A 54,882-nucleotide genomic window follows, 5' to 3' on the forward strand; every position below is an offset into this window, starting at 1 on the left:
GTTGCTCCTCCAGACGATGACGCCGGGCACGCCTTACGAGGCTGCGCGGGTGGATGCCCTCCTTTCCCAGAAGGGCGCGACCGCCCGGCCGGATGGTGTGCGCAGGTGGTCCTTCAAACACGGCGACGTCGAAATCGGCGAGCTGCGTGAAGGGGGCCAGGTCGTGGCCACCGAGCTGCGCGTTCCCCTCTCCGACCGCACGGACCTGGTCCGCGAGGTGCTCGCGGAGGCGGTGAAGCTGGCCACCGAGGCGGGCGCCCGGCTGGTGGACCCCCAGTTGGGCCGCCCGCTGACCACCCAGGACGATTCCAGCGTGCTGGAGCAGTACGTCCGGACCGCGCGCTATGCGGGCGAGGTGGCCGGCATGCCCGACGCGCTCGGCGCCGGCAGCTACGCCATGGAGTCGTCCACGACGTCCACGGGCTTCCAGCTCTCCGGGCGCTTCCTGCTCATCGCCATTGGCATCCTGGTGGCCCTGTACCTGGTGGTCGACTCGATGGTGGGCCAGTTGGGCGGACGCTGACACGGAGGCGGGGGACCGGGACTTGCGCCGTCCGGTTCTCCAGCACGCACACTCCCGAAGGGTTACCTTGGGAGCGTGTTCAGACTTCTGCTCATCACCTGCATCGTCTTGCCCATCCTCGAGCTGTATCTGCTCCTGGCCATTGGCCGGCAGATAGGGCCCTTGCCCACGCTTGCCTGGGTGCTGGTGTCGGGCATGGTGGGCGCCGCGCTGTCACGGCGGGAGAGTCGGCGGGTGCTGCGCCAGGCGCGTGAGGCCATGGCGCGAGGCCAGGTGCCCGAGGAAGGCCTCCTCAGCGGCGTGCTGGTGCTGGCGGGCGGCGTGCTGCTCATCATCCCCGGCGTCATCACTGACGTGACGGGCCTGCTGTTGCTGCTGCCCCCCGTGCGCCGCCTCATCTCCGCGCGTGTGCGCCGGACCCTGGAGCGCAAGATGCGGGACGGCTCGATGCACGTCACCTCCTTCGGGGGTGGTGCCTTCGGGGGCGGCTTCCACACCTCGGTCGGCGGGCCCTTTCCAGGCGGCCCCGTGCCTCGCACGCCCTACACCCGCGCCATCGAGGAGGACGCGGGCGCCCCGGCCCGGCGCCCCCAGGAGCCGCAGGCGGAGGTGGACGCGGAGTTCACGGAAGAGGGCCCCGGCCGGAGGAGCTGAGCCGTCCGCGCGTGCGTCAACCGCCGCGCGAACCCAGGCTGCCGACGCTGGCTTGCAGCGTGGTGGAGCCGGTGCGCCACGGACGCGCCTGGTCCCGTATCCAACTGCCGATGCGGGCCACCAGCGCGCATCCCAGGAGCAAGCCCACGCCAATGCTCAGGGCGGGCAGCAGTCCCAGCGTGGGACCCACGCGGCTGGACAGGCCCGAGTAGCTGGCCCAGCCGTACACGATGGGCAGGTGCAGGACGTAGATCCACAGCGACAGGCGGCCCAGGGGGGCCAGCGTCCCACTGACGCGCTGGGGCAGCAGGTTCACGATGCCGAGCACCAGCAGACCCTGTCCCACGCGGTAGGCGACGAGCCAGGCGCTGGAGGGGCCCCAATCGGCCTCCTGACCGCGCATGACCCAGATGAGGCCGCCGCCGAGCACCACCAGCGCCAGCCCCTGCGTCCAGCCCGGGCGCAGCACATTCAGCAGGTGCGCGGCGAGGGCGCCCGCGAAGAAGTAGCTGGCCCAGGGGAAGAAGGGGAAGCGGCTGGTGCCGCCGCTGCCGATGAACTGGCGCAGCGGGCCGGGGAGTCCTTCACCCAGGGACCACATCGTCGACGACACCAGCGGCAGGGCCACCGCCAACGCCACCAGCACCACGGTGCGGCCCCATCGGACCGGGGCCAGGGCGAGCAGCGTGGCGCCGAAGAGCAACGCGAAGCCGATGCACTGGAGCGCGTCGAAGGTGAGCACCGTCGTCAGCATCTTCTCGGTCCACCCCATGTGCCGCACGGCGGACCAGCCGGGCCAGTGCACGAGGTATCCCAGGAAGATGAGCAGGAGCGCGCGGCGCAGCCGCTTCCCGTAGGTGTCCCGCGCCGCGGTGGGCCGGGAGCCCAACGCCGCCACCACCGCCCAGCCGCTGACCAGCAGGAACAGCGGCGCGGTGATGCCGCGGAAGGTCCAGTACGTCTGGACCCAAGGGTGTGCGCGAACCGCCGGCGCCAGCAGCGCGTCCAGCGTGTGGCCCACGACCATCGCCAGCACGGCGAGCCCGCGGGCGCCGTCGAGGCCCGGATGCCGGGTCTCTCGTTTCTGGAACGTGAAGGAAGGGCCGAGCTGACTCACGAGGTCTCCAGCATAGGCCGTGACTCGGGCCACGTCTCGAAAACGCATGAACGCGTCAGGCCCTCCTTCACGGAGAGACAGGACACCGGGACGGGTCGTGTGGTGCTACAGGGAGGGACATGCGCCTGCCTGGATACCTGTCATTCGGCCTGTGGCTTGCCGTGCTGTCTGCTCCCGCCGCGCGCGCGGCCTCCGGAGATGAGTGGTTCGGGCCCGACAAGCCCAAGCACTTCGCCGCGTGTTTCGTCCTCGCGGGCGCGGGTTACGGCGGGGGCGCGCTGCTCTTCGATGAGCCCTATGCGCGCTGGCTCACGGGCGCCGGGCTCGCGATGGGCGTGGGCGTGGGCAAGGAGCTGTACGACCTGGGCCGCGGCACGACGTTCTCCACGAAGGACCTGGCGTGGGACGCGATTGGGACGGCGTCCGGGCTCGCGGTGTCATACGCGGTGGACCGGCTCTTCTTCCGTGGTTCCTCATCGCCGGAGGTGGCGCGGCGCGGCTCAGGGTTCCGTCGTCTCCCGGTGCGCGTCGTCCACGGGCTCGGAGGGGGGGAGGTCCGGGGCGCTCTCGCCTCGCGCCTGGCGTTCGACGAGCTGTACCAGCTCCTCGCGTTGCAGCCGCGGGTCCACCGTCACCAGGGCGCCACCCCGGCCGGTGGCGCTGGTGACGAGCACGGTGACCTTGCCGCGCGGGCACTGGTTCATGCAGCCGGAGGGCATCACGCGGACGTGTTCGCCCAGGCCGCGGTCGGTGAGGGTGCCCTGGAGCCATCTCGGCAGGTCCATCCCACCGGAGCGGGCGCCGCCCTTCACGAGGCACTTCCGGCAGACGAGCACCTCCACGTCCTCCACCGGTCCACCGACGCTGTCGTCCTGCATCCATCCTCCTGGGAGTTGTCGTCACCGCGCGCCGCCGGGGCGGTCCTCCTGCCCGATGATGCCCCGGTGGCCGCTGTCCGCGCGCCCGCCGTCCTGTTGGCTGGCGCACGGCAATCGCCTGAGACGTGGAGGTAGCGCGCTGTCGGGAATCCCGCAGGCGCCGTCGGCTGTCCGGGTGCTCTCCGAGGGGGGATGCACCCCGGTGGCTGATAGGTTCGGAAAGCGGGCGTGCGGGGATGTCACGTCGCGGCATTTCTCCCGGCCCTCTTGCTGCTAGCTTGCGCCGCGCTATGGGAGCGGCCATGGAGGGCCTCATGTTCCGGAATCGGTGGGTCTCGCTGCTGTCGCTGTCCGCCCTGGGCGCGGGTTCGCTCGTGGGGTGTGAGCGGACGCCGCCGCCCGCCGCGCCCGTGGCCGCCCCGGAGCCGGAGAAGCTGCCCGCGCCCAAGCCGATGTCACCGGAGCAGCTCGCGCACTTCTTCAAGCCGCTGCCCCCGCGCAAGGACGCGCCGCCTCCGCCGGAGGACACCGACGCCCAGGTGGCGCTGGGCCGCATGCTCTACTTCGAGCCGCGCCTGTCGAAGAACCACGACGTGTCCTGCAACTCCTGCCACGGCCTGACGACCTTCGGTGTGGACAACAAGGCGCTGTCGGACGGGCACAAGGGGCTGAAGGGCACTCGCAACTCGCCCACCGTCTACAACGCGGCGGGGCACATCGCGCAGTTCTGGGACGGGCGCGCGGACACCCTGGAGGCGCAGGCCACGGGGCCCATCCTCAATCCGGTGGAGATGGCCATGCCGGACGAGAAGCGCGTGCTGGCCACGCTGACCTCCATCCCGGAGTACTCGAAGCGCTTCCGCGAGGCCTTCCCGGGCGACAAGAAGGCGGTGACGATGGTCAACGCCGCGCGCGCCATCGCCGCCTTCGAGCGCAAGCTCGTCACGAAGTCGCGCTTCGACGCCTTCGTGGGCGGCAAGCACGACGCGCTCACCGAGCAGGAGCAGCGCGGCCTCCAGCTCTTCGCCACCACCGGCTGCACCACCTGCCACAACGGTCCGGCCGTGGGCGGGACGTCCTTCCAGAAGCTGGGCCTCATCGAGGACTACCCGGGGCTGAAGGACGCGGGCCGCTTCGACGCCACGCAGAGCGAGGATGACCGGGGCAAGTTCCGCGTGCCCACGCTGCTCAACGTGGAGAAGACGGGCCCCTACCTGCATGACGGCAGCGTGGTGGAGCTGCCGCAGATGGTGCGACTGATGGCGAAGCACCAGCTCGCGCGCACGCTGACGGACCCCGAGGTGGACGACCTGGTCGCCTTCCTCAAGAGCCTCACGGGCGAGCTGCCCCCGGCCGAGTTCATCTCCGCGCCGGAGCTTCCGCCCAGCACGGCGAAGACGCCGAAGGCCGACCCGTCTTGATACGTGCGCGACGCCCCGAGCGTTGCTAAGCAGCGGAGCCCATGGACCGAATGCTCTTCCACGCCCACTCCGGGCTCCGCTATCTGGTGCTGCTGGCCGGCATCCTGGCCCTCGCGTACTTCGCTTTCGGGCTCGCCACCAAGAAGCCCTTCGACAAGCTGGGGCGCATCCTGGGCTCCGCGTACTCGGGCCTGCTCCAGCTCCAGGTGCTCCTGGGCGTGGGCGTGCTGGTGACGCGCTTCTACTACCCGGCGCTCATCGGTCACATCGTGATGATGGTGCTCGCCGCGGGCGTCGCGCAGGCCACGCTGTCCATCAACCGCCGCAAGCCGCAGCCGGCCTTCGTGCTGCCGCTGGTGGGCGTGCTGGTGTCCATTGTCTTCATCATCGGCGGCATCATGGCCATTGGCCGGGGCGTCTTCACCTCGACGGCGATGTGAGTTTCGCCGGGTAAATGCTGCGCTGATTCACCCCGCGCGGCGCAAATGCTGCGCTCTTACGGCCAACGCCCACGCATGTCTGCCTGGGTGTTGGCCGTTCGTCATTCTGGCCTTCGCATTGCAATTCGTGTCGAGCGTGCCGGGCAGTGAGCCCGGCCTCCCTTCGAGGAGGGGCACGCGGCGATGCGGACACACGCCCAGGAGGGACGACCGCGAGGTGCTCGGCGGTTCGTCCCCATCATCCCGCTGCTGGCGGCGCTGACGGCGCCCGAGGCGGCGGCGCAGGGCGCGGCTCGAGGCGCCACGCTCTTCACGCAGCGCTGCGCCACCTGCCACACGGTGGGCGAGGGCGACCGCGTGGGCCCGGACCTGCACGGGGTGATGGAGCGGCGCGACGAAGCGTGGGTGACGCGCTTCATCACCAGCCCGGGCGAGGTCATCGACTCAGGTGACGCGGTGGCCACCGAGCTGCTGGCGCGGTTCAACGGCATCCGCATGCCGGACCAGCAGCTCTCGCCGGAGGAGCGCGCCGCCCTCTACGCCTTCTTCCGCGACTGCACGCAGAAGGGGCTGGGCGGTTGCAAGCCGTCGCCCGCGGCGAAGATGGGGACGGACGCGACGCCCGAGGAGATTGCCCGGGGCCGTCGTCTGTTCGAGGGCACGGAGGCCCTGGCCAAGGGCGGCCCCGCCTGCTTCGGCTGTCATGACGTACGAGGGGTGGGGGTGGCCGGCGGTGGCACGCTGGGGCCCAACCTCACCTTCACCTTCGCCCGCCTGGGCGAGCGGGGCGTGCGGCCCGCGCTGGCGAAGCTGGACACGCCGATGATGGGCGCGCTGTACGCGAAGGCGCCGCTGGAGGAGGAGGAGCAGTACGCCCTCAAGGCCTTCCTCGCGGACGCGTCGCGTGACGGCAGCAAGCCTCGCGCGGACCGGGACTTCTTCTACCTGGGGCTCGTCGGTGCGCTGGCGGTGCTCGGGTTCATGGGCGTTGCCTTCGGCGCGGCGTCGAAGCGAGGTCTGTCGTGAGCGATACCTTCTTCACCGTCGTCCCCTACGTGGCGGCCGGCGTGGCCGTGGCGGGTGTGGCGCGGCGGTGGCTGTCGCGCGCGCCCGCGTCCAGTCCCGCCCCGGTCGCGCCCTGGACGTCCTCGGGACGGGCCGTCGTCGGTGGGGCCGCCATCGTGGCCCTGAACCACGCGTTGGGGCTGTTGGCGCCCCGGGTGATGCAGGCCTTCAACGCGTCGCCAGGACGGCTCTTCACCCTGGAGGCGGTGAGCCTCATCGGTGGACTGTTGCTCACGTGGGGGCTCGCGGGCCTGACGCTGCGCCGGGCGCGGGAAGGGCAGTGGGGGGCCGCCGGGCTGTTGGGGCTGCTCCTCCTGCAAGCCCTCTCCGGTGTCTTCCTGGCCGTGTCGCTGCGCTGGGGCTCGGCCTGGTACGTCCACGTGGTGGTGCCGTACCTGCGGTCGGTGTTCGCCTTCCAGCCGGACGCGACGCTGCTGGCGCAGGCGCCCTTCATCGTCCAACTGCACACCTTGTTCGGAATGGTGCTGCTGGCGCTGGCTCCCTTCATCCGCGCGCAGCCCATCGCCGCGCCCTTGCTCGTCACGCCCCGGGAGGAGACCGCCGGCTGAAGCGGCGGCGCACCCGTCATGAAAGACGCCTCGACTCGCATCCCGTGCCGTGCCCTCGCCGCTGGTTGGATGGGCTCCCTGGCCGCGCTCTCCCTCGCGGGGTGCAGCGGTCCCGTGAACAGCCAGCAGGGCTACATGCCCGAGCAGCCCGTGGCTTTCTCGCACGCCGTCCACGCCGGTCAGTACGGCCTGGATTGCCAGTACTGCCACGTCGGCGCGGAGAAGAGCCGCCACGCCGGCGTGCCCTCCACCACCGTGTGCATGAACTGCCACACGCAAGTGAAGACAGACTCACCTGAAATCAAGAAGGTGGCCGCCGCGGTGGCGGAGAACACGCCGCTCGCGTGGGTGCGCATCCACCGCCTGCCGGACCATGCGTACTTCAACCACGCCAGCCACGTGGGCGCGGGCCTGGAGTGCCAGAGCTGCCACGGGCCCGTGCAGGAGATGGTGCGCGTGGAGCAGAAGGAGCCCATGACGATGGGTTGGTGCCTGGACTGCCACCGCGAGACGGCGGCGAAGCAGGTGTCGGCCCCGTCGCCCTCCGCGCCCCGGTCGGGCGAGCTGCTGGCCGTGTCATCCGGCGTGCCCGCCCCGGAGCCGTTGAAGGCCCCCCGAGTCCTGCAGCCCCCCACGGACTGCTCGAGCTGCCACCGCTGAGGAGTCCCACCCATGTCCGACCCACTTCCCAAGTACTGGCAGAGCCTGGCCGAGCGCGCGAGCGACCCGGGCTTCCTCACCCAGGCGCAGGACGAATTCGCGGAGCCGCTGCCCGTGGGCGTCGCCGCCACGCCGCCGGATGCGAACAGCCGCCGCGACTTCTTCAAGCTGATGGGCCTGAGCGCCGCGGCGGCCATGGTTGCCTGCCAGCGCGCCCCGGTTCAGAAAATCATCCCCTACGTGGCGAGGCCCGACGAAGTCACCCCCGGGCTGGCGCTCTGGTACGCGTCCACGTGCAACGGGTGCAGCGCGCGCTGTGGCCTGTTGCTCAAGACGCGCGACGGCCGCCCCATCAAGGTGGAGGGCAACGACGAACACCCCGTGTCGAGAGGCGGCGTGTGCTCGGTGGGGCAGGCCTCCGTGCTGTCGCTCTACGACGCGAGCCGCGCCCGCTTCCCCACGCGGGACGCGAAGCGCGTGTCCTGGACGGAGCTGGACGCGGACGTCACGCAGGCACTGAGCAAAGCGAGCGAGGCGGGGCAGGGCATCCGCGTGGTGCTCCCGTGGCATCTGGGGCCTACCGCGGAATCGGCCGTGAAGCGCTTCCTCGCCGCGTATCCCACCGCGCGCACCGTGCGCGATGAACCGCTGGGTGAGCTGTCCTCCATCGCGGAGGCCCACCGAATCACGCACGGCATTCACGCCGTCCCGGACTACCGCTTCGACAAGGCCACTGTCATCGCCAGCTTCGGCGCGGACTTCCTGGGCACGTGGGTGTCGCCCGTGGCCTTCACCCGCCAGTACACGGAGGCCCGCGACGCGGCCGGCCAGCGGAAGATGGCGCGGCACTACCAGGTCGAGCCGATGATGACGCTCACGGGCGCCGCAGCGGACCGCCGCTTCGTGGTGGCGCCGTCCGAGCTGCCGCTCGTGTTGGCGGACCTGGTGCGCCGATTGGCGGTGAAGGCGGGGCGCGAGCTACCCGGCCTGCCTTCGGTTCCGCCGCTCACGCTGGACGAGGCCGCGAAGGAGGAACTGGCGGAGGCGCTCTGGGCGCAGCGGCAGGGCGCCCTGGTGGTGGCGGGCGGGGATGACGTGGCCACGCAGGTGCTGGTGAACACCGCCAACGCGCTGCTGGGCAACGAGGGGCGCACGGTGTCGCTGTCGGACGGCACGGTGCTGGACGCGGACGCGCTGTCGTTGGATGCGCTGTTGACGGAGTTGCGCGCGGGCTCGGTGGGGGTGGTGCTCTTTCTTGGCGCCAATCCCGTCTACACGGACCCTCGGGGGGAGGAGCTCGCCGCGCTGCTGACGAAGGTGCCGCTCACCCTGTCCACCAGCGACCGGCGCGACGAGACGGCCGTCCACGTGGGCCTCCACGCGCCGGAGCCCACGGCGCTCGAGTCCTGGGGTGACGCCGAAGTGCGCCGAGGTGTCGTATCCCTGCGCCAGCCCGCGGTGGCACCGCTGCACGAGACGCGCGGCGCGGTGGAATCCCTGCTCCAGTGGGCGGGGGCGCCCCAGCCGCACTACGACTTCCTGCGCGCGCGCTGGGAGGCGGAGGTCTTCACCCTCGCGGGCGTGGTGGCCTTCAGCGCCTTCTGGGACGACGCCCTCCGCCGGGGCGTTGTGTCGCTGCCTGTCGCAAGGACAGAGGCGCCTGCCTTCCAGGAGGAGGGGCTCGCGAAGGCGTGGAAGGGCGTGGCCCGGCCTCCCGGGGAGTGGGAGCTGGTGTTGTACCCCACGGTGGCGGTGCGCGACGGCGCTCCGGCCAACAACGGCTGGCTCCAGGAGGTGGCGGACCCCATCACCAAGGCGACGTGGGGCAACCCCGCGTGCATCGCTCCGGCCCGCGCGAAGGCGCTGGGGCTGAAGGACGGCGACGTGGTGAAGGTGGTGGCGGGCGGCAAGACGGTGTCGGTGCCCGTGCTGGTTCAAGCGGGGACGCATCCCTCCGTCATCGCGGTGCCGGTGGGCTATGGCCGCACGCACGCGGGCCGCGTGGCGAACAGCATTGGCGTCAACGTGTACCCGCTGACGGCGGTGAGAGAAGGGCGCGCGCGCCACGCGGTGCCAGGCGTCACGGTGGCGGCCACGGGTGAGCAGCAGCCGCTGGCGCTCACGCAGACGCATCACCGGCTGGAGGGACGCCCGCACGTGCGAGAGGCGGAGCTGGCCGCGTTCCTGGCCAACCCGCGCGCGGGCAACGAGGTGCAGGCGGGCCACGGTGGGGGAGGGCACTCGCTCTCCATGTGGTCCGGCCATGAGTACAACGGTCACCGCTGGGCGATGGCGGTGGACCTGAGCGCGTGCACGGGGTGCTCGGCCTGCGTCGTGTCGTGCCAGGCGGAGAACAACATCCCCAGCGTGGGCCGCGACGAGGTGCTGCGTCGGCGCGAGATGCACTGGATGCGCATCGACCGGTACTACCAGGGCGACGAGGCCAATCCCCAGGTCGTCCACCAGCCGATGATGTGCCAGCACTGCGAGAACGCGCCGTGCGAGACGGTGTGCCCGGTGCTGGCCACGGTGCACTCCAGCGAGGGGCTCAACCAGCAGGTCTACAACCGCTGCGTGGGGACGCGGTACTGCGCGAACAACTGCCCCACCAAGGTCCGCCGCTTCAACTGGTTCGACTACCCGCACGACGAGCCGCTGGAGCGGATGGTCCTCAACCCGGACGTGGTGGTGCGCAGCCGGGGCGTCATGGAGAAGTGCTCGCTGTGCGTGCAGCGCATCCAGGAGACCAAGGCCGTGGCGAACCGCGAGGGCCGCCCGCTGCGCGACGGTGAAATCCAGACGGCGTGTCAGCAGAGCTGCCCCGCGAAGGCCATCCACTTCGGTGACGTGAATGACCCTGACAGTCAGGTGGCGCGGCTCGCGAAGGACGGACGGGCGTTCCGGTTGCTCGAGGAGCTGAACATCGGGTCGTCCATCACCTACCTCACGAAGATTCGGAACACCGGATCGGGAAGCGGCACATGAGCCATCAACATCTGTCCTCGCTGCGCGTGCCGCTCGTCACCGAGCCGCGCACCCTGGGCCAGCTCACCGAGGAAATCTGCGCCCCCATGGAGCGGCCTCCCACGTGGAAGTGGTGGGTGGCCTTCGGCATCGCGGTGGCCGTGCTTGGCACGGGCGCCGGCATCGTCGGCTACCAGGTGGCGACGGGCATCGGCGTGTGGGGCCTCAACAAGACGATTGGCTGGGCCTTCGACATCACCAACTTCGTGTTCTGGGTGGGCATTGGCCACGCCGGCACGCTCATCTCCGCCATCCTCTTCCTCTTCCGTCAGAAGTGGCGCACCAGCATCAACCGCGCGGCGGAGGCGATGACGCTGTTCGCCGTGATGTGCGCGGCGCTCTTCCCCGTCATCCACATGGGGCGGCCCTGGCTGGCCTTCTGGGTGCTGCCGTATCCGAACGACCGCGGCAGCCTGTGGGTGAACTTCCGCTCGCCGCTCTTGTGGGACGTGTTCGCCATCTCCACGTATTTCACCGTGTCGGCGGTGTTCTGGTACGTGGGCCTGATTCCGGACCTGGCCACCGTGCGCGACAGGGCGAAGGCGGGGATTCGCAAGGCCGTCTTCAAGGTGATGTCGCTGGGGTGGACGGGCTCGCACCGGACGTGGAGCCGCTACGAGACGGTGTACCTGCTGCTCGCGGGGCTGGCCACGCCGCTGGTGCTCAGCGTGCACACCATCGTCTCCATGGACTTCGCCACGTCGGTCATCCCCGGCTGGCACACCACCATCTTCCCGCCGTACTTCGTCGCGGGCGCGGTGTTCAGCGGCTTCGCCATGGTGCTGACGCTGATGATCATCACCCGCGTGGTGCTGGGCTACGAGCACCTCATCACCCTGCGCCACCTGGAGAACATGACGAAAATCATCATCGTCACGGGTGGGCTGGTGTCGCTGGCGTACGCGACGGAGTTCTTCATCGCCTGGTACTCGGGCAACCCCTACGAGCGCTTCGCCTTCATGAACCGCGCCTTCGGGCCCTACGCCTGGGCGTATTGGATCATGGTGACGTGCAACGTGGTGTCGCCGCACCTCTTCTGGTTCAAGAAGATTCGCACCTCGCCCGCGGCCATCTTCGTCCTGTCGTTGGTCATCAACGTGGGCATGTGGTTCGAGCGCTTTGTCATCATCGTCACGAGCCTCCACCGCGACTTCCTGCCGTCGAGCTGGGCCATGTACACGCCGACGATGGTGGAGGTGGGCACCTTCATCGGGACGTTCGGCCTCTTCTTCACGCTGTTCCTGCTCTTCGTCCGCGTGCTGCCCATCATCTCCATCGGCGAGGTGAAGAGCGTGCTGGGCTTCGCTCGCGACGGTCATGCCGCGCCACCGCACTCGCCCGCGAAGCCGGTCGCCGAGGAGCCGCACCCCGTGGCCCACCGGCCCGTCGCGGCGGTGCCGCTGGCCATCGTCACCCGAAAGGACGCACCTGTATGAGTGCCCCGGTTCTCATCGGCTACTTCGACAGTGAGGCGCAGGTGCTGGACGCCACCCGGGCGGTGCGCGAGGCGGGCTTCGTGCTCCACGACGTGTACACGCCGTACGCGGTGCACGGCCTGGATGACGCCATGGGCCTCGAGCCCAGCCGCCTCACGTGGGTGTGCTTCGGCGGTGGGCTGCTGGGGTGCACGCTGGCGCTGTCGCTCCAGCTCTACACCAGCGTGGTGAGCTGGCCCCTCAACGTGGGCGGCAAGCCCTTCAATTCGCTCCCCGCGTTCATCCCGGTGTCCTTCGAGCTGACGGTGTTGTTCGCAGCGCTATCCACGGTCGCGGCCTTCCTGCTGCGCGCGAAGCTCTTCCCGGGGAGCCGGCGCTCGGTGCTGCCGCGTGTCACGGATGACCGGTTCGCCATCGCGGTGGCCCCGCGCGAAGCCCCGTCCGAGCTGGACGCGGCCGAGGACCTGATGCGCCGCCACGGCGCGGTGGCGACGGACCTGCTGGAGGAGGTGGCGTCGTGAGAGGGCTGCACCTGGGCGTGGTGGTTCTGAGTCTGACCGTCGTGGGCTGCGAGCAGGACGAGACGCGGCCCAACTTCGAGTACGCACCGGACATGGTGTCCTCCGTGCCGTACGACACCTTCGCGGCGAACCCCGTCACCGTGGACGGCAAGACGCTGCTGGCGCCGGTGAAGGGCACGGTTCCGCGAGGGCACCAGCCGCTGCACCTTGCAGCGGGGCCGGAGGAGGCTGCGAGGGCAGGGCGGGAGCTCCAGAATCCCTATCCCGCGTCGCCGGAGGTCCTGGCCCGGGGGAAGGTGACCTTCTCGCGGTACTGCGGTCCGTGTCACGGCCCGGAAGGGTTGGGCGACGGGCTCGTCACGGCGCGCTTCCCGATGCCGCCCTCGTTGTTGGCGGAGCGCGCGAAGCAGCTCCCGGACGGGCAGGTGTTCCACATCATCACCCACGGGCAGGGGCTGATGCCGCCCCATGGCTCGCAGGTGGCGCCGGAGGACCGGTGGAAGATTGTCCACTACGTCCGGACCTTGCAGGACCCCGCGCGGACGGCGCGGAAGGACGTGCCATGAGCGCTGAGACGCATGACGAACCCGCCGCGTTGACGAGCGGCTTCGAGGTCCCTCCCGCCGTGCACCGCGCGGCGCAGGTGCTGGCCGGCGTGGGCCTGGGCATCCTGGTGGCGGGGCTGGCCATCGCCCGCGAGCGCGCCCTGGCGAGCCTGCTCACCAGCGGCTTCTACTTCCTCTGCCTGGGCCTGGGCGGCGCGGTGTTCTTGGCGCTGATGTACGTGGCGAACGCGGGCTGGTTCACCGTGTTCAAGCGCGTCCCCGAGGCCTTCGCGGCCTATGTGCCCTGGGGCGCGGTGTCCATCCTGGCGCTGTTGCCCTTCGTGGCCTCGCTGTATCCGTGGGCGAAGCCCGGCGTCATGGAGACGGACCACCTGCTGCACGAGAAGGCCGCGTTCCTCAACGTGCCGTTCTTCGCGGTGCGCATGGTGGTGATGCTGGCGCTGTGGACGGGCTTCACGTGGATGTTGCGGCGCATCTCGTTGCGGCAGGACGCGGAGCGCTCGCCGGAGCTGGCGGGGCGCAACGTGAGGGTGTCGGCGCTGTTCCTGGTGGTCTTCGCGCTGACCTTCTGCCTGGCCGCGTTCGATTGGCTGATGACCCTGGAGCCGCACTGGTTCAGCACCATCTACGCGCTCTACAACTTCGCGGGCCTGCTCAGCTCCACGGTGTGTGCGATGACGGTCGCGGCGATTCTGCTCCACCGCGCGGGGGCGCTGCCTCAACTCAACACCAGCCATCTACACGATTTGGGCAAGCTGATGTTTGCCTTCGCCACGTTGTGGGCCTACCTGTGGTTCTCGCAATACCTGCTCATCTGGTACGCGAACATTCCGGAGGAGACCGTCTACTTCATCACCCGGACGCACGGGACGTGGGCGGTGGCCTTCTATGCGAACGTCGTCCTCAACTGGGCGCTGCCCTTCGTGTTGCTGTTGCCTCGGCCCGCGAAGCGCAATCCGTCGCACCTGCTGCGCGTGGCGGCCATCCTCCTGGTGGGTCGCTGGTTGGACCTGTACCTGATGGTGGTGCCGGGTGGTCAGCCCGACGGTGTGGCCCTGGGTGTGTTCGAGCTGGCCGGCTTCGTGGGAATGGCGGCGCTCTTCACGCTGGCGGTGACGCGGACTGTGCGCTCCACGCCAATGGTACCGGTGGGGGACCCGTACCTCGTGGAGAGCCTGCACCACCACACCTGAGCTGGGTTTGAAGAAAAGGGAGCGGTGGATGCCTCGATGGCGGGGCCTCCCCGGAAGCCCGCTCCCCAACGCGACGCCGCCCGTCCTCCTCGACGGGCGGCGTTGCCCTTTGGGATGAGCGTTCACGCGGAGGGGGTTCTGCTGTTCCTCCGGACCAAGGCTCAAAAGGGGCGACGCTGGCTGAAGGTCTCGTCGCTGTTCGCGGCGGCGGTGCCCGATAGGCGCTACGGCGTTTGGGGGGGCTGGGCGCGAATGGTGGGCCTGGCCTGTCTGCTGACGGCTCGATCGACGAAGCCGTCCTGGTCACTACCTCGGGCGGGGGCGACTGGCGGAGGAGTGAACGTCACCCCGTGGTTGCGGAAGTGGTACGACCTGTTGCGGTGTCTGCCCTCCCTTGGGGCCATCATCAGTCCATTGGTACCCTCGCGCCGCAGCGTAATCGGGACGCCTCCGTTCGGGTCGTTTGCTCTGTACGTACCGTCCTCGTTCTTTCCGGTGAGGGTGATCCAATGGTCCGGAGTGCCACTTAGAGATCTCCCTTGGGTGCCACCGTAGCGCACGCCAATCGCTACAGGCCGCTTCTCATCTAGCTCTCGGTCGATCTGAGCAATGGTGAGGTTGTCGAGCCTGTTAGCGGTAATTTCTGGAGAGCCTCCCAAGATGCCAGTCGTCTTGGGAAAGAACACACTGTTGCCACTGTATCCCTTGTTGTTATCGAGGTACTCATCCATCTGCTGAGGAGTGATGGTCCGGCCACTCAACTGGCTGAGGGCCATGGCCACTGAAGTGATAGCGCAGCCATGGGTTCCGATGCTTGGGATATCGGAGCCTCGTTCGGCGGGCCCTGTCCCTCCCAGCCGACGCGTACCCCACGCCGGATCGCCCTGATTGAAGAGCGGCACTCCGTCTTGGCTATTGTAGGTCCTGCTCGGAGAGACCGGGTCCCTCCAAATTCGTGGGGTGCTACCAGTACTTGGTGATTCAGCGGGAGTGAACGTGTCCCTCGTGAACAGGGGCGCCGCACGCTGAGGTGGAGTCTGTGTCTGGCTGGCCTGAGTGCCCTGAGTTTGAGAGGGGCGTCCCGTAACGGCCTGATTCGAGCCACGGTTGATAGTGGGCTGAGCCTGTGGGGCGGTTCTTGCGCTGTACGTGCGGGCAAGCCCTGTCAGCATGTCGTTCGCTCTTGTTAGGTAGCTCCGCATGTGTACCCCATGTCCGGCGGGAGTCGTTGATGTGTGGCTTGTGCTGGTAGGTTTCCTCTCTACTTCAATGGATTTGTGCTTTGAGTTGCAAGCTTCCGCGGTGTGGTAAGGTTCAGGATTGGAAGGAACGAGGCGGGCGGCTCTCGTTCTGATGCTTGAATTGTTGGGGTGTTTGCTTGTGATTTTCGCTCGGGATGACAGGCCTGTTGATGCCACTCCATTCGTGCGTGTGGGGTTCGATATGGAGTGAAGCTCGCTCCTGATGACGCGTTCTCAGATGGGGTGGTGCAGAGCGTCATGAGGCAGCTTCCCCTCTTCGTTGCTGCCCTCGCGTCATGCCGTCTTGGGAGGTGTGCCGGGCGGCGTTGCCCTTTCCTGGGCAGAGGGTAGGGTGCCTCATGGCCTATTCCTCCCCTGGACGCGCACCCCTCCGAGTGGCCTTGCTGGGCTACGGCATCGCAGGCAGGCACATCCACTCGCCGCTGATTCAAGGTGTGGAGGGACTGGTGCTCCAGGTCGTGGCCTCACGGCAGGAAGAGGCCGTGCGCTCGACGCTGCCGCACGTCACCCGCTGTGACTCGCATGAGGCCGGGGCGACGCACCCCGACGTGGACCTGGTCGTCATCGCCACGGCGAATGACCTGCACGCGCCGCTGGCGGAGGCCGCCCTCAAGGCGGGAAAGCACGTCGTCGTCGACAAGCCCTTCACCATCACCCTGGCAGAAGCCCGCGCGTTGCGCGCCCTGGCGGAGTCGCGGGGCCTGCTCCTCTCCGTGTTCCACAACCGGCGTTGGGACACCGACTTCCAGGCGCTGAAGGCGTTGCTGGCGGAAGGGACGCTGGGCCACGTCGCGCATGTCGAGTCGCGCTTCGACCGGTTTCGCCCCGAGGTCCGCGCGCAGTGGCGGGAGCAGGTGGTTCCAGGCGCGGGCGTGTGGTTCGACCTGGGGCCGCATCTGGTCGACCAGGCGCTGCACCTGTTCGGGTTGCCGGAGGCGGTGTCCGGCACCCGCGCGGCGCTGCGAGAAGGCGCCTTCGTGGATGACTGGTTCCAGTACACGCTCGCTTATCCCCGGCGGCGGGTGGTGCTCCAGGCCTCCATGCTCATCGCGGCGATGACGCCTCGCTTCGCCGTGCATGGCTCACGAGGCTCGTGGCTCACCGTGGGGCGCGATCAGCAGGTTCCTCGCCTGGTGATGGGCGGTCCACCGGAAGGCCTGGCCTGGCACGGGGCCTCGTCACCTGCACAGGACGGCGCGCCCACCGTCGCATCGGCGGGTGACTATCGGCAGTACTACGCCGGCATCCGGGATGCCCTGCTGGGAGGCGCACGCAATCCCGTGACGCCCATCCAGGCCGTGGCCGTCCAGGCTGTTTTGGAGGCGGGCATCGAGGCACAGGCGAGTGGCCATGCCCAACCGCTGGCGCTCACGGATTCGGAGCGCGCCGCTTTCGAAGCCGGCGTGGATTGATTCGCACGGCTTCGTCAATGCAGTTCCACGGGTGCGGAGCCGTATGTCCGCCATGGGGAAGCGATGGGTTGACATTGCAATCCGCGCAATCGCTTATCTGCGAATAGAAGCGGCTTGGCCCATCCCTCTCCAAAGTGAGTCTGGAAATGATTTCAAGCGCAGCGAAGGTCCATTGGTCTCTCGCCAGTACGTTGTTCCTGTCTATCGGATGTGGACCTGACGTCGTGGAGACGGAGCGCTCGGAAGGGCCTGTCGCGGCCAGCGAGCAGTCCATCGTAGGCGGGACGCTGACGTCCTCCATGGCGGACAATCCGTGGCAAGTCTCTCTTCGACTCAACGGAGCCACATTTTGTGGTGGCGTGATCCTCAACGAGAACTGGATCCTGACGGCCGGGTATTGTTTTTACGGGTATGCCAATGACCCCGTCTCCGTGGTCGCAGGCTCTCCCTGGCGCCTGGGCACCGAAGGCCAGCACCGGGGAGTCGCCCACGTTTTCGACCATCCCGCTTTCGTCCATGACCCCCGGGCGAACGACCTCACGCTGCTCCGCCTGGATGCTCCGCTGGATTTGGGGGGTCCACACGCAAAGGCCATCAGCCGCCTCTCGGCCGCAGATGGGCTCGCGGGACTCCCGAACATCGGCGATACCGCGCGGATCTCGGGCTATGGGTACCTCGCCTACCCGAGTCAGGGCTCCCCCTCCACGGGGCTGCGAACCTTGGACGTCAGTGTCGTCAACAACAGCGCGGGGCAGGCTTACTATCCTCCCGGCATGGGCCCCACGGCTGCGCAAATCGTTGCGGCGGTTCCGGGTGGGGGCCCGTGCCAGAATGACGCTGGGGGACCGCTCACGGTCCTCAAGGACGGGACGCGTGTCCTGGCGGGGATTATCAGCTTGGACCATGGCTGTGGCGATCCGCTCTATCCAGGCGTCTACACCCGTGTCTCCTCCTACGAGGAGTGGATCGATTCGGTGGCGGGCAAGACCCTGTTCTTCCAGGCGGGCATCAACAATGCCGTGGGACCTGGCCCCGTTTTCAGTTTCAACGTTCCGCCAGGGGCTCCCGCCCTCGAGGTCTTCCTCAGTCAGGGATTCACGACGGGGTTTATCTCGGCTCGCGCGGGCCAGATGCCGACGGATACCGTGAATGACTGCCGCGTCTCCGGAACCCTCGGCAGCCGGGTCTGTCGGGTCAACCGTCCCGTCCCTGGCACGTGGTACGTGCGCCTCACGGGAAGGGTCTCGCAGGCGTCATTGAACGTGGTCATTCCCGGGGTGCCCTGACGGGACGCGCAGGAGTAGGGCTGGGGCTGCACGGGCGCCTCGTGGCGCTCGTCGGCCGGGGGCGGTGCGGCTTGTTCCGCCTTCCGTGCAGGCGCTGCTTGATTCGCGCCCAAGGGGATGCCTACTCCTAGCGCCGTCGCGGACGCTCCCTGTCCGGCGCGCCCCCCGAGGTAGCCCTTGAGCTCGAAGAAGCCCGGCCGTAACGACCCGTGTCCCTGTGGCAGTGGCAAGAAGTACAAGGTCTGCCATGCCACCGAAGACCGGGCTCGCGCCGCGCCTCCCGCCGCCCCGGCCGCGCCCCTGCGGGCCGACCTCGAGGCGGCCATGGAAGTGCTGGGTGACCCCGATGTGTCCAAGCTGTCCGGCGCCCTGGAGCGGCTGGCGGACCTGCTGACGGACTGGGGCCCCGTGCCCGGCCTGCGCTTCGACGTGAAGGCCTTCTCCGAGCACGTGGGCAAGGAGCTGGCCCGGCTGTCGGAGAACGCGGACCAGGACGCGTCCACGGCCCGGCGGGAGCTGCTGGTGGGGACGGTGCGCGAGTTGGGGACGCCGGCCTTCCTGGCGTCGCTGGGCGCCGCGCTGATGGCGAAGATGTCCACGCCAGGACTGTCCGCCGAGGACCGGAGGGCCATTGGCGTGGGCGCGCTGCTGGCCTCCGCCTCGAAGCGGATGGGCAAGGCCCGGCCGGAGGACATCCCCGTGCTGGACGTGGTCTTCGACGTGCAATTCCGTGAATGGAGTGCCCGGCACAAGGAGCTGTCCCAGAAGTACGAGACGCTCGTGAAGGGGCTGGAGGAAGAGTCCCTCTCCGACGAGGCGAAGGAGGCCCTCCAGCAGGCCCGGGGCGGCGACGTGGCCGCGCTGCTCAAGTACGTTCAGGAAGACCCCGCGCTGGCCGAGCGCATCGCCCGTGAAGCCAAGGAGCGGGCCGCCCGCGTGGAGGCGTGGCTGCGGGCCTCGACGTCCCCGGCCGTCTTCTCGCCCGAGGAGGAGCTGTGGCTCACCTGCGCGCTCTGGGAGCATATGCAGGCGCTGAAGAACCTGCCCGCGGGCACGGAGCCCTCGGTGCGCCGCGACGCGGTGACGGCGCTGATGCGGGCGGTGAAGGGCGCGCTCGACGACGACTTCCTCGCGGGGCTGTTGGACCGGCTGCGGGAGAAGGCGAAGGACGCGGCGGCGGATGAAGCCGCCCAGACGGCGTACATGGACGCCGCCATCGCCTTCGAGGCGGAGCCCGCGCGGATGACGCTCGCCGCGCTGCTCACGGCGCGGAAGGAGGCAGAAGGTCGCTCGGCCGAGGAGATGGTGGCGCTGGCCGACCTCAAGGCGCTCACGGAGTGGACGCCGGAGGCCTTCGAGCCCTACCGCGCGCTGCTGCTCAGCATGGGCCTGCCGGCCGCCGCCGCGCGCATCGAGCGCTGCCAGGCGTGGCTCAAGGACCATCCCGTGAAGCTGCGCGCCGAGCAGGTCTGAGCCGGGGCCGCGTCAGGACGCCTCGGGCCGGCGACGGCGTGGGGCGTCCACGGGACGCACGTCGTTCACGTCGAGCATGTGCGTGGTGGGCTCTCGGGCGTCGTAGAGCACCGTGACGTCCTGGCCCACCTCCGCGTGAAGGAGGGCATCACCGAACGCGGAGACCTTGTGGAGGCCTTTGTGCGTGGTGCCGTGCTCGTCCGCGAACTGGTAGGTGATGAAGATGCCGCCGTCCCGGCGCTGCTTCTTGTGCTGGATGCGAACGACGCGTCCTACGACAGCGACTCCCTCCGACAACAGACTTCGGTTCGTCCGGAGATTCCGGAAGCCGTGCCACACCATCCCCACGCCGGTGCCGAGGAGTCCGAGCGCGAGGATGGCCAGGGGGATGTGTGGAATGTTCCAGGGACGGGGGCTGCCCTTGCCCGCTTCGGTGGCATGCGGGGCGTCTGCCTCTTGATTCGGCCGTGGCTTCATCATCCCGAGCGTCATGCTCAAGCCGAGCGCGGCCGCGAGTGCGCCGACAATCAGAAGGGCCGCGGGGCTTTCGCGTGGCTTCATCCGGCCGAGTCTAAATGCGCGCGCTCCCTTGCGAAAACGCCTCGGCTCCAGAACCTCGCTCGGAGAACCACGCCAGGGCCCGGTCCCAGAGTGGGAGCGCCTTGGGCCGGAAGTACCCCACGTGCCCGATGGGGCCCATTTCACGCGGGTCGACATCCACGCGCTCGATGGTGGCCCGCGGATAGGCGTTCAGCAGGAACGCGTCGCGGGAGCTCGGCGGGGCCCACGCATCGTCCAGCGCGTTGACGGCGACGATGGGGACGCGGACCTGCGCGCACTGCCGCGCCAGCTCCGGCGCGGCCGGGTCGTCGAGGAAGTACCGGGGGAACTGGCACCAGCGGCGCCACTGCCGGTACACGTCGAGCGGCAGGTCTTCGCCCATGCCGAGCAGACTCCACGGCAGGTATCCCTTCCAACGCACGATGGGCGGGAGCACGACATTCCAGAGCATCCAGACGCGGGCACGCTCGAAGGGAGACATCCAGCCGTGCCATCCCGCGCCCGCCGCGAACACCTGGCAGCCCGCGATGCGGTGGTGGTTGGGAATGAGCCCCAGCGCATGGCCTCCGAACGAATGCGCGATGACGAAGAGCGGGAGGCCGTCGTCCGGCATGGCTTCCACCGCGGCCGCCAGGTCAAGCCTCGCCCAGTCGAGAAACGACGCCTGGAAGCCCACGAGTGACGCGGACTTCGAGCGGCCAATGCCTCGGTAGTCGAAAGTCAGCGTTTCGAAGCCGTGCTGGGCCGCGTGCGCCGCGAAGCGCGCATAGAAGGTCTGCGGCACGCCGGTCGCGCCCGCGACAAGGATGCGCCCGCGAAGGGGCGCGGTGGCCATGAAGCGGGTGGCGCCGAGGGAGAACCCATCCGACGCGGACAAGGCGGTGGCGTCTCCGCGAAGGAGCTCGGGTTGCACTGGCATGTTTCGAGTCCCTGTCCCGGTCAGCGGCCCCGGAAGGTCGCGGGCCGCTTCTCGAAGTAGGCGGAGATCGCCTCCTGGGCATCCTCCGTCGTCGCGAGCTGCTGAATCGCGGGCAGGAGCTTTGCCGTCGCGGCGCGCTCACCCTCGAGAACGGCGGTCCTCGCGCTTTCGAGCGTCGCCTTGACGGCGAGGGGCGCCTTCGACGCGATGCGGTTCGCGAGGCCCATCGCGGTGTCCATCAACGCGTCCCTCGCGACGACGCGCTGCACGAGCCCCAGCCGGTGGGCCTCGCGCGCGTCGAGCGCATCACCCGTCAGCAGGTACTGCATCGCGTTGCCCCAGCCCATGGTTCTCACCCAGCGGGCCGTGCCGCCACCGAAGGGGAAGATGCCGCGGTCGATTTCAATCTGCTCGAAGGTCGCGTCCTCGGAGGCCACCGTGATGTCGGCCGCGAGCATCAGCTCGATGCCCAGGGTGAGGCACTTGCCATGCACCGCGATGATGAGCGGCTTCGTCCTCGCGGGCCCGTGCGTTGCCCAGGGGTCGATGCCCGCCGAGCTGAACAGCGTCTGCGCGTCCCCGAGCCTGGGGAACACGTCCATCAGGTCGAGCCCCGCGGTGAACATGGAGCCGTGGGCGAAGATGACGCAGACGCGCACGCTCTCATCGGCTTCCGCTCGCGCCAACGCGGCCGAGAGCTGCTCGATGAACGCGATGTTCATCGCGTTCCGCTTCTCGGGGCGGTTCAGACCAAGCTTCCGCACGAACCCTTCGGTCTCTTCCGTGACGAGTGTGTTCATGGGCCCTTCCTCCTGGCGTGTGACAGCGTTTGAGTGGCGGGAGGCGCGTCCGGACGGAGGCACCTCCATGCGGCATCGGCGAAGACCTTCTCGATGCCGGGTTTGAGCTCGACGTGGCCACCCGCCCATCCGCGGAGCAGCTCCTGCGCGGGCCCGAGCATCAGCGGCATGTAGGCGGAAGGCGGCAGGGCCAGCAGCTCGCCCGCCTGGGCGAAGGCCTTCATCCGACTGAAGCCCTCGCGGACGAAGTCCCCGGTCGCGGATTGGATTTCCGGCCCGGCTGCGGCCACGGCTTCTTCCCGGCGCATGCGCAGCAGGTAGCGGGCGGCCTCGGGGTGCTCGCGGGACCACGCGATGTGGTGCGTGACGACCGCCCGCACGAAGTCTTCCGCGTCGTGCTTCTTCTCCAGGCGTGTTCGCAGCGACTCCTGATGGAGGCGCAGGCAGTCGATGTACAGCGCCACCGCGATGCCTTCCTTCGCACCGAAGTGGTGGTAGACGCTGCCCACGCTGGCGCCGCTGACCTTGCGGATGTCCTCGATGGTCGTCGCGGCCCAGCCCAGCCGGGAGAAGCACTCCAGCGCGGCATCCAGGATGGCACGACGGCTCTGCTCGCCCGTCGCACTGCGGCGTTTGCGCTCCATGGCTAGAATTTGATTCTAGAACCAGATTCTAGTCAAGGGACCCGCTGGGGCTGTGTGCTCGTCCGCCTACACGGTCGCTGCGCGGACGAGCCGCAGGACGACGGTGAAGTGGAGCGCGGCGCCCACCAGTGTCAGCGCGTGGAACATCTCGTGGTAGCCGAAGACGCCAGGCCGGAGGTTCGGCCGCTTCAGGGCATACGCGATGGCGCCCGCCGTGTAGGCGACGCCTCCCGCGAGGATGAGCGTCATCTGGTTCCCGGTGAGGGCCTGCCGCGCTTCATCGAAGTACGGAACCAGTGTCCAGCCGACGGCGACGGCCAGCGCCGCCGTCACGACCTTGGGGGCCTGAATCCAGAACAGCGACTGGAGGACTCCGGCGAACGCGCCCGCCCAGATGAGGAGCAGCAGGCGGTCGCCCGTGGCACCGGCGATTCCGAGCAGCGCGACGGGCGTATAGGTGCCTGCGATGAGGATGAAGATGGAGGCGTGGTCCATGCGCCGCATCCACGTCCGCCCGCGCAAGGACCAGTTCACGCGGTGGTACGTCGCGCTGACCGTGAACAACACCACCAGACTGACGGCGAACACGGCGGCGGCGGCCGCGGCCCGGTGGGTGGGGGCCATCGAGACCAGCACCAGGCCCGCGCCCAGCGCCCCCGTGGCGGCGAACTGATGCAGGACACCTCGCAGCTTCGGCTTCTCCGGGACCTGGACGCTCAAGGCAGGTCCCACGTTTCGAAGGTGACGAGGAGGGTGTGCGCGGCTGCGTCGTGCAAGACGGCTCGGCGAGATGCGGGGTACATGTAGGGCTCCAACTCCACCGGTGGGTTACCAGTTGGTAGGTTCCGGTTGAGTAAGTTACTGTTGGGTAGGTTAGAGGTCAACGTGGCGACGAAGAAGCGACTGTCGGGTGCCGACCGGCGAATCCAGTTGATGGAGGTAGGGCGAGGCGTGTTCGCCTCGAAGGGTTACGAGGCGACGTCCATCGAGGAGGTGGCCCAGCAGGCGGGCGTGTCGAAGCCCATCGTCTATGAGCACTTCGGCGCGAAGGAGGGGCTCTACGCGGCCATCGTGGACCAGGCGATGGACGACCTGGTGACGCGTGTGTCGGAGAGCATCGCCACGGGCACGCCTCGCGAGCGGTTCGAGCGGGCGGTGCTGGCCTTCATGACGTACGCCAAGGAGGAGCCCGCGGGCTTCGCGGTGATGACGCGCGATTCACCGCTGGCGGCCGGCAGGCGGGGCCTGACGCGCGTCATCGACGACCTGGCGCTGCGGGTCGCGGACATCTTCAAGGTCGAGTTCGTGCATGCCGGCTACAACCCCAAGGTCGCGCCCATCTACGCGAACGCGCTGGTGGGCATGGTGACGCAGGTGGGGCAGTGGTGGGCGGAGGAGGGGCGTTCCTTCTCCATCGATCATGTCGCGAGCCACGTCGCGGCGCTCGGGTGGATGGGATTGCGGCACCTGCCGAAGGAGCCGGCGCCCTCGGGGGGGCGCCGCGCCTCGAAGCGGCGCGGCGGGTAGGTCGGGCCGCGCTGCCCGCCCGGGTTCTCGCGTGGGAAACTGGTGGAAACTCCCGACCTGGAGCATGGTCCGCATTGCCCCGTGGACTCATTTCTTCGTGCCCCCTTCCATTGGCTCTGGCTGCGCTGGTTCTCCATCTCCCCGGCGATGCTGCTGGCGCTCTCCTTCGCGGTCCTCATCGCGGTGGGGACGGTGGGGTTGCTCTGGCTCCCCGCGCTGTATACAGGCCCGCGACTGGGCTTCCTCGACGCGCTCTTCACCATGACGAGCGCGGTGTGCGTGACCGGCCTCTCCGTCGTGGACACGGCGACGGCCTTCACCCGTTGGGGGCAACTGTGGTTGCTCGTCTTCATCCAGTTGGGCGGGCTGGGGCTCATCACCCTCACCACGCTGGTCATCGGCGCGCTGGGCCGGAGGTTGTCGCTGCGCAGCGAAGTCATCGTCGGCGCGCCCATTGACTACACGCACCGGGAGAATGTGGTGTCCCTGACGCTGCGGGTCGCGCGCTTCACCCTGGGCGTGGAAGCGCTGGGGGCGCTGCTGCTGTGGCTGCTGTGGCTGCCGCGGTTCGGCTGGAAGGAGGCTGCCTGGCACGCCGTCTTCCACTCGGTCAGCGCCTTCTGCAACGCGGGGTTCTCCACGTTCAGTGATTCGATGGTGGGCTTCAACCGGTCGCCGCTCACGCTCCTGGTCATTTCCGTCCTCATCATCCTGGGGAGTCTGGGCTACCTGTCCAGCGAGGAGGCGCTTCGCTGGTGGCGCAGCCGAGACCAGCGCTCGCGGCGGATGAGCGTGCACACCTTCGCGGCGTTGCTCGTCACCGGGGTCTTGCTGGTGGGGGGCACCGCGCTCTTCGCGCTCTTCGAGTGGCGAGGGACGCTGGCGCCCCTGGGGTATGTGGACCGGATTGCCAACGCCTGGTTCATGTCCGCCACGGCGCGCACGGCGGGTTTCAACAGCGTGAGCTACTCCGAGGTGAGTAACGCGAGCGGCTTCTTCACCATCCTGCTGATGGTGGTGGGAGGCAGCCCTGGCTCCACCGCGGGAGGCTTGAAGACGACGACGCTGGCGGTGCTGGCCGCGCTCGCCTTCACGCGCATTCGAGGGCGCCGCCATGCCGAGCTGCATGGCCGCGCCATCCCGGAGGGCACCATCGAGCGCACCGTGTCGTTGGCCCTCATCGCCTTCGGGGTCATGACCGCTGCCGTCTTCGTGCTCAGCTTCACGGAGGGGCATGGCGCGGAGTCGGTGCAGGCCGCCCGCGCCAGCTTCCTGCCCGTGTTCTTCGAGGTGGTCAGCGCCTTTTGTACGGTGGGATTGACCATGGACGTGTCGCCCTCCCTGAGTGTGGTGGGCAAGCTGCAGGTCATCGGGCTGATGTTCGTGGGGCGGCTCGGGCCCCTGTCCTTCTTCGCGGCCCTCAGCCTGCGTGCCCGGACGCACCTGCGGCATGTGCGCCCCGCGCAAGAGGACCTCATCGTTGGTTGAGGAGTACGGATGAAGCGCATCATCGTGGTAGGGCTGGGCAACTTCGGTGCTGTCATCGCCGCGCGTCTGCACGAGCAGGGGCATGACGTCATCGCCATCGACCCACGACCGGCGGTGGTCGACGCCCTGGGCTCTCGCGTCTCGAAGGCCATGGTGGGTGACGCCACACAGCGCCAGGTGCTGGAAGAGGTGGGTGCTCGTGGCGCGGACGCGGCCATCGTCTCCACCGGAGAGGACCTCTCGGCCAGCATCCTCGCGCTGCTCGCTCTGCGGGATACGGGCATCCAGGACATCTATGTGAAGGTCCGCTCGGACGATCACGCTCGCATCGCGAACGCGCTGGGCGCCACCGAGAGCATCTTCCCGGAGCGGGAGAGCGCACTGGGCCTGGCCAGTCGCATCACCAGTGGACGGCTCCTGCAGTACGTTCAGTTGGGAACGGAGTTCGGCCTTCAGGAGATGCCGGTGCCGGAGGCCTGGTACGGCAAGAGCCTGCGCGTGCTCGCCTTGCCGCAGCGTTACCGCGTGCACGTCGTCGCCGTGCATGACGTGCTCCAGGACCGGATGCTCCCGGTGCCGGATCCAGACCGGCTGCTCACCCCTTCCGATGCGCTGCTGGTCGCGGGCGAGCCCTCGGCGCTCGAGGCGGTGGCGGCGCTGCGATGACCCGCGCGGCCGGGCTCAGTGCGGCCCGTGGCCCTGGGGGCCCTCGTGCCGGGCCTCCGCCGCGACCCTTGCATCCGCGAAGCCTCGGGTGACGTTGGCGTCCAGCAATGCGCGCTGTCGCTTCAACTCCCCATGGCGAAAGTCTGGCGCCACCCGCAGGAGGTCTTCCAGCAGGAAGCGCAGGCGCCGAGCCACCTGGATGGAGCCTTCGCCGTATTCGCGAATCTCATCCAGGGAGAGCCTCACGTAGTCGTCGAAGTCGGGACGCGGGCAGACCAGCCGCAGGGTGCCCTGCACGTCCAATCGCTGGGGGCTCGGGAAGTGTCGGAGGGCCAGCCTCCGCAGCAGGTCGTGAAGTTGGTCGAGGGCCTGGACGGCGGTGGAGGGGTCGTTGATGCCGGGGGAGAGTGCGCGCTCGGCCACGTCTACGAGCTGGCGAAAGCCAAAGGCCGTGTCCTGCTGGAGTGTGCGTTCTTGGCCAAACTGGACTGAGTCCAGGAGGGACTGGGGATCCAGTGCGCTGGCGTCCCCCCAGACCTCGAAGAGCGCGCCACCGTGGGGGACGAAGTCGCCCATCATGGGAACGAGGGCGAGCGCGACGCCCGCGCGCCGGGCATGCGTCATCAACTGATCTTCATCCACGGTGATGAGCACGCCGGAGCCTCCCGCGTGGGGGACGACGAGCGAAGGCGCCCCGCGGGGACCCTCCTCACCCGAATCCGCGGCATCGAGGCCGACGCCCTCTGGGTACATGCGCTCCATCGTCTCGCACGTCTCGTCGTGGATGCGGGAGAGGATGACCACGGCCCGAATGGATTGAGCCACATGGTGGATGTAGAAGACGAAGGCGCCCACGCACAGCAGCGCGAGAACGACGGCGAGCCAGACGGAGAGCGACGGAACGTGGCTCGTGATGTCCAGATTCTCTGAGGTGCCCCGGACGGTGCGCAGCCCCAGAAGGGCATATACGAAGGTTCCCGTGAAGATGCCCAGGGCGACCTGGCTCTTCCGGTCCCGGAGGAACGTGCGGAGGATGCGCGGCGAGAACTGGTTGCTGGCCTGTTGGAGCACCAGGATGGTGACGGAGAAGACAAGGCCCGCGAACGTCAGCATCGAGGAGGCCACCGCGGAGAGCACGGAGCGTGCGCCCTCGGGACCTCCTTGGAAGAGGTACCAGTCGTGCTCATGCTGCGACAGATGTGCGTCCAGCGCATGGGCGAACCGCGACAGGCCGACGGCGGCGACCACGCAGAGCGCGGGGACGACCCAGTAGCTCGTGCCGAGCCGCTCTGCGAAGCGTGTGAGCCGGAGCTTCATGCGGGTCGCCTGTGTCTCCCCCTGGAGGGCCCGTGGCATCGGGTCATGCCCCCGGGATGAATCTGAGCATGGCCTCTGCGGGAGGAAAGGAGATGACAGGTGTTTGAGCCGAGCCCGTCCTCTCTGGGCTCCTGCTGGGCGCCTGCGTGCTCAGTGGCAGCTCGGCGTGCCTCCGGTGTCGCCCACGGCGCGGTAGATGAGCACCGCCGCGGCCGTCAGGGGCACCGCCCGTTGGAGCAGCAGGGACATCCACGTCGGGCGGTGCTTCCACAGCGCCGCATGGAGCTGCGCCCCCAGCAGGGCGGGCAGGCCGCCGAGCGCGAAGGCGGCGAGCACCAGCGCTCCGCCTCCGAATGAGCCGCTCGCCAGCGCCACCGCGAAGACGCCGTAGAGGAGGCCGCAAGGGAGGAGCGGGGTGACCGCACCCATTGCGCTCGCGCGGCCCGCCCACGAAAACTTTGCGCCCCAGCGCGTCAGGTGCCGCGCGAGGTTCGCCAGGCCCGGCAGCGGTCGCAGGCGCTTTCCCAGCTCCAGCGCGGAGGCGACGAGGGCCACCGCCATCAGCCAGGGAAGGTAGGGGCGCGTGGAGACCGCCAGCGCCTGGGTGACGCCTCCGCCCAGCAGGCCCAGTGCGCCGCCCACGAGGGCATAGGCGCCCAGGCGCGCTCCCTGGTAGGCGACGACGGCTCGGCGCCGCTCGGGTCCTGGCACGCCGGGCAGGCCCGCGCAGGCGAGCGGTCCGCACATGAGGAGGCAATGCACGCTCCCCGTGAGCCCCACCGCGAAGGCGCCCAGCGCGCCGGCGATGACGGTGGGTTCGGTGGTGTGAAGCATGGCGGTGAGCGCGGCTGATTCGAGCGACATGCGCACGGTGCATCGCAACAGGCATGCCGTTCGCAAGGTGACATCGTGAATGCCTGCCGCCACCCCATCGGAGCCTGCTCCGGCCACCTGTCTCCACTGCGGCAGCCCCGTGCCTTCGGGGAGCGTGACGCGCGACTTCTGCTGTGTGGGATGTGAGGTCGTGCATGGCCTGCTCGTGGAGCAGGGGCTCACGCGTTACTACCAGCTCGCGCAAGGAAAGACGGCGCCCGCGCCGGAGCCGCGCAAGGAACGCGCGTTCGCGTGGCTGGAGCCGCTCGTCGCACGCGCGGAGTCCATGCCCGGCGCCGTGTGCGCGCTCGAAGTGGACGTGCAGGGCATTCACTGCGCCGCGTGTGTGTGGCTGATGAACGAGCTGTTCCGCCGCCAGCGCGGTGGGGCGGGGCTGACCGTGGACCCCGCGTTGGGGAAGGTGCGACTCCAGTGGCGGCGTGGCGCCTTCGACGTGGCGGAGTTCCTGCGCGGCGTGGAGGGCTTCGGCTACCGCTTCGGCCCCAGCCGCAAGCGCCCGGAGCGCGCGAGCCTGGACCTCCCCATTCGCCTGGGCATCTGCGCGGCGCTGTCGATGAACGTGATGCTGTTCTCGGTGAGCTTCTACGTGGGGCTCACGCCCGAGGATGGCGATGTCTTCGGTCTCTTCACGCGGCTGAGCCTGTGGCTGTCGTCCGCAGTCGTCGTGGTCGGCGGTTGGCCCTTCTTCCGCTCGGCGATTCAGGGGCTCCGGCGGGGCGTGTTGCACCTGGACCTGCCCATCGCGCTGGGCATCCTGTTGGTGTTCGGGATGTCGCTGGCACAGGCGCGTGGCGGCCGAGGGGACGTGGCCTACTTCGACACGCTCAACACCTTCGTCACGTTGATGTTGGTGGGGCGCTGGCTCCAGCAGCGGGTGTTGGAGCGCAACCGGCGTTTCCTCTTGGCGGATGACGGCGCGGAGGGGCTCTTCGTTCGAAGGGAGGAAGGGGCTCGGCTCGCCACCGTGCGCGCCGCCGAGGTGTCGGACGGCGATGTGTTGGTGATTGCTCCTGGTGACTTGGTGCCCGTGGACGCGGTGCTGCTCGACGCGGGCGCCCGGGTGTCCACGGACTGGATTACGGGTGAGCCGGGGGAGCGCGCCGTGGCGCGAGGCGAGGCGCTTCCCGCGGGGGCCTTCAACGCCGGACGTGTGGCCGTGCGGCTGCAGGCGAAGCAGGCGTTCACGGACTCGCCGCTGGTGTCGTTGCTGCGCCGGGCTCCCGAGGCGTCGGGCGGTGCCGCGCTGCATACCCGCTTCTGGGACCGTGTCTCACGACGTTGGGTCGTCACCGTGCTCTGCGTCTCCGCGCTCGGGCTCGCGCTGTGGTGGCCCGCGGGGCCGGACAAGGCGCTGGAGGTGGCGGTGGCCCTGCTGGTGGTGACGTGCCCCTGCGCCATCGGCATCGCGACGCCGCTGGCCTACGAGTTGGTCCAGGCGCGCCTGCGCCGCGCGGGTTTCTTCATCCGGAGCACGGACCTGTTGGACCGGTTGCCCCGCGTGCGCAAGGTGCTCTTCGACAAGACAGGGACGTTGACGTTGGGGCGGCTGGAGCTGGTGGATGCGGGGGCCGTGTCGGGGTTGTCGCCCGCGACGCGCGACATCGCCTTCGACCTTGTGTCCCGGAGCAATCACCCCGCGAGCCGGTGCCTGTCCGGCGCGCTGGCGCGAGAGGGGGCGCGCTTCACGCCTGAGGCGCGCGTGGCGGAGCACCCAGGGCAGGGCTTGGAGCTCCTCCGTGACGGCGCGCGCTGGCGGCTGGGCCGCGCGGACTGGGCCACCGAGTCGCCTGGGGTAGACGCATGGAACGCTCCCTCACCGGGCGAGGACGGCGAGGCTGCTGTATCGGCGGCGCGCTCCCCCCGTGCCGGGCGCGTGGACAGCGCGGGTGGGGTGCAGGCAACTGGCGCGGGCCGCGTCTCCAGGCCCGGGGCGCGGGTTGAGGTTCTCCTGTCGGGTTCAGGGCTCGCGGCGGGCCCGGTGCTCAGCCGGGATGGCGTGCCCGTGGCGTTCTTCCAGCTCCGCGAATCGGTGCGTCCCGACGCACGCCGCGAGGTCCAGTCGCTCCAGGCCGAGGGCCGTGAGGTCTGGCTCATCTCCGGGGACGCGCCCGAGCGTGTGCGAGACATGGCCGACGCGCTGGGGGTCCCCGCCGGGCACACGTTGGGCGGCCAGCGCCCCGAGGACAAGGCCGAGACAGTGGCGAAGCTGGACGCGGCGGACACGCTGTACCTGGGCGACGGCGTCAACGACAGCCTCGCCTTCGAGCAAGCCCTCTGCGCGGGGACGCCCGCCATCGACCGGCCGGTGATGCCGGGCAAGAGCGACTTCTTCCTGTTGGGTGAAGGGCTGGGCGCCATCCGCGAGGCGCTGCGCCTTTCGGCGCGGCTGCGACACGTCGTGCGCAGGCTGCTGGCGCTGGCCATTGGCTACAACGTGGTGGCTGTCTCCGTATGTCTCGCCGGGTGGATGACACCGCTGCGCGCCGCCGTGGCCATGCCCGCCACCAGCCTGGCCACCGTGCTCTTCACGGTGTGGTGGCTGGCCGCCTCACGCGAGCGCGCCGCCGCCACGCCCACGCCGCCGCTGCGGGAGGTGCCGGCATGAACGTCCTCGTCCTCCAGGTCTTCGTGAGCCTGATGCTCGTCGCCAGCTCGGTGCTGCTCTTCGTCTACAGCGTGCGCCACCGCGACCACGAGCACTCCGACCGGCTCTCGCTCTTCCCGCTCGAAGACGACAACGCCCGTCCGGCGCCTGGCGCTCCCGAGCCCCCGTCCTCCGCTTCCCAGGAGTGAAGCCGTGCATCAGCAACGAATCATCTATGACGACACCACGGTCCGGCGCTTCATCCTCGCGTCGGTGCTGTTCGGCATCGTGGGCATGGCGGTAGGGGCCTTGGTGGCCAGCCAGCTCGCCTGGTGGCAGGCGAACCTGGGCATCCCGTACACGACGTACTCCCGCCTGCGCCCGCTGCACACGAACGCGGTCATCTTCGCCTTCGTGGGCAACATGATGTTCGCGGGCATCTACTACTCCACGCAGCGTCTGTTGAAGACGCGAATGGCGTCGGACCTGCTCTCGAAAATCCACTTCTGGGGCTGGCAGGTCATCATCGTCGCCGCGGCGATTACGCTGCCCCTGGGCATCACCACCTCCAAGGAGTACGCGGAGCTGGAGTGGCCCATCGACGTGGCCATCGCCGTCATCTGGGTGGTCTTCGCCATCAACTTCTTCTGGACGCTGGCGAGGCGCCACGAGAAGAACCTCTACGTCGCCATCTGGTTCTACATCGCGACCATCGTCACGGTGGCGGTGCTCCACATCGTGAACAGCCTGGCGCTGCCGCTGTCGGCGCTGAAGAGCTACTCCGTCTACGCGGGCGTCCAGGACGCGCTGGTGCAGTGGTGGTACGGCCACAACGCCGTCGCCTTCTTCCTCACCACGCCCATCCTGGGCATCATGTATTACTTCCTGCCCAAGGCGGCGGAGCGGCCGGTGTATTCGTATCGGCTGTCCATCATCCACTTCTGGGCCCTGGTCTTCATCTACATCTGGGCCGGTCCGCACCACCTGCTCTACACGGCGCTGCCGGACTGGGCGCAGTCGCTGGGCGTGATTTTCAGCGTCATGCTGTGGGCGCCGTCGTGGGGCGGCATGCTCAACGGCCTGCTCACGCTGAAGGGCGCCTGGTACAAGCTTCGCGAGGACCCCGTCCTCAAGTTCTTCATCGCGGGCGTCACCTTCTACGGCATGGCCACCTTCGAGGGGCCGCTCTTGTCCATCAAGTCGGTGAGCGCGTTGGGCCACTACACAGACTGGATTGTCGGCCACGTCCACAGCGGCGCGCTGGGCTGGAACGGCTTCATGGCGGCCGGCATGTTCTATTGGTTGGTACCCAGGCTGTACGGCACGAAGCTGCACTCGCCCAAGTCGGCGGACGCGCACTTCTGGCTCGGGACGGTGGGCATCCTCCTCTACATGGTGTCGATGTGGATCAGCGGCGTCACGCAGGGTCTCATGTGGCGTGCGGCGAACCCGGACGGCACGCTGCTGTACCCGAACTTCGTGGAGACGCTGCTGGCCATCCGGCCCATGTACATCGTCCGCTTCGTCGGCGGGTCCATGTACCTGGTGGGCTTCATCATGATGGCGTGGAACCTGTGGAAGACGGCCCGCGCTGGCAAGGCCGTGGACGGGGAGACCACCATCGTGGTGGAGCCGCCCGCGCCCGCCACCGAGCCCGTGCCCACGGCGGCGCCGACGCCCGGCTGGGTGCAGGTCGTCACCGGCCGGCCGCTGCTTTTCGCCATCGCCATCCTCACGGTGACGATGTTCCTGGGCTGGGCGCAGCCGGTGCGCGCGCTGGTGTTGCTGGGCGCCATCGTCGTCCTGGGTGAGTTCGCCTGGATTGTCACCCGCCGAGACCGCGAGGCGGGCCGTCCGTCCTGGTTCGGGCTCATCGAGGGCCGGCCGCTCGCCTTCACCGTGCTGACGCTCATTGCCATCCTCATCGGAGGCGTGGCGGAGCTGCTGCCCACCATCATGCTCAAGCAGGCGGTGCCAGCGCACGGTCAGGCACAGGAGCCGTATTCGCCGTTGGAGCTTCAGGGCCGCGACCTCTACGTGCGTGAGGGTTGCTACACCTGCCACTCTCAGATGATTCGTCCCTTCGTGGCGGAGACGCAGCGCTACGGCGACGTGTCCCGCGCGGAGGAGTTCATCTACGACCACCCCTTCCAATGGGGCAGCAAGCGCACGGGCCCGGACCTGCACCGCCTGGGCGGCAAGTATCCGAACCTCTGGCATTACACGCACATGATGGACCCACGGGCGACGAGCCCCGGCTCCAACATGCCGCCGTACCCGTGGCTGGCCGAGCAGCGCATCACCGTGAAGGACGCGCCGAAGAAGCTGGCGTTGATGCAGCGGCTGGGCGTGCCCTATTCGAACGCGGACGTGGACGGCGCCGAGGCCCGGCAGAAAGCGCAGGGTGAGGTCATCACCGCGGACCTGGCCACGCAGGGCATCCAAGTGGCGTGGGATTCGGAGATGGTGGCCATCATCGCCTACCTCCAGCGCCTGGGCCGGGGGCCGCAGGACCTGCCCGCGCCGCCGGAGAAGGCGCCCTCGCCTCCGGACCGTCTGCCCGCCGCCACCATCGCCAGTGAGGAGGTGCGCTGATGTACAAGCAATTCTATCAAGGGATGTCGCTCACCGAGCTGCCCCTCTTCGCGTTGGTCCTGTTCATCGCGGTGTTCTTCGGCGTCGTCGCCTGGGTGTTCGTGGCGCGGCGCAGTGGGGACTTCGACGCGCTCGCGCGCATGCCATTGAGCGAGCAGGGAGAGGGCCGCCATGAGTGACAAGTCGTTGGTGCACTCCGTCTATGACGGCATCGAGGAGCATGACAACCATCTGCCCAACTGGTGGCTGTTCATCCTCTGGTCGTCGATTGTCTTCAGCGCGGGGTATTGGTTCTGGTTCCACATCGCGGAGGCGGGACCGGACCAGCTCGGGGAGTACGCCGCCGAGTCCGCGGAGGTGGCGCAGCGCACCTCCGGCAACACGCCCGCGTCGGAAGACATGTTGCTCGCGCTGGCCAAGGACCCGGGCTCGCTGGACAGCGGCAAGCAGGTGTTCCAGGCGAACTGCGCGGCCTGTCACGGCGCGCAAGGGCAGGGGCTCATCGGGCCGAACCTGACGGATGCGTATTGGATGCACGGCGGCTCGCCCATGGCCATCCACCGCGTCGTCGCGGAGGGCGTGGTCGCCAAGGGCATGCCCGCGTGGGAGCGCACGTTGGGCGCTGAGCGCGTCAAGGCCGTCACCGCGTACCTGCTCACGCTCAAGGGGACGGACGCCCCTGGGGGCAAGGCGCCCCAGGGCGAGCCTGAGCAGCCGTAGCTCACGGAACGGAGAGGACGCAGTCATGCCGGCGGCACCGCAGCGAAACGGCCCACGCATCGACCAGCTCTCGTCGATCCACGCGGATGGCTCGCGACTGGCGCTCCATCCGGCGGATGTTCGCGGCCGGTTCATCACGAAGCGGCGGCTGGGCTTCGCGGTGCTCATCGCCATCTACCTGGCCCTCCCACTGGTGGAGGTGGGGGGGCATCCGGCGGTGCACCTGGACGTGGCGGCGCGCCGCTTCTACCTCTTCGGTGGCACGTACAACGCACAGGACTTCTGGCGCGTCCTGTTCCTGGTGACGTCGGTGGGCTTTGGCCTGCTGTTCTTCACCGCGTGGCTGGGACGTGTGTGGTGCGGCTGGGCGTGCCCTCAGACGGTGTTCCTGGAGGCGCTCTATCGTCCCATCGAGCGCTTCTTCGACGGCCCTCGCGAGCGGCGGCTGAAGGTGGCGCGTGAGCACTGGACGCCCGCCAGGGTGGTGCGCGCGGTGCTCAAGCATGGCGCGTATGTCGCGGTGTCGCTGCTCATCTCCCACGCCGCGTTGAGCCTCTTCGTCTCGGCGGGAGGGCTCGTCGCCATGGTGGCCGAGGGCCCCGTGGTTTCTCCCGTGGCCTTCACGTGGGCCATGGCCGTGACGGGGGCGCTGTACTTCAACTTCGCGTGGTTCCGGGAGCAGCTCTGCGTGGTGGTGTGCCCCTACGGCCGGCTCCAGTCCGCGATGCAGGACCGGGACTCGCTCATCGTGGGTTACGACGTGCGCCGTGGAGAGCCCCGGGGACGGTTGCTGAAATCGGCTCCGGGCACCCCGGCGCCGCCTCGCGGCGACTGCGTGGACTGCTTCAAGTGCGTGGCCGTGTGCCCCACGGGCATCGACATCCGCAATGGCTTGCAGATGGACTGTCTGGCCTGCGCGCAGTGCGTGGATGCATGCGACGGCGTCATGGACAAGCTGGGCCGGCCGCGGGGCCTCATCCGCTATGACTCGCTCAATGGCTTGGACGGGCGGCCGCGCCGGGTGCTCCGGCCCCGGCTGTTCATCTATGGCGCGCTGATGCTGGTGGCGGTGGTGGGCCTCGTCGTGAGCCTCGTGGGGCGCGTGCCCTTCGAAGCGAACCTGCTCCGCTTCCAGGGCATGCCCTACGTGGCGGAGCAGGGCACCGTGCGCAACCAGTTCGAGCTGCACCTGGTGAACAAGAACCCGTCTGAAACGGTGTTCACCATCCGCGTGGACAGCCCCGTCCCCGCGACGCTGGTGGTGCCGCAGGCGCAGGTGAAGCTCGGCTCGTTGGAGAGCTTCCGCGTGCCGCTGTTCATCACCGTGAACAGCGGCGTGAAGGCCCCCTTCGAGTTCACCGTGGAGGTGGCGGACGCGGCCTCCGGAGAAGTGAAGCGCATTCAGGCGCGCTTCCTGGGGCCGGCTCGGGTGGAAGACTGAGTCCTGGGTCAGAAGCAGGCTCCACACGCGAAGTCGCCCGTAGGGCCAGCGTCGTAGAATGCCGAGCCCGACTGGCAATACAGATGCAGAACGTTGTAGTTCCCGGGGCCCGCGTAGTTGCAGGGCGGCGTGTAGGCCGCCAGTCGTTTGCAGGTCCAGAGATAGACCTCCGTGTAACCGGCGGGGCAGCTCGGCGCGAGCGTCTGCTCCGTGGAGGTCGCGGTGGACACGGCCGGCTGGGGATTGCACGCCCCGTATTCGTGGTCACAGTCGTTCTGCTTCGCGTCCCGGGCCCGTTCGTCCGTTTCCAGGGAGGCCAGGTAATAGCAATAGGCGTATTCCTCCTCGCAGGTGTTTGCCCACGCGGTAGCGCTCAACAGCGTGGCGGCGACAATGAATGCAGTAAGGCCATGGCGTTGCTTGGTGGACATGCGTGTCTCCCTGACTTCGTCTGGCATTCAGGCGGCCACTGACTCTGGCATGGCAGGGAACCCTTGTCATGACGCGGTCCATGGACTGTCCGTTGGGGTCGTCGGCTCGGGCGCGTCATTCATTGGCGTGCCGCAGGAACTGCACCCGGAGAGACAGGCGGGCCGCAAATCTTGCGTGCACCTGCCGCAGGTTCCCTCCTGGATGATCCTGGCACGGCGCTTGGAATGGTGACGCGGTGAGATGGAGCCTCCCCGCCACGAAGTTCCGACACCGCCCGAAGCCCTGCTGCGCCGGTACAACGTCTCCGGGCCCCGCTACACCAGCTACCCCACGGCGCCCGAGTGGCGGAAGGACTTCGGTCCCGAGGACCTGGTGGCGCGGCTCGAGCGGGCCGGGGCTCGCGAGCGCACCGAGCCGCTGTCGCTCTACGTCCACCTGCCGTTCTGCCGCAGCCTCTGTTGGTATTGCGGCTGCAACGTCGTGGTCAGCAAGGACTGTTGCGCGGCGGACCGGTACATCGACCATCTGGAGATGGAGCTGGACCTGGTGTCGGCGCGGCTCGGCTCGCGGCGGACCCTGTCCCAGATTCACTGGGGCGGCGGGACGCCCACGTTCCTCAATGAGAAACAGTTGGAGCGGCTCTGGCGGGCCATCACCCGACGCTTCCGCATCGCTCGGGACGCGGAGGTGGCCATCGAAGTGCATCCGGCGGTGACGACGTCCGGCCAGCTCACGCTGCTGCGCAGCCTGGGCTTCAACCGCGTGTCCATGGGCCTTCAGGACTTCGACACGCGAGTCCAGCAAGCGACGAACCGGCTTCAATCACCGGAGGAGACGCGGGCGTTGTTGGAGCACGCGCGCCTGCTGGGCTTCCAGGGCGTGAACTTCGACCTCATCTACGGTCTGCCCCATCAGGACGCGGAGGGGTGGGCGCGCACGCTGGAGACGGTGCTGTCGATGCGGCCGGACCGGCTGGCCGTGTATTCCTTCGCGTTCATGCCCGAGGTGCTGAAGCACCAGCGGCGCATGCCCGCGGAGGCCATTCCCGACGGGCGCACCAAGCTGGAGCTGTTCCGCGCCGCCTACGCGGCCTTCGTGTCCGCGGGCTACCAGCCCATCGGCATGGACCACTTCGCGGTGCCGGACGACGAATTGTCTCGCGCCCAGGCCGAGCGCCGGCTCGGACGCAACTTCCAGGGCTACACGGTCCAGGCCGCATCGGACGTGGTGGCCATTGGCAGCACCGGTATCAGCGACGTGGGCGGCGCCTATGCACAGAACGTCCGGGCCCTGCCTCGCTACTACGCGCGCGTGTCCCAGGGCTGCCTCGCCACCGAGCGTGGGCTGGCGCTGACGGCGGATGACCAACGGCGCCGCGCCGTCATCACCCGGCTGATGTGCAACTTCTGGGTGGACCTGGGGCCCGACGCCGACGGCTACTTCGCCCCGGAGCTGGAGCGGCTTCGCGCGTTCGAGGACGACGGCCTGGTGAGGCGCAGCGGCACGCAGCTCGAGCTGACGCCGCTGGGCCGGCTCTTCGTTCGCAACGTGGCGATGGTCTTCGACACGTATCTCGCGGGGGCGGAGCGGCCCCGCTTCTCCCGCACGGTGTGAAGGGGATAGGGCATGGACGCATTGGATGTCTTGAATCAGGAGCATCGCCACATCCAGCGGGTGTTGCAGGTCCTGGAGCGGGCCGTGGCGAAGGGCCGGGAGGGGGAGTTCGTCTCGGCGTCACTCTTCGTCCGCGCCGCCAACTTCTTCCTCACCTTCGTCGACGGCAGCCACCACGCGAAGGAGATGGTGCTCTTCCAGACCATGGTGGCCCACCGGCTGCCCTTGGCGCCGGGGCTGCTCGCGCAGGTCTCCGGTGAGCACGGTACGGGCAGTGAGCACGCCGTGGCGCTGCTGTGCGCGGCCGAGTCGATGCTCCGCGGCGGTGAGACGGACCCCACGCGGATGCTTGGCGCGGCGGACGACTGGCTGCGGCTGTACCGAGGGCATACGACGGTGGAGGAGGCGCAGGTGTTTCCGCTGGCGCGGCGGCTGTTGCCCTCGGGAATCCTGGACCGGATGCGGACGCGCTTCGCCCGGATCGAGGCGTCGCACGGCTCACTGGCCGAGGCCGCGGAGGCCCTGGAGCGCGCCTTCCTGCCCATCCCCCCCGGGCGCGCCTTCCGTGGGCCGGTGTGCTCGTTCTGAAAACACGACGGGCGCCGCGGAGCAGACTCCACGGCGCCCGGGTGATGTCAGACGGAGCAGCTCGGCTCAGCGCTGCGAGAGAATCTCTTCCAGCTTCTTCTTGTCGCTGGAGAAGGTGAAGTAGCTGTAGAGCTGGTGGCTGTTCTGCATGTCCAGGATGGCGGGCTTCAGCAGCCGGACCACGGCCAGCTTGTCCTGGCTGAACTGGAAGTGCCCGAGGAACTGACCCACCTGGGAGACCAGGAAGAAGTTGTTCTGGGTCGCCGAGTTGAGCACGCGCATCTTGTCCTCGGTGAAGCTGTGCCGGGAGATGGACTCGTTGATGCGGCGCAGCTCACCCTCCGAGATGGGGCGCATCACCGGCGGCGGGGGCGGCATCGGGACGGGCTGCGGCGGGGGCATGGGCGGCATGACGACGGCCAGCGGAGGCGCCGCGTTCACCAACTGCTGCACCGAGTCCAGCAACTCCCGGGTCTTGCGGAACTTGTTGCGCTCCTCCCGGTTCATCCGCTGCTCGGCCTCCTGGAGCTGCTTCTCCAGCCGGCTCAGACGCTGCCGCAGCTCGTCGCGGTCCACGACCACCTGATTGCCGACGTGCTGGGGCGGGCGGTGCGGCTGCGGGTGCTGCTGACCCGGGGGCGGGCCGGGCGGCCGGCGCATGTCCGCCTGGGCGTGGGCGTTGAGGGCGGGAAGGGCGAAGAGGAGAGCCAGGGAGGTGATCAGGGCCTTCATTGGGAGCGTCCTTTCGTGTTGCTCGAAACATCTGACGCGCCAGGGCCGGTGGCATTCAACCGGGTGCGGAAAGGCGTGCGGTCTGCCTTGGTGAAGCACGAAAATCCCCCTGGAACGGCGTTGGCCGTCCACGCGCGGCGGTGCGTATCCCATGACTCCGGGGGGCAGGGGGAGCCCCTATTTTCGCCTCGACGTCAAAGCGCCCCGACGTGCTTGGCGTACACCTCGCCTTCCGGCGACAGCTCGTAGATGAGGGGAAGTCCGGTGGGCAGTTCCAGCCCCACCACCTGCTCGCCCGTGAGTCCATCCAGCTTCATCACCAGGGCGCGGTTGGAGTTGCCGTGGGCGACGACGAGCACGTTCTTCCCCAGGCGCAGGTCCCCGAGGATGGCGCGGTCATAGAAGGACAGCACCCGCTTCGCGGTCATCTCCAGGGATTCGCCGTGGGGCGGCGGCACGTCGTAGGAGCGGCGCCACACGTGAACCTGCGCGTCACCCCAACGCCGAGCGGCGTCCGCCTTGTTGAGCCCCTGGAGGTCGCCGTAGCTCCGCTCGTTGAGCGCGGCGTCCCGGATGACGGGGAGGGCTTGTTGGAGCTCCAGCAGGATGATGCCCAGCGTGTCGTACGCCCGAACGAGGGTGGAGGTGTACGCGACCTGGAACTGGATGTTCCGGAGACCTGCCGCGGCGCGCCTTGCTTCCTCGGCCCCCTGTGCGGTGAGGGGCACGTCGACGCTGCCGGTGAATCGGTTCTCTTGGTTCCAGAGCGACTGTCCATGACGGACGAGGACGAGGTGGGGCATGGCGCTTAAGTAAGCCCATGGGGAACACCCCTGGAATGACCCGCGGGACCTAGGCGCGTGCCGTACGTCTACAACTCTGGTGCCGCCTGGAACCGGGCGTGCCCCCTTGGCGTTACGGTGCGTCGAGCGCGTCGAGTTGGACCTGGGCCAGCTCGCGGTAGAACGGAACCACCTCCACATCCAGCAGGGCCAGCAACGGCGCGCGTGCGGCTTCAAGATCGCCGCTTTCCTGAAGCTTGTTTGCTTCGATGAGCGCACGCGACAGGCGCCGCGAGCCCACGCGGATGCGCTTCGCAATCTCCTTGAGCAGCTCGGAGGCACTCGCGTCGTCATCGATCGCTTGGGAGACCTCCTGCTGCGCGATGGCCACTTCGGCGGCGGTGCCAATCAAGAGCGCGCGGATTTCATCTGTGAGGACGAGCGGTTCCCCCAGGTCGTGGATGCGGTGATTCAGTTCCCTGATTTCATTCCAAGTGCGGTGTTCCGGCATCGGGAGTCCCTATCGCTTTCCCTGGCTGCACATTTCATAGGGCCACTGTCGTTGCCCCTCGCAGTTGCGAAAACACGCGTAGCAGTCGCCTTGCCAGCGTGGCTTCTTCGCGTCTCGGCAAAGCACGTACGTCTCTCGGCAGAGTTCCTTCCAGCCGTCGTCGTGGTCCTCTTCCTCTCGCTCGTTGGCTTTGTCTCGCGCACGTCGCGTTGCCGCCTCCAGGGTTGCCATGTGTGCGGCGGCCTCGCTCGCCGTGAGGCCACACTGGTCTGGCGCGCCAGGGTTGCGCTGGAGGCAGCAGGTGATGGTGTCCGTGCAGGTTGCCAGCGCGTAGGCGTCGCGATGGCTCGCGGTGCCGGTGGCGCTGCTGGAGCATGCCAGGGATGCGGCGGCGAGGATCCACAAGGGAGATGCGTTGTTCTTTCTTCGCATGACCTGTGGATAAACACGCCATGGCTCCGGGCGTATATCACCCCTGGGCGGTACACACCGCGCAGGCACCACGCGAGCAAGGCTCGAACTCAACCCGTGAAATCGAGCGGATTCGGACGGCGGCACCGGATGCCTTCCCGGCGCGCATCCTGGGTGATCGTGGCGGGGTATGCATGCACCCTGGGCGAACGTTCCTGCCTCCACCGTCGAGGCACTCAGCGGCGTTCACACACCGCGACACTGGAGATGGCGCGTCCGCTCGCAGTAGACCGGGGCGTGGGAGGACATCATGGCTCGCAAAGCCGCCACACCTGTTGATTCCACGCCGCGCATCACCCTGGACCGTGCCCGAGCACACTGGCTGCGCACGCAGGGATTGGCAGCGCCTTTGAACGGCAGCCTGGAAGAGGTGGTCGCCGCCACCGGCTGGGTGCGGACGCTGGGGGGCGCGGACGTGTACCTCGCGGTGCGAGCCCGGGTGCCGGGGCTGCGGCGGGCGGACCTCGACGCCGCGGCCGACGCGAACCAGCTCCAGGTCATCCCCGCGGTGCGCGGCTGCATCTACATGGTGCCTCGCGCCGACGTGCCCCTGGTCCTGCGCGTGGCGGAGGAGGCGTACCGCAAGCGGGCGGAGCGCGAGCACGAGAAGGTGGGCCTGGAGCCGAAGGAGTTGGCGGACGTGGCCGAGGCGGCGCTGGCGACGCTGCGCAAGGGGCCGTTGACCACGGACGCGCTGCGCAAGGCGATGCCCGCAGGCGTGGTTCGCAGCCTGGGCGAGGCGGGCAAGAAGGTGGGCATCTCCTCGCCGCTGCCGCCCGCGCTGCGCCATCTCGAGTTCGAGGGCAAGGTGGAGCGCCGGATGGAAGGCGGACGGCTGGACACGGAGCGCTACCACTGGCGCGCGACGACCCGCAGTCCCTTCACCGGCGCCAAGGTGCCCGCGGCCACTGAGGAGCGCAACGCGCGGCTGGCGGCCATCTTCTTCCGCCAGTTCGGTCCGGCCTCGGTGGAGGACTTCGCGGCGTGGGCGGCCTTCTCGCAGCGCGACGCGAAGGCGGCGGTGGCGAAGGCCGGTCTGGTGCCCGTGGCGGTGGAGGATTACGCCGAGGTGACCTACGTGCCCGAGGACGTCCTGGCCACCTTGCGAGAGAAAGTGCCCCCGGCCACGTCCGTGTCGCTGCTGCCGGCGCATGACCTGTATGTGTCGTCGCACGGCGGTCCCGCGCGGGTGACGGACCCCGAGCACCACGCCCTCCAGGTGCCCTCCTGGGGCGCCTCCAAGGGCGGGCCCCTGGGCGAGGCCGCCCACATGTTCGTCCGTCCGGTGCTGGACGGCGAGAAGGTGGTGGGCCTGTGGGAGTTCGACCCGAAGGCGGACGACGTGGTGTTCCGCACCTTCGCGCCGCTCGCGCCCAAGCGGCGCAAGGCCGTGCAGGCCCTGGCCGAGGAGACGGCCGCGTTCCTGCGAGACGACATCGGCCATGCGCGCAGCTTCAGCCTGGACAACCTGGACTCGGTGCAGAGGCGCGCCGACTTCGTGAAGTCACTGTCGAAGTAGCGCGCGCCCGCGCGGGCTCAGCCCTTGAACATCTCCGTGAAGCGGCGCTGCATCTCCTCGGGAGACACGTCCTCGATGCGGGCGTTGAGGGCCCAGCGATGGCCGAACGGATCTCTCAGGTGCGCCGCGCGGTCGCCGTAGAACTCATCCTTGATGGGGCGCTCCAGGGTGGCGCCCGCGTCGATGGCGCGCTGGGCGGCCACGTCCACGTCGTCGACCCGGAGGTTGAGCGAACACGTCGTGCCCCCCTGACTCTGGGGGCCCGTGATGCCGTACTCCGGATATTCGTCCGCGAGCATCAGCGTCACGCCGCCCAGGGTCATCTCCGCGTGGCCCACGCGGCCGCTCGGCTCGGTCAGGCGGTACTTCTCCCGCGCGCCGAAGGCCCGCGTGTAGAAGTCGAGCGCCGCGGGGGCGTCTTTCACCACCAGCGCGAAGGCGAGCTGGGGGGTATCGGAGGGCTTCGTCTCGGAGGAGGGCGCTTTCTCGTTCATGCGAGGAAGATGCCCTCCCCGGGCCCGGCCGGCTTGTACGAATTTTACCTGGGCGTCGCCTTGACCAGCCGGGACAGCTCCCGGTCCAGGGCGGCGGCGAACTGCTGCCGGTCCTGGGCCGAGTAGCCGTCCGGCCCGCCGGTCGTCACGCCGCTCTCCCGCAGCTCCTGCATGAAGTTCCGGACGGAGAGTCGCTCGGCGACGTTCTCCTCGGTGAAGACCTCACCGCGCGAGTCCAGGACCACCACGCCCTTGGGCACCAGCAGCGCGGCCAGGGGAATGTCCTGGGTGATGGCCAGGTCTCCGGGCTGGGCCTCCTTCGCGATGTGCCGGTCCGCCACGTCGAGCCCGGCTCCGACCTGCACCGTGGACACATAGGCCAGCCGGGGCAGGGAGAGCGCGTGGTTGGCCACGAAGACGGTGTGCACCTTCACGCGCTGGCCAGCACGCAGGAGGATGTCTCGGGCAGGGCCCGGGCAGGCATCGGCATCGACCCAGATTTTCATACGGAGGCCACTATCTCAGGATTCGCGCCAGGGCTCACGGTGGAGTCCTCGGCGCGTGGCTCATCGTGGACTCACACCCTCCGTGATGAGCCCCATCGCGGCCTCCACGCGGGCGCGGTGGCTGCGGCCGGTGCGCACCGCCGTCCCTTCGGCGCCGAGGATGAGCAGGTACTCGCCCTGGGAGAGCGGCTCCAGTTCGCGCACGTGGTCCACGTTGACGAGCACCGAGCGATGGACGCGGACGAAGCGGCGCGGGTCCAGGCGCTCCTCCAGGCGCGTCAGCGTCTCCCGGAGGATGTGTTGCTCGCCGCCGGAGTGGACGCGCACGTAGTTGGCCTCCGACTCCGCGTGGGTGATGGTGGCGCAGTCGATGATGCGGATGCGGCCATCCACCTTCACGGGCAGCCGGCGCAGGGGGGCCTCCGCCATCGCCAGGCCGGTGAGCATCGCCTCCTGCCGGGACACCGCTTCGCTCCGGCGCATCAGCCGGACCTGTTCGCGGGCGCGGGCGAGCGCGGCGCGGAAGCGCTCCCTGTCATAGGGCTTGAGCAGGAAGTCCAGCGCCTGGGCCTCGAAGGCCTGCAAGGCATAGCGCTGCCAGGCGGTGACGAAGACCACCACGGGCAAGGACTCCGGGGGCAGGGTGCGCAGCACCTCGAAGCCATCCCCCGCGGGCATCTCGACATCCAGGAGGAGCACGTCCGGGTTTCGGGCGAGGACCTGCCGCACGGTGTCCGCGCCATTCTCGGCCTCGGCCACCAGCTCCACGTTCGGCTCGGCGGCCAGCAGCGTGCGCAGGCGCTGCCGGGCCAGGGGCTCGTCATCCGCCACCAGGACCTTCAGCGGGAGCGGGCTCTGGGGTTCGGTGCTCACGGTGGGGTCTCGCTCGGAGGCAGGTCGTCCCCCCGCGGGCCGCCGACGGTGACGGGGCCGGAAGAAGATCGGCTCATGCTGCCTCGCTGCTCGTGGCGCGGACCCACGGCACGCGCAGCTCGGCCACGGCGCCACGCGGCGTCGCGGGCTTCAACTCCAGCGCGGCGTGGGGCCCGTAGAGCGTGGCCAGCCGGGCGCGCAGGTTGGACAGTCCCACGCCGCCTCCTCGAGCGGGGCCCTTGTGGGGAGGCCCCACGCCATTGTCCCGCACATGCACGTGCAGCGCGTCGCCCTCGCGCCCGGCGGAGATTTCAATCCGCCCAGGCTCCGCGCGCGGTGCGAGGCCATGCCGGATGGCGTTCTCCACCAGGGGTTGGAGCGCGAGGAACGGAACCCGCGCGTCCATCACGTCCGGGGCCAGCTTCCAATCCACTTCCAGCCGGGAGCCAAAGCGCGTCCGCTCGATGTCCAGGTAGGGCGCCAGCGCCTCCAACTCCTCACGCAGCGTCACCTCCTGGCGCCCGTGGGAGTCCAGGCTGTGCCGCAAGAGGTCGCCCAGCCGCGCGAGCATTCGTTCGGCCGCGTCCGGGTCCGAATGCACCAGCGTCGCCACGGCGTTGAGCGCATTGAAGAGGAAATGCGGCCGGAGCTGGGACGCGAGCGCCTGGAGCCGGGCCTCCGCGAGCTGTGTCTGGAGTTGGTCCGCGCGGCGCTGGCGGACCTGCGCGCGCCGCGCGAGCCCCAGGGCATGCGCTCCGGCCGTCAGCAGGATGTACGGCAGCAGGTTGTTGACCACGCTCTGCGCGAGAACCTCGCGAAGGTGCGGCAGCCGCTGATACCAGCCGATGAGGTCCTGGGTCAGGACGACGAAGGTGGCCCGCCCGAGCACGACCAGCAGCAGCGCGCCCACGTGATAGCGCAGGGGAGAAAGCAGCCGGGCGCGCGTCAGGGGGACCCGTTCGGCCAGCCGCAGGCACATCACGGTGATGGGCACCCACAGCAGCGAGCTGGCCAGGGACATGCGCCACAGCTCGCCCTGGGAGACCTCCGCCTCGCCAATGCGTTGCAGGAGCTGCACCTGGCTCACGGAGATGAAGGCGTCCGCCAGCCACCAGCCAGTGGCGCCCAGCCAGACGGCCCAGGAGGGGAGGGGCGGCACTTCACCCGGCCGCGTTGCGTCCTGCTCATGCATGACGGCGGAGGGTAGCGGGAGCCGGGGACGGCTTGCACGCGAGCGGGGACGAACGGCGCCGGGGCGGGGACGAACCGTTCGCATTCCATGTCTTTTGAACGTCGGAATGCGCCGCGTCACGGGGCCGGCTTGCGAAAGGGCTCGCACGCGCATCTAGGATGGCAGACATGCCATCCCTGCTCCGGCGTGCGGTCCTTCCCTTCGTGCCCATCGCCCTGCTCACCACGGCTTGCGGTACCGACCCCACGGGGGAATGCCGGGGCACTCACCTGGGGGCGCGTGTGAACTGGCCCATCGATACGGAGTACTCCCGGCTGGAGCGTCAGCTCTCCGACCGGCTGGGGATTCGAACCGTTCGGCTCCTCCTGTACTACGCCCCGAACGGGAGCGCGGGCCTGACCGATTTTGGCGCGAACGTGAGGCTGGTGGATAACGCCACCGTCTCCAACGGGCCCGTGACCGTCTTCCTGGACGACAATGGCCGAGGCCGACTGGTGCCCGAGTCGACTTCGCTGGTGGTGGATTGGGAAGGGCTGGTGGGGACCCGCCACGCCTCCGTGGGCACGGGCTATCCCGAGGCGTCGGGCGTGCCGATGGCGGGTTCGGTGACGCTGGTCGAGGTGACCGACGATTTCGCCGCGGGCCACTATGTCTACCATTTCGCGGATGGCAGCGAACTGACGTGTACCTTCAACATCCCGACGCCCGAGCGGGCCGACGGCTGGTGGGATGGGGATGTCGAGTATGACGATGATGACGACGATGATTGAATCCCGCGTCGGCCACGCCTCGTGTAGAACAGACGCATGAACACGGGTGGCTGCTTTTGCGGAGCGGTTCGGTATGAGGTGAGCGCGCCCCTGACGGCGGTGACGTATTGCCATTGTTCGAAGTGCCGGAAGTGGCACGGACACGTCGGGGCCTACGCGGCGGTGGACCGGGAGGGGTTCCGCCTCACCGAGGAGCGCGGCCTCAAATGGCACACGCTCTCTCCCACCGTGCGGCGCGGTTTCTGTGTGGAGTGTGGCTCCAGCGTGCTGTTCGACGAAGCGCCTGCCCCGAAGATGTCGGTCTGCGCCGGCTCGCTCGACACGCCCACCGGCATCCGGGAGAAGGCGCACATCTACCTGGGCAGCAAGGCGGATTACTACGAAGTGGCGGACTCGCTCATCAAGTACGACACCTTCCCCGGCAAATGAGCAGCGCCGCCTGACAGCACTCCGACACGCCGGGGCCCCAGGGCTCCGTGGACGACCCGGCGCGCTGAGGCTCAGGGCGCTTTCGCCGCCGCGTCGATGGCGTCCAGGGCTTCCACCCTCAGCCGCTCCTCTGGACTGAAGGTGTCCATCAGCAGCCGCTGCACCGCGGCCTCCCGGGCCGTGGGGTCTTGTTCCGTCTGGAGCAGGGTCTCACGCCGCGCGCGGAAGTCCGTGAGCCGCTTCTTCCATTCGGCCTCCTCGCGGTCCATGGCCTCCAGGCGCTCGGTGGCCTCCGGGCCCACGGTGGCCAGCCGGTGCTGGCGCAGGTCCTCGGCCGTCGCGCCGGACGCTTGCAGCTCGCGCTCCACGGCCTGCTGCTGGAGCGGCCGCAGGGCCTCGTCGCGGCTGGTGCGGTAACCGGCGGGAAGCTGCTCGTCCAGCTCGCCGATTCGGCGCTCACGCTCCTCGGGCGTCAGCGAGGAGTCCTTCTCCAGCTTCATGCGCTCCACGGCCACGGCGTCAATCTGCTCCTCCTCGCCGAAGAGGCCGTCGGCCCAGGGGCCCAGGTGTTCGCGGCGCAGCGCTCTCAGGGACTCCAACCGCGCGCCGAGGTCCTGCTCCACGCCGCGCTGGTTCGCCGCGAAGGTGCGGGCCGCGTCACGGTAGGCGAGGTAGTCGTCCAGCAGTCGCACGGCCTCCTCCATCGCGGAGGCCGGCAGGTTCTTCGCCCGCAGCGAGGCGAGGATGCGCGCGCGGATGACGGACAAGTCCTCCTCGCCCATCGCGGACAGGTAGTAGTCGAACAGGCGGCGGATGTCCGGCGTCACCACGAGATGGCCCGTGGCGTCCACCCGCACCGCGCCGTCCTCCTCCGTGTCCTGGAGCGAGTTCGGCATGGGGGGCAGGGGCGCGTCGGCGTCCACCCCCGTCGCGGCCGTGGCGGGCGGAGTCCCGCGCGGCACGGCCACGCCACCTCGGGGCGTGGTGGCGTGTGGTGATGCGGCATCGGCGACAGCGGGCCCGGGCGGCGGTGGCGTCGCCCGGGCCTTCCACCATGAGAAGACGCCGGCACCCAGCAAGGCGCACAGGGCGACGACGGGAATGACGGCGCGGCTCTTCATGGCGCTCCTTCGTGAACGGCCTTTAGAGGCCGAGCCCCTTCAGGCGGTTGGCCTGACCACGGAACACCGTCTTGGGGTTCGTGAAGAAGGCGGTGAGACCCAGCACCTGGTTCACCTCGTCCAGGTGGTTCATGTCGTAGTTGTCGCGCAGCACCGTGCCGAAGTGCGAGCTGCACCGGCCGACGAGGCCGTCGTTCGCCTCGCTGTAGAAGAACGAGGCCAGCTTCAGCGAGTAGTCGGACACGTCGAGCAGGTTGGTGAAGGGGTCCGTGCCGGACCAGGAGTAGTAGCGCTGGCCGTTGGTGCCCGTCGCGGCGCCCTGGCCGCAGCTACTGGAGGGGATGCCCGCGGGGTACTTCTGGTTGAGCCGCGCGGTGCCCGGCTTGCTCAGCGCCTCGAGCGCGCCAATGGCGTTCTGCGGGTTCGTCTTGCCCGACAGCAGGCCCAGGACGGTGCCCAGGTTGTTGGCGAAGTGGGCCAGGACGCGCTCCGTGAAGGAACCACCCTGGAGGTTGCCGCGCAGGTAGTCCGCCAGGTCCGCGCCCTTGTGCGGCGAGCCGACCGTCGTGACGGAGGCCACCAGGTCCGGCCGCACCGCCGCCACGTAGCGCACGTCCAGGCCGCCGTGGCTGTGGCCAATGAGGTTCACCTTGCCCTTGCCGCTGCGCGCGACGATGTCCTTCACCTGCGCCAGCAGCGCCTCGCCGCGCTGCTCCGTGGTGTTGAACTGCGGCACGCTCGTCACGTACACCGTCGCCCCGCTCGAACGCAGGTCGGAGCCAATGCCGTAGAAGTAGTCGTAGACGCCAAACAGCGAGTCAAAGCCCGCCATGCCGTGCGCGAGCACGATGGGGTAGCGAGTCTGGGCGTACGTGTTCGCGTGAGCGGGCTTCGCCCACAACCCAAGTGCAGCGACAGCCAGAACCAGTGTCCGGACAGCGTTTCGCATGATGAGGGGCTCCTGTTTGGGGGAGCGGGCCCGTTACGGATTGACCCGCGAGTCAACGGCGTAGGCCAATCACAGACGAAGATCAAGGCACCTCCCGCATTATGGGAAAAGCATGCGAGGCCGGGTGTCACATGGCCTTGTCGTATTGCGTCAAAGAAATGCGACGCGATGCGTTGATTTCCCTCGTGCGAGACATGATGGCGCGGTGCGTTGTTTGCGGCCGATACACGTTGTCGCGAGCGACCCGTCCCCGCGCTCCCGTCGCGACAGGGGTGGAGGTCGGCCCGCACCCTGTCTCATCGTGCTACGGGTTTTGCCTCAGCGGGTGCGGCGGGTGGGGCCTCGGGAAAGCCTCGCTCACGCAGCAGCGCGCCCGCGTCGGCATCGCGGCCTCGGAAGGCGCGGTAGCCCTCGAACGGGTCGACGGTGTTGCCCACGGACAGCACGTGCTGGCGCAGGCGGTTCGCGGCCTGGCGGACCTGGGGCCGCGTCTTGCCGGCGAACGCGTCATAGGCATCCGCGGCCAGGACATCCGCCCACAGGTAGCGGTAGTAGCCGGCTGCGTAGGCGTTGCTGGCGAAGACATGCCCGAAGTGGGCCATGCGAAAGCGCATGCCGACCTCCTCGGGCGCGCCCATCCGCGCCAAGGTGGCCTGCTCGAAGGCGACTGGATCCTTCGGGGGTGTGGCGGCCAGGTGGAGCTGCATCTCGACCCGCGCCGACGTCAGGAAGTCCATCGTGTAGAAGCCCTGGTTGAAGGCCGCCGCCTTCTGGATTTTCGCCAGGAGCGCCGCGGGCATCGGCGTGCCCGTGACGTGGTGGCGCGCGAAGCGGTCGAGCACCTCCGGGGTCGACACCCAGCGCTCGAACAGCTTGCCGGGGAACTCGGCGTAGTCGCGCACCACCCGCGTGCCCGCGAGCGAAGGGTAGGCCACGTTCGAGTTCAGTCCGTGCAAGGCATGGCCAAACTCGTGGAACAGCGTCTGGGCATCACGCCAGCCCAGCAGCGCGGGCGTTCCCGGCGCGGGCTTCACGAAGGGCAGGGCGTTGGACACGATGGGCGTCGTCGTGCCTCGGAACCGCTCTTGAATCCGGAACGGGTCCGTCTGCCCGCCGTTGTATTTCCCCTGCCGCGCGTAGGGGTCGAAGTAGAGCAGCCCCACGTGCCGGCCGCTGGCGCGGTCCTTCACCTCGAAGACGCTCACGTCGGGGTGGTAGACGGGCACGCCCTGGGCGGGCGCGAAGCCGAAGCCGAACAGCTCCCCCGCCAGCCAGAACATGCCCTCGCGCAAGGTGTCGAGCTGCAGGTACGGCTTCACCTCGTTCTCATCGAGGTCGTACTTCGCCTTGCGCACCTTCTCCGCGTAGTAGCGGTAGTCCCAGGGCTGGAGCTTCACCTGCTGTCCCTCGCGCGCCGCGAGCGCCTGCATGTCGGCCACCTCCTCGCGCACCCGGGCGACGGCGGGCGTCCACATCGACTCCAGGAGCGCCATGGCGCGCTCGGGCGTCTTGAGCATGGTGGGCGCCATCTGCCGGTGCGCATACGTGGGGTAGCCCAGGAGCCGGGCCTGCTCCGCGCGAAGGGCCAGTATCTCCGTGATGACGGCGCGATTGTCGCGGGCGTTGCCGCGGTTGCCTCGGCTGTCGTAGTTGCGCCACACCTTCTCGCGCAGCGTCCGCCGGTCCGAGAACGTGAGGAAGTCCGCCACCGCCGACCTCGTGTTGGCCACGACCCACCGGCCCTTCAGGCCGCGCGCTTCCGCCTCGGACGCGGCGGCCCGCCGCAAGGGCTCGGGCAGCCCGGCCAGGTCCGCTTCGCTTTCGAGCACCACGCCTTCCGCCTCGTCGCCCATCACGTTCTGGGAGAAGGTGGTGTAGAGCGCCGCGAGCCGAGGGTTGAGCGCCGCCATGCGCTTGCGGCCCGGGGCGTCGAGGTGGGCGCCCTCGCTCACGAAGCTCCGGCGGTAATAGTCCACGAGCCGTTGCTGCTCGGGTGTCCACTTCGCCCGCTCCGGTGATGCATGGACGGCCTGGACGCGCTGGAAGAGGCGCTCATTTTGCGGCGTCTCGTCCCAGAAGGCGGCCAGCCGAGGTGACATCTCCCGCTCCACCGCCTGGAACTCCGGCGTGTTCAGCAGGTTCGACCACGCGCTGTAGACCTCGTAGACACGGGTGAAGTCGCGGCCCGCGTCCTCGAGCGCGGCGATGGTGTTCTCGAAGGTGGGTGGTGCCTTCGCGTTCGCGATGGCGCTGATTTCGCGCCGAGAGGCCTCCATCGCGACGTCGAAGGCGGGCCGGAACTGTTCGACCTTCACGCGGTCGAAAGGCGGCACGCCCCCGTGGGGGCCCGTCCAGGGTTCCAGCAGCGGATTCGATGGGGCAGGGGCCGCCAGCACTGCGCCGGCCGTGAGCACTCCGAGCAATGTGATTCTGTATCCGAGCATGGATGTAGAATAGGTGTCGGAGCAGTGCTTTATCTATCGAATGAAATTCGACTGGGAGCCCGCAATGACACCCCTCGACCGAATCGATCGCGCGATTCTGACCGCGCTCCAGAAGGATGCGCGGTTGTCCAACAAGGAGCTGGCGGCGCAGGTGGGGCTGGCGCCCTCCACGTGCCTGACGCGCGTGAAGAAGCTGGAGTCCGAAGGCTTCATCAAAGGCTACCGCGCGGAGTTGGACTCGGGCGCGTTGGGACTGGGGCTGCAGGCGCTCATCTCCGTGCAACTGCGGCTCCACGTCGACCACGCCTTCGGCAGCATCGGCGACCACCTGCGCTCGCTGCCGGAGACAGTGGCCGTGTATTGCCTGGGCGGCAGCACGGACTTCCTGGTGCACGTGGTGTGTCGCGACACGGAGCACCTGCGCCGGCTGACCATCTTGTCCTTCACCAACCGTCCCGAGGTGAGCCGCATCGAGACGTCGCTCGTGTTCTCGTACACGAAGCTGCCCGTGCCGGTGGACCCCGAGGAGATGGCGGCGCTGCCCCGGCCCAAATGAGGCAGGGGAGCGGCCGAGGCCCTCGCGTCCCCGCGTCGTCGCGGGCGTCCTCGCTTGCGGACGGTGGCCGTCATTCCCAGTCTGCTGGGGCCGCAGGAGCGGACACGCCGCGAGGAGGGCCCATGGCCACGAAGAAGCGCTCACGCACCGCCACGAAGCCGCGAACGTCCTCCGGGCGCCGAAGCGCCGTCCGGAAGGCGGGGACGGCCAGGCGCGCCGTTGCCCGGAAGACTGCTTCCCGAAGCGGTGGCCGGTACACCGACCCGGAGCTGCGCGAGCGCATCAAGGAGCGCATCCTGCGAGGCAGCAAGGGAGGCCGCGCGGGCGAATGGAGCGCGCGCAAGGCGCAGCTCGTGGCCGCCGAGTACAAGAAGGAGGGCGGTGGCTATCGGGGCGGACGCAGCGGGACGCAGAAGTCGCTCACGTCCTGGACCGCGGAGGCGTGGCAGACGCAAGAAGGCGATACCCGCGCCCGCCATGGTGCCGTCACGTCGCGCTACCTGCCGAAGAAGGCGTGGGAGCAGCTCACCCCCGCCCAGAAGCGCGCGACGGAGCGGAAGAAGCGCGCGGGCTCCCGGCGCGGCAAGCAGTTCGTCCGCAACACCGCGGCGGCCCGCAGCGCGCGCAAGAAGACGACCCGGCGCTGACGCCTGTCACGCGCCGGCGGCGCCCGAGGGCAGGAAGACGGCTTCGTACGCCGCGAGGAGCTCCGGGAAGACGATGCACTTCTGGTGCGCTGGATAGACGCCCGTCGAGTACCGGATGGCCGCGTAGCCGAAGATCTCCGTGAAGAGCGCCAACCGGGCCTCGGCGGGCGCTCGTCGCACGTGGTCATGGAACGCGAGGACCTCGCCCTCCAGTGAGAAGGGGCGCAGGTACAAGGCGTGGGGAATCACATCGTGGGCGATGCGGAAGATGCAGTTCTCCTCCGGCGTCCACAGCGGGTGTTCGCAATGCTCGGTGTTGATTTCGAGCCGGCCCCGCTCCAGGTCCGCGACGATGTCCTCGGGCCTGTCGTAGACGGTGCGCGTCGAATACGTGATGGCGAGGAGCGGCCGCACTGCTTCGTGGACCTCGAAGGCATGTGCGAGCAGCGCCTCCCATGAGCCCGCGGCACCGATGTCCACGCGCCGCGAGTCGGCCGCGTAGGCGTCCGTCACCCGCGTGGCGAAGGCCAGCAGGGCCGCGGGCTGAAAGGCCCACGACGTCGGCTCCGGATAGGGGATGGATGGAAAGCGTGACGCGATGCTCGCGCGGAGCGCGTTCAGCACAGTCATTGGATAGCCCCCCGGCCTTCAATGAGAGGCGAATGGTACAGCGCGAAGGCGCCGCGGTTTCGCGCGTGCGCGTGATTCAGGTGCGGCTGGGCTTGGAGTGTCTACCAGTCGGCGGTCCTTCCCCTGTTCGCAAACGCGCTCACCTTCATCAACGCGGGGGCCTACACGGCCCCGAAGACGGCGGGCATTGGCCAGACAGTGGGCTTCACCCTCGTTCCGTTGTCCCCTCGTGTGGACAACGGGCACGTGGGAGCGCGCGGGCAACGCCAGCGTCAATATCAACATGCGTACCTGCTTGAGCCGACCTTCGCGCCGCTGTCCCAGGCCGAGGTGCTGGAGCGGCACCTGGGCAGTCCGTAGGAGGGCGCCGGCCTGGGAGTGTGGGTGCCTTCCCTGGCCGGCGTGCTTCACTTGTGGAGAAATGCGGAGGGCGTTAGATCCGCGGGCCTTTCAGGCCCTCCTCTTTCAGGACGCATCTTCCATGTCGACCGTCGCGTCGTCCGCTCCTCAGTCCGCAGTGACCTCCAAGCCGTGGATGCTCTGGCTGGGACGTATTTTCTCGGGACTCGTCGCGGCCCTGCTCACCCTGAGCGCCGTGCAGAAGCTGAACCCGTCGCCCGAGGCGCTCCAGGGCTTCCAGACGTTCGGCTATTCCGCGGAGGTGTTGCTCCCCATCGGTGTCGTCGAGCTCCTGTGTGTCCTCGTCTACCTGGTGCCGAGGACCTCCGTGCTGGGCGCCATCCTCATCACTGGCTACCTGGGCGGGGCCACCGCGACGCACGTGCGAGTGTCGGACGCGTTCATCGTGCCCATCCTCCTGGGCGTGGTCGCCTGGGCCGGGCTCTTCTTGCGCGACGCGCGCATCCGGGACCTGCTGCCCCTGCGCCGCTGAGAGGTTGAACCGCAAACCTCATGGCCGCGTGCTCAGCGTCGCGCGTCCATGAGCATGGACCACAGCGTGTCGTCGAAGTCCGAGAGGGCCTCCGCGCTCCGTTCCCCTGCCTGGGGCCCCAACCGCGTCACCACGAGCCCGAGCGAGGGCACCACGTAGACCTTCTGGTCATCCTTGCCGAGCCCCGCGTACAGGTCCGGCGGTGCGCTGGGGAGGAGGGCGCCTTCGAGGCGCGCGTGGCCCGGGGGCACCAGGGCGAAGTCCTGTCCATTGAGCCAGAAGAGATGGCCATACGCGGGATTGAGTGTCTGGGAAGGCCGCGTCGCCAACGCGAGCTGGGCCGCCGGAGCGACCTGCGTGCCGTTCCAGCGCCCCTGGGCCTGCATCAACAAACCGAAGCGCGCCAGGTCCTTCGCGCTCATGTTGAGGCCCCAGAGTGGCAGGCCCTTGCTGTCCAGGTCCGTGCGTGCGTACCAGGCGCTGTTCACCGCGCCCAGGGGTTGGAAGAGCCAGGCGTTGGAGAGTTCCTGGATGCCCATGCCCGTGCGCCGCTCGAGCACGTGGCGCAGCCGGTGGTAGGCGTCGTTGTTGTAAAGCCAGACAGCGCCAGGCTCGGCCATCCGGGTGAGCGTGGGCGTCAGGCCGCTCGACATGGTCAGCAGGTGCCGCACGGTGATGCGGGCCTCGGCCGCGGCGTTGGCGTTCGACCAGCCCGTGCCCAGGACCTCCGAGACGGCTTCGTCGAGCGTGAGCAATTGCTTCTGCACGGCGATTCCGACCAGGACCGCGATGACGCTCTTCTGCGCGGAGGCGATGTCCCGTCGCAGATTCAGGCCAAAGCCCCAGTAGCGCTCGGCGAGGATGCGTCCGTCTTGCAGGATGACGAACGCGCGGGTGTCTCGCGAGCCCACGAAGTCGATGACGGCGTTCAGCTTCGCCGCGTCCCAGCCCGCGCTGGCCGGGTCCACCCTGAGCCAGCTCGCGTCGTTCTGGGGGAAGACCAGGGCCGTGGATTCGGGGGCGCCCGCGTCGGGTTCTTCCGTGCCTGCGTCGGGCTGGGCGTCTCCTCCGGCG

Annotated in this window: 56 protein-coding genes (2 of these 56 only partly in view); 33 read left to right on the plus strand and 23 right to left on the minus strand. The window is 68.9% G+C overall.

The features are described from left to right. Positions 1–523, plus strand: the 3' portion of a protein-coding gene (locus tag A176_RS06645; RefSeq protein ID WP_044889564.1) for a hypothetical protein. The gene continues 11 nt to the left of window position 1, outside the view; only the last 523 of its 534 coding nucleotides appear in the window; its start codon lies beyond the left edge, outside the window; its stop codon occupies positions 521–523. A gap of 75 nt (positions 524–598) precedes the next feature. Continuing rightward, entirely contained in the window at positions 599–1,177 is a 579-nt protein-coding gene (locus A176_RS06650) for an FxsA family protein (RefSeq protein ID WP_002634323.1), read from the plus strand. Between the two features lie 16 nt (positions 1,178–1,193). Here the strand turns inward: A176_RS06650 and A176_RS06655 are convergent, their stop codons facing one another. Then, positions 1,194–2,342 carry an acyltransferase family protein gene (locus A176_RS06655; protein WP_002634321.1) on the minus strand — a complete coding sequence of 383 codons (1,149 nt, stop codon included), beginning with the start codon at positions 2,340–2,342 and terminating at the stop codon, positions 1,194–1,196. A gap of 71 nt (positions 2,343–2,413) precedes the next feature. On the opposite strand from A176_RS06655, the gene A176_RS06660 reads away from it, so the two are divergent. The 11 genes from A176_RS06660 (at position 2,414) to A176_RS06710 (ending at position 14,067) form a co-directional block, all read left to right on the plus strand. Next, the gene (locus A176_RS06660; protein ID WP_226994221.1) at positions 2,414–3,307 is read left to right on the plus strand and encodes a YfiM family lipoprotein; all 894 of its coding nucleotides are present in this window, start codon (positions 2,414–2,416) and stop codon (positions 3,305–3,307) included. A gap of 179 nt (positions 3,308–3,486) precedes the next feature. Further along, positions 3,487–4,593, plus strand: a complete 1,107-nt coding sequence (locus tag A176_RS06665) for a cytochrome-c peroxidase (RefSeq protein ID WP_044889593.1) — start codon at positions 3,487–3,489, stop codon at positions 4,591–4,593. A 41-nt stretch (positions 4,594–4,634) separates the two neighbouring features. Beyond that, positions 4,635–5,033 carry a hypothetical protein gene (locus A176_RS06670; RefSeq protein WP_044889563.1) on the plus strand — a complete coding sequence of 133 codons (399 nt, stop codon included), beginning with the start codon at positions 4,635–4,637 and terminating at the stop codon, positions 5,031–5,033. 183 nt (positions 5,034–5,216) lie between these two features. Then, positions 5,217–6,059 carry a c-type cytochrome gene (locus A176_RS06675; protein WP_002634313.1) on the plus strand — a complete coding sequence of 281 codons (843 nt, stop codon included), beginning with the start codon at positions 5,217–5,219 and terminating at the stop codon, positions 6,057–6,059. Beyond that, positions 6,056–6,667 (plus strand): respiratory nitrate reductase subunit gamma, encoded by a 612-nt coding sequence (locus A176_RS06680; protein ID WP_002634312.1) that lies wholly within the window; start codon positions 6,056–6,058, stop codon positions 6,665–6,667. Before A176_RS06675 ends, A176_RS06680 begins: the two co-directional genes overlap by 4 nt. 18 nt (positions 6,668–6,685) lie before the next feature. Continuing rightward, entirely contained in the window at positions 6,686–7,327 is a 642-nt protein-coding gene (locus A176_RS06685) for a cytochrome c3 family protein (protein WP_044889562.1), read from the plus strand. Between the two features lie 12 nt (positions 7,328–7,339). Beyond that, entirely contained in the window at positions 7,340–10,312 is a 2,973-nt protein-coding gene (locus A176_RS40860) for a TAT-variant-translocated molybdopterin oxidoreductase (RefSeq protein WP_002634310.1), read from the plus strand. Beyond that, entirely contained in the window at positions 10,309–11,787 is a 1,479-nt protein-coding gene (nrfD, locus tag A176_RS06695; RefSeq protein WP_002634309.1) for an NrfD/PsrC family molybdoenzyme membrane anchor subunit, read from the plus strand. Before A176_RS40860 ends, nrfD begins: the two co-directional genes overlap by 4 nt. Beyond that, positions 11,784–12,308 carry a DUF3341 domain-containing protein gene (locus A176_RS06700; protein ID WP_002634308.1) on the plus strand — a complete coding sequence of 175 codons (525 nt, stop codon included), beginning with the start codon at positions 11,784–11,786 and terminating at the stop codon, positions 12,306–12,308. The genes nrfD and A176_RS06700 overlap by 4 nt, the downstream gene beginning before the upstream one ends. Next, positions 12,305–12,874 (plus strand): c-type cytochrome, encoded by a 570-nt coding sequence (locus A176_RS06705; RefSeq protein ID WP_002634307.1) that lies wholly within the window; start codon positions 12,305–12,307, stop codon positions 12,872–12,874. Before A176_RS06700 ends, A176_RS06705 begins: the two co-directional genes overlap by 4 nt. Then, entirely contained in the window at positions 12,871–14,067 is a 1,197-nt protein-coding gene (locus tag A176_RS06710; protein WP_002634306.1) for a hypothetical protein, read from the plus strand. The genes A176_RS06705 and A176_RS06710 overlap by 4 nt, the downstream gene beginning before the upstream one ends. Before the next feature lie 224 nt (positions 14,068–14,291). Here the strand turns inward: A176_RS06710 and A176_RS41140 are convergent, their stop codons facing one another. Further along, positions 14,292–15,269, minus strand: a complete 978-nt coding sequence (locus tag A176_RS41140; RefSeq protein WP_082282695.1) for a C39 family peptidase — start codon at positions 15,267–15,269, stop codon at positions 14,292–14,294. Between the two features lie 398 nt (positions 15,270–15,667). Between A176_RS41140 and A176_RS06715 the strand changes: the two genes are divergently transcribed. The 3 genes from A176_RS06715 (at position 15,668) to A176_RS06725 (ending at position 19,500) form a co-directional block, all read left to right on the plus strand. Beyond that, positions 15,668–16,741, plus strand: coding sequence for an oxidoreductase (locus tag A176_RS06715; RefSeq protein WP_044889561.1), 1,074 nt, complete (start codon positions 15,668–15,670; stop codon positions 16,739–16,741). Between the two features lie 224 nt (positions 16,742–16,965). Then, positions 16,966–18,027, plus strand: coding sequence for a trypsin-like serine protease (locus A176_RS06720; RefSeq protein ID WP_049872242.1), 1,062 nt, complete (start codon positions 16,966–16,968; stop codon positions 18,025–18,027). 177 nt (positions 18,028–18,204) lie between these two features. Next, positions 18,205–19,500, plus strand: coding sequence for a YecA family protein (locus A176_RS06725; RefSeq protein ID WP_002634304.1), 1,296 nt, complete (start codon positions 18,205–18,207; stop codon positions 19,498–19,500). A gap of 12 nt (positions 19,501–19,512) precedes the next feature. On the opposite strand, the gene A176_RS06730 is transcribed toward A176_RS06725, so the two are convergent. From A176_RS06730 to trhA, 5 genes are all read right to left on the minus strand, one after another. Further along, positions 19,513–20,061, minus strand: coding sequence for a DUF3592 domain-containing protein (locus A176_RS06730; protein ID WP_002634303.1), 549 nt, complete (start codon positions 20,059–20,061; stop codon positions 19,513–19,515). Positions 20,062–20,071: 10 nt separating this feature from the next. Further along, the gene (locus A176_RS06735) at positions 20,072–20,980 is read right to left on the minus strand and encodes an alpha/beta hydrolase family protein (protein ID WP_044889560.1); all 909 of its coding nucleotides are present in this window, start codon (positions 20,978–20,980) and stop codon (positions 20,072–20,074) included. A 20-nt stretch (positions 20,981–21,000) separates the two neighbouring features. Further along, positions 21,001–21,780, minus strand: a complete 780-nt coding sequence (locus A176_RS06740) for a crotonase/enoyl-CoA hydratase family protein (protein WP_002634301.1) — start codon at positions 21,778–21,780, stop codon at positions 21,001–21,003. Further along, entirely contained in the window at positions 21,777–22,424 is a 648-nt protein-coding gene (locus A176_RS06745; protein WP_002634300.1) for a TetR/AcrR family transcriptional regulator, read from the minus strand. Before A176_RS06745 ends, A176_RS06740 begins: the two co-directional genes overlap by 4 nt. Positions 22,425–22,490: 66 nt before the next feature. After that, positions 22,491–23,144: a PAQR family membrane homeostasis protein TrhA gene (gene trhA / locus A176_RS06750; protein ID WP_082282696.1), complete on the minus strand. Its 654-nt coding sequence runs from the start codon at positions 23,142–23,144 to the stop codon at positions 22,491–22,493. Between the two features lie 165 nt (positions 23,145–23,309). Here trhA and A176_RS06755 point away from each other — a divergent pair, with 165 nt between their 5' ends. The 3 genes from A176_RS06755 to A176_RS06765 all read left to right on the plus strand — a co-directional run bounded on the left by A176_RS06755 (position 23,310) and on the right by A176_RS06765 (position 26,105). Then, on the plus strand, positions 23,310–23,951 hold the full coding sequence (locus A176_RS06755) for a TetR/AcrR family transcriptional regulator (RefSeq protein ID WP_021781083.1): 642 nt from the start codon (positions 23,310–23,312) through the stop codon (positions 23,949–23,951). Positions 23,952–24,032: 81 nt separating this feature from the next. Next, entirely contained in the window at positions 24,033–25,439 is a 1,407-nt protein-coding gene (locus tag A176_RS06760) for a TrkH family potassium uptake protein (protein WP_044889558.1), read from the plus strand. Positions 25,440–25,448: 9 nt separating this feature from the next. Continuing rightward, the gene (locus A176_RS06765; protein ID WP_002634296.1) at positions 25,449–26,105 is read left to right on the plus strand and encodes a potassium channel family protein; all 657 of its coding nucleotides are present in this window, start codon (positions 25,449–25,451) and stop codon (positions 26,103–26,105) included. Positions 26,106–26,120: 15 nt separating this feature from the next. Here the strand turns inward: A176_RS06765 and A176_RS06770 are convergent, their stop codons facing one another. Beyond that, a complete protein-coding gene (locus tag A176_RS06770) occupies positions 26,121–27,422 on the minus strand; it encodes a DUF2254 domain-containing protein (RefSeq protein ID WP_002634295.1) in 1,302 nt (433 codons plus the stop codon). A 150-nt stretch (positions 27,423–27,572) separates the two neighbouring features. After that, on the minus strand, positions 27,573–28,286 hold the full coding sequence (locus A176_RS06775) for a sulfite exporter TauE/SafE family protein (protein ID WP_044889592.1): 714 nt from the start codon (positions 28,284–28,286) through the stop codon (positions 27,573–27,575). Positions 28,287–28,335: 49 nt separating this feature from the next. Between A176_RS06775 and A176_RS06780 the strand changes: the two genes are divergently transcribed. The 6 genes from A176_RS06780 to ccoG are packed head-to-tail and all read left to right on the plus strand — an operon-like array spanning position 28,336 to position 35,656. After that, on the plus strand, positions 28,336–30,921 hold the full coding sequence (locus A176_RS06780; RefSeq protein ID WP_002634293.1) for a heavy metal translocating P-type ATPase: 2,586 nt from the start codon (positions 28,336–28,338) through the stop codon (positions 30,919–30,921). After that, positions 30,918–31,109 carry a hypothetical protein gene (locus A176_RS06785; protein WP_002634292.1) on the plus strand — a complete coding sequence of 64 codons (192 nt, stop codon included), beginning with the start codon at positions 30,918–30,920 and terminating at the stop codon, positions 31,107–31,109. Before A176_RS06780 ends, A176_RS06785 begins: the two co-directional genes overlap by 4 nt. A gap of 4 nt (positions 31,110–31,113) precedes the next feature. Continuing rightward, complete coding sequence (gene ccoN / locus A176_RS06790; RefSeq protein WP_002634291.1) at positions 31,114–33,495, plus strand: cytochrome-c oxidase, cbb3-type subunit I; 2,382 nt, start codon at positions 31,114–31,116, stop codon at positions 33,493–33,495. Continuing rightward, positions 33,495–33,674: a cbb3-type cytochrome oxidase subunit 3 gene (locus A176_RS06795; RefSeq protein WP_002634290.1), complete on the plus strand. Its 180-nt coding sequence runs from the start codon at positions 33,495–33,497 to the stop codon at positions 33,672–33,674. The genes ccoN and A176_RS06795 overlap by 1 nt, the downstream gene beginning before the upstream one ends. Further along, entirely contained in the window at positions 33,667–34,215 is a 549-nt protein-coding gene (locus A176_RS06800) for a c-type cytochrome (RefSeq protein ID WP_002634289.1), read from the plus strand. Before A176_RS06795 ends, A176_RS06800 begins: the two co-directional genes overlap by 8 nt. Positions 34,216–34,240: 25 nt before the next feature. Further along, positions 34,241–35,656, plus strand: coding sequence for a cytochrome c oxidase accessory protein CcoG (gene ccoG, locus A176_RS06805; RefSeq protein WP_002634288.1), 1,416 nt, complete (start codon positions 34,241–34,243; stop codon positions 35,654–35,656). Between the two features lie 8 nt (positions 35,657–35,664). Here the strand turns inward: ccoG and A176_RS06810 are convergent, their stop codons facing one another. Next, positions 35,665–36,087, minus strand: a complete 423-nt coding sequence (locus A176_RS06810) for a hypothetical protein (RefSeq protein ID WP_002634287.1) — start codon at positions 36,085–36,087, stop codon at positions 35,665–35,667. A 241-nt stretch (positions 36,088–36,328) separates the two neighbouring features. Between A176_RS06810 and hemN the strand changes: the two genes are divergently transcribed. Then, the gene (gene hemN, locus A176_RS06815) at positions 36,329–37,702 is read left to right on the plus strand and encodes an oxygen-independent coproporphyrinogen III oxidase (RefSeq protein ID WP_002634286.1); all 1,374 of its coding nucleotides are present in this window, start codon (positions 36,329–36,331) and stop codon (positions 37,700–37,702) included. A gap of 12 nt (positions 37,703–37,714) precedes the next feature. Next, positions 37,715–38,290, plus strand: a complete 576-nt coding sequence (locus A176_RS06820; protein ID WP_002634285.1) for a hemerythrin domain-containing protein — start codon at positions 37,715–37,717, stop codon at positions 38,288–38,290. 66 nt (positions 38,291–38,356) lie between these two features. On the opposite strand, the gene A176_RS06825 is transcribed toward A176_RS06820, so the two are convergent. The 4 genes from A176_RS06825 to A176_RS39695 form a co-directional block, all read right to left on the minus strand. After that, the gene (locus A176_RS06825) at positions 38,357–39,022 is read right to left on the minus strand and encodes a proline and serine-rich protein 1 family protein (protein ID WP_002634284.1); all 666 of its coding nucleotides are present in this window, start codon (positions 39,020–39,022) and stop codon (positions 38,357–38,359) included. 194 nt (positions 39,023–39,216) lie between these two features. After that, positions 39,217–39,825 carry a 2,3-bisphosphoglycerate-dependent phosphoglycerate mutase gene (locus A176_RS06830; protein ID WP_002634283.1) on the minus strand — a complete coding sequence of 203 codons (609 nt, stop codon included), beginning with the start codon at positions 39,823–39,825 and terminating at the stop codon, positions 39,217–39,219. Positions 39,826–39,937: 112 nt separating this feature from the next. Next, positions 39,938–40,315 carry a DUSAM domain-containing protein gene (locus A176_RS06835; RefSeq protein ID WP_002634282.1) on the minus strand — a complete coding sequence of 126 codons (378 nt, stop codon included), beginning with the start codon at positions 40,313–40,315 and terminating at the stop codon, positions 39,938–39,940. Between the two features lie 9 nt (positions 40,316–40,324). Continuing rightward, complete coding sequence (locus A176_RS39695) at positions 40,325–40,747, minus strand: hypothetical protein (RefSeq protein WP_082282697.1); 423 nt, start codon at positions 40,745–40,747, stop codon at positions 40,325–40,327. A 289-nt stretch (positions 40,748–41,036) separates the two neighbouring features. Here A176_RS39695 and A176_RS06840 point away from each other — a divergent pair, with 289 nt between their 5' ends. Further along, positions 41,037–42,305 (plus strand): DNA glycosylase AlkZ-like family protein, encoded by a 1,269-nt coding sequence (locus A176_RS06840; protein WP_002634281.1) that lies wholly within the window; start codon positions 41,037–41,039, stop codon positions 42,303–42,305. Positions 42,306–42,322: 17 nt separating this feature from the next. Here the strand turns inward: A176_RS06840 and A176_RS06845 are convergent, their stop codons facing one another. The 4 genes from A176_RS06845 to A176_RS06860 all read right to left on the minus strand — a co-directional run bounded on the left by A176_RS06845 (position 42,323) and on the right by A176_RS06860 (position 45,337). After that, entirely contained in the window at positions 42,323–42,799 is a 477-nt protein-coding gene (locus A176_RS06845; protein WP_002634280.1) for a VOC family protein, read from the minus strand. A 44-nt stretch (positions 42,800–42,843) separates the two neighbouring features. Beyond that, positions 42,844–43,305 (minus strand): YaiI/YqxD family protein, encoded by a 462-nt coding sequence (locus A176_RS06850; protein WP_002634279.1) that lies wholly within the window; start codon positions 43,303–43,305, stop codon positions 42,844–42,846. Positions 43,306–43,365: 60 nt separating this feature from the next. After that, positions 43,366–44,178 (minus strand): LytR/AlgR family response regulator transcription factor, encoded by an 813-nt coding sequence (locus A176_RS06855; RefSeq protein ID WP_002634278.1) that lies wholly within the window; start codon positions 44,176–44,178, stop codon positions 43,366–43,368. A 73-nt stretch (positions 44,179–44,251) separates the two neighbouring features. Beyond that, the gene (locus A176_RS06860; protein ID WP_226994223.1) at positions 44,252–45,337 is read right to left on the minus strand and encodes a sensor histidine kinase; all 1,086 of its coding nucleotides are present in this window, start codon (positions 45,335–45,337) and stop codon (positions 44,252–44,254) included. Positions 45,338–45,537: 200 nt separating this feature from the next. On the opposite strand from A176_RS06860, the gene A176_RS06865 reads away from it, so the two are divergent. Both A176_RS06865 and A176_RS06870 read left to right on the plus strand, forming a co-directional pair. Beyond that, positions 45,538–46,140 (plus strand): hypothetical protein, encoded by a 603-nt coding sequence (locus A176_RS06865; protein WP_002634276.1) that lies wholly within the window; start codon positions 45,538–45,540, stop codon positions 46,138–46,140. A gap of 36 nt (positions 46,141–46,176) precedes the next feature. Next, positions 46,177–46,569, plus strand: a complete 393-nt coding sequence (locus A176_RS06870; RefSeq protein ID WP_044889557.1) for a GFA family protein — start codon at positions 46,177–46,179, stop codon at positions 46,567–46,569. 71 nt (positions 46,570–46,640) lie between these two features. On the opposite strand, the gene A176_RS06875 is transcribed toward A176_RS06870, so the two are convergent. The 3 genes from A176_RS06875 to A176_RS06885 form a co-directional block, all read right to left on the minus strand. After that, positions 46,641–47,690: a lipase secretion chaperone gene (locus tag A176_RS06875; RefSeq protein ID WP_002634274.1), complete on the minus strand. Its 1,050-nt coding sequence runs from the start codon at positions 47,688–47,690 to the stop codon at positions 46,641–46,643. A 22-nt stretch (positions 47,691–47,712) separates the two neighbouring features. Beyond that, positions 47,713–48,639: a lipase family alpha/beta hydrolase gene (locus tag A176_RS06880; protein ID WP_002634273.1), complete on the minus strand. Its 927-nt coding sequence runs from the start codon at positions 48,637–48,639 to the stop codon at positions 47,713–47,715. 296 nt (positions 48,640–48,935) lie between these two features. Beyond that, positions 48,936–51,083, minus strand: coding sequence for a M3 family metallopeptidase (locus A176_RS06885; RefSeq protein ID WP_044889556.1), 2,148 nt, complete (start codon positions 51,081–51,083; stop codon positions 48,936–48,938). A gap of 64 nt (positions 51,084–51,147) precedes the next feature. Between A176_RS06885 and A176_RS06890 the strand changes: the two genes are divergently transcribed. Then, on the plus strand, positions 51,148–51,639 hold the full coding sequence (locus A176_RS06890; protein ID WP_002634271.1) for an Lrp/AsnC family transcriptional regulator: 492 nt from the start codon (positions 51,148–51,150) through the stop codon (positions 51,637–51,639). 122 nt (positions 51,640–51,761) lie between these two features. Continuing rightward, on the plus strand, positions 51,762–52,286 hold the full coding sequence (locus A176_RS06895) for a hypothetical protein (RefSeq protein ID WP_002634270.1): 525 nt from the start codon (positions 51,762–51,764) through the stop codon (positions 52,284–52,286). A 6-nt stretch (positions 52,287–52,292) separates the two neighbouring features. Here the strand turns inward: A176_RS06895 and A176_RS06900 are convergent, their stop codons facing one another. Beyond that, positions 52,293–52,916, minus strand: coding sequence for a hypothetical protein (locus A176_RS06900; RefSeq protein ID WP_044889555.1), 624 nt, complete (start codon positions 52,914–52,916; stop codon positions 52,293–52,295). A gap of 481 nt (positions 52,917–53,397) precedes the next feature. Between A176_RS06900 and A176_RS06905 the strand changes: the two genes are divergently transcribed. Continuing rightward, positions 53,398–53,808 carry a DoxX family protein gene (locus tag A176_RS06905; protein WP_002634267.1) on the plus strand — a complete coding sequence of 137 codons (411 nt, stop codon included), beginning with the start codon at positions 53,398–53,400 and terminating at the stop codon, positions 53,806–53,808. A 32-nt stretch (positions 53,809–53,840) separates the two neighbouring features. On the opposite strand, the gene A176_RS06910 is transcribed toward A176_RS06905, so the two are convergent. Next, positions 53,841–54,882 carry the 3' portion of a serine hydrolase domain-containing protein gene (locus A176_RS06910; RefSeq protein WP_002634266.1) on the minus strand. 113 nt of this gene lie beyond the right edge of the window, so the window shows 1,042 of its 1,155 coding nt (coding positions 114–1,155); its start codon lies off the right edge, out of view; its stop codon occupies positions 53,841–53,843.

The sequence above is a fragment of the Myxococcus hansupus genome, assembly GCF_000280925.3.
GTDB lineage: Bacteria > Myxococcota > Myxococcia > Myxococcales > Myxococcaceae > Myxococcus > Myxococcus hansupus.

What these genes read in the sequence shown, in the direction of transcription:
- A176_RS06655 (WP_002634321.1), bottom strand. Translation starts at nt 2,342, where the DNA reads ATGCGTTTTCGAGACGTGGCCCGAGTCACGGCCTATGCTGGAGACCTC.
- A176_RS06660 (WP_226994221.1), top strand. Translation starts at nt 2,414, where the DNA reads ATGCGCCTGCCTGGATACCTGTCATTCGGCCTGTGGCTTGCCGTGCTG.
- A176_RS06665 (WP_044889593.1), top strand. Translation starts at nt 3,487, where the DNA reads ATGTTCCGGAATCGGTGGGTCTCGCTGCTGTCGCTGTCCGCCCTGGGC.
- A176_RS06670 (WP_044889563.1), top strand. Translation starts at nt 4,635, where the DNA reads ATGGACCGAATGCTCTTCCACGCCCACTCCGGGCTCCGCTATCTGGTG.
- A176_RS06675 (WP_002634313.1), top strand. Translation starts at nt 5,217, where the DNA reads ATGCGGACACACGCCCAGGAGGGACGACCGCGAGGTGCTCGGCGGTTC.
- A176_RS06685 (WP_044889562.1), top strand. Translation starts at nt 6,686, where the DNA reads ATGAAAGACGCCTCGACTCGCATCCCGTGCCGTGCCCTCGCCGCTGGT.
- A176_RS40860 (WP_002634310.1), top strand. Translation starts at nt 7,340, where the DNA reads ATGTCCGACCCACTTCCCAAGTACTGGCAGAGCCTGGCCGAGCGCGCG.
- nrfD (WP_002634309.1), top strand. Translation starts at nt 10,309, where the DNA reads ATGAGCCATCAACATCTGTCCTCGCTGCGCGTGCCGCTCGTCACCGAG.
- A176_RS06700 (WP_002634308.1), top strand. Translation starts at nt 11,784, where the DNA reads ATGAGTGCCCCGGTTCTCATCGGCTACTTCGACAGTGAGGCGCAGGTG.
- A176_RS06710 (WP_002634306.1), top strand. Translation starts at nt 12,871, where the DNA reads ATGAGCGCTGAGACGCATGACGAACCCGCCGCGTTGACGAGCGGCTTC.
- A176_RS41140 (WP_082282695.1), bottom strand. Translation starts at nt 15,269, where the DNA reads ATGCGGAGCTACCTAACAAGAGCGAACGACATGCTGACAGGGCTTGCC.
- A176_RS06715 (WP_044889561.1), top strand. Translation starts at nt 15,668, where the DNA reads ATGGCCTATTCCTCCCCTGGACGCGCACCCCTCCGAGTGGCCTTGCTG.
- A176_RS06730 (WP_002634303.1), bottom strand. Translation starts at nt 20,061, where the DNA reads ATGAAGCCACGCGAAAGCCCCGCGGCCCTTCTGATTGTCGGCGCACTC.
- A176_RS06735 (WP_044889560.1), bottom strand. Translation starts at nt 20,980, where the DNA reads ATGCCAGTGCAACCCGAGCTCCTTCGCGGAGACGCCACCGCCTTGTCC.
- A176_RS06740 (WP_002634301.1), bottom strand. Translation starts at nt 21,780, where the DNA reads ATGAACACACTCGTCACGGAAGAGACCGAAGGGTTCGTGCGGAAGCTT.
- A176_RS06745 (WP_002634300.1), bottom strand. Translation starts at nt 22,424, where the DNA reads ATGGAGCGCAAACGCCGCAGTGCGACGGGCGAGCAGAGCCGTCGTGCC.
- A176_RS06765 (WP_002634296.1), top strand. Translation starts at nt 25,449, where the DNA reads ATGAAGCGCATCATCGTGGTAGGGCTGGGCAACTTCGGTGCTGTCATC.
- A176_RS06770 (WP_002634295.1), bottom strand. Translation starts at nt 27,422, where the DNA reads ATGAAGCTCCGGCTCACACGCTTCGCAGAGCGGCTCGGCACGAGCTAC.
- A176_RS06775 (WP_044889592.1), bottom strand. Translation starts at nt 28,286, where the DNA reads ATGTCGCTCGAATCAGCCGCGCTCACCGCCATGCTTCACACCACCGAA.
- A176_RS06780 (WP_002634293.1), top strand. Translation starts at nt 28,336, where the DNA reads ATGCCTGCCGCCACCCCATCGGAGCCTGCTCCGGCCACCTGTCTCCAC.
- A176_RS06785 (WP_002634292.1), top strand. Translation starts at nt 30,918, where the DNA reads ATGAACGTCCTCGTCCTCCAGGTCTTCGTGAGCCTGATGCTCGTCGCC.
- A176_RS06795 (WP_002634290.1), top strand. Translation starts at nt 33,495, where the DNA reads ATGTACAAGCAATTCTATCAAGGGATGTCGCTCACCGAGCTGCCCCTC.
- A176_RS06800 (WP_002634289.1), top strand. Translation starts at nt 33,667, where the DNA reads ATGAGTGACAAGTCGTTGGTGCACTCCGTCTATGACGGCATCGAGGAG.
- ccoG (WP_002634288.1), top strand. Translation starts at nt 34,241, where the DNA reads ATGCCGGCGGCACCGCAGCGAAACGGCCCACGCATCGACCAGCTCTCG.
- A176_RS06810 (WP_002634287.1), bottom strand. Translation starts at nt 36,087, where the DNA reads ATGTCCACCAAGCAACGCCATGGCCTTACTGCATTCATTGTCGCCGCC.
- hemN (WP_002634286.1), top strand. Translation starts at nt 36,329, where the DNA reads ATGGAGCCTCCCCGCCACGAAGTTCCGACACCGCCCGAAGCCCTGCTG.
- A176_RS06820 (WP_002634285.1), top strand. Translation starts at nt 37,715, where the DNA reads ATGGACGCATTGGATGTCTTGAATCAGGAGCATCGCCACATCCAGCGG.
- A176_RS06825 (WP_002634284.1), bottom strand. Translation starts at nt 39,022, where the DNA reads ATGAAGGCCCTGATCACCTCCCTGGCTCTCCTCTTCGCCCTTCCCGCC.
- A176_RS06830 (WP_002634283.1), bottom strand. Translation starts at nt 39,825, where the DNA reads ATGCCCCACCTCGTCCTCGTCCGTCATGGACAGTCGCTCTGGAACCAA.
- A176_RS06835 (WP_002634282.1), bottom strand. Translation starts at nt 40,315, where the DNA reads ATGCCGGAACACCGCACTTGGAATGAAATCAGGGAACTGAATCACCGC.
- A176_RS39695 (WP_082282697.1), bottom strand. Translation starts at nt 40,747, where the DNA reads ATGCGAAGAAAGAACAACGCATCTCCCTTGTGGATCCTCGCCGCCGCA.
- A176_RS06840 (WP_002634281.1), top strand. Translation starts at nt 41,037, where the DNA reads ATGGCTCGCAAAGCCGCCACACCTGTTGATTCCACGCCGCGCATCACC.
- A176_RS06845 (WP_002634280.1), bottom strand. Translation starts at nt 42,799, where the DNA reads ATGAACGAGAAAGCGCCCTCCTCCGAGACGAAGCCCTCCGATACCCCC.
- A176_RS06850 (WP_002634279.1), bottom strand. Translation starts at nt 43,305, where the DNA reads ATGAAAATCTGGGTCGATGCCGATGCCTGCCCGGGCCCTGCCCGAGAC.
- A176_RS06865 (WP_002634276.1), top strand. Translation starts at nt 45,538, where the DNA reads ATGCCATCCCTGCTCCGGCGTGCGGTCCTTCCCTTCGTGCCCATCGCC.
- A176_RS06870 (WP_044889557.1), top strand. Translation starts at nt 46,177, where the DNA reads ATGAACACGGGTGGCTGCTTTTGCGGAGCGGTTCGGTATGAGGTGAGC.
- A176_RS06875 (WP_002634274.1), bottom strand. Translation starts at nt 47,690, where the DNA reads ATGAAGAGCCGCGCCGTCATTCCCGTCGTCGCCCTGTGCGCCTTGCTG.
- A176_RS06880 (WP_002634273.1), bottom strand. Translation starts at nt 48,639, where the DNA reads ATGCGAAACGCTGTCCGGACACTGGTTCTGGCTGTCGCTGCACTTGGG.
- A176_RS06885 (WP_044889556.1), bottom strand. Translation starts at nt 51,083, where the DNA reads ATGCTCGGATACAGAATCACATTGCTCGGAGTGCTCACGGCCGGCGCA.
- A176_RS06890 (WP_002634271.1), top strand. Translation starts at nt 51,148, where the DNA reads ATGACACCCCTCGACCGAATCGATCGCGCGATTCTGACCGCGCTCCAG.
- A176_RS06895 (WP_002634270.1), top strand. Translation starts at nt 51,762, where the DNA reads ATGGCCACGAAGAAGCGCTCACGCACCGCCACGAAGCCGCGAACGTCC.
- A176_RS06900 (WP_044889555.1), bottom strand. Translation starts at nt 52,916, where the DNA reads ATGACTGTGCTGAACGCGCTCCGCGCGAGCATCGCGTCACGCTTTCCA.
- A176_RS06905 (WP_002634267.1), top strand. Translation starts at nt 53,398, where the DNA reads ATGTCGACCGTCGCGTCGTCCGCTCCTCAGTCCGCAGTGACCTCCAAG.